The organism is Halogranum gelatinilyticum (assembly GCF_900103715.1).
Taxonomy (GTDB): Archaea; Halobacteriota; Halobacteria; order Halobacteriales; family Haloferacaceae; genus Halogranum; species Halogranum gelatinilyticum.
On record NZ_FNHL01000006.1, the window covers coordinates 1 to 57671 of the forward strand.

47 protein-coding genes and 1 pseudogene (1 of these 48 running past the window's edge) are annotated in these 57671 nt (G+C 61.9%); 27 read left to right on the forward strand and 21 right to left on the reverse strand.

All coding sequences use genetic code 11. The features are described 5' to 3' along the window. Window positions 1–728: 728 nt before the first annotated feature. Window positions 729–887 (reverse strand): hypothetical protein, encoded by a 159-nt coding sequence (locus tag BLR57_RS19530; protein WP_170830685.1) that lies wholly within the window; start codon window positions 885–887, stop codon window positions 729–731. Between the two features lie 106 nt (window positions 888–993). Between BLR57_RS19530 and BLR57_RS16660 the strand changes: the two genes are divergently transcribed. The 5 genes from BLR57_RS16660 to BLR57_RS16680 all read left to right on the forward strand — a co-directional run bounded on the left by BLR57_RS16660 (window position 994) and on the right by BLR57_RS16680 (window position 6146). After that, on the forward strand, window positions 994–2760 hold the full coding sequence (locus BLR57_RS16660) for a PAS domain S-box protein (protein WP_089699467.1): 1767 nt from the start codon (window positions 994–996) through the stop codon (window positions 2758–2760). 164 nt (window positions 2761–2924) lie between these two features. Continuing rightward, a complete protein-coding gene (locus BLR57_RS16665; RefSeq protein WP_089699468.1) occupies window positions 2925–4355 on the forward strand; it encodes an APC family permease in 1431 nt (476 codons plus the stop codon). A 2-nt stretch (window positions 4356–4357) separates the two neighbouring features. Then, window positions 4358–5152: a universal stress protein gene (locus tag BLR57_RS16670; RefSeq protein WP_089699470.1), complete on the forward strand. Its 795-nt coding sequence runs from the start codon at window positions 4358–4360 to the stop codon at window positions 5150–5152. 79 nt (window positions 5153–5231) lie between these two features. Next, entirely contained in the window at window positions 5232–5723 is a 492-nt protein-coding gene (locus tag BLR57_RS16675) for a pyridoxamine 5'-phosphate oxidase family protein (protein ID WP_089699472.1), read from the forward strand. 213 nt (window positions 5724–5936) lie between these two features. Further along, window positions 5937–6146, forward strand: a complete 210-nt coding sequence (locus BLR57_RS16680) for a YgaP family membrane protein (protein WP_089699474.1) — start codon at window positions 5937–5939, stop codon at window positions 6144–6146. Between the two features lie 83 nt (window positions 6147–6229). Here BLR57_RS16680 and trxA read toward each other — a convergent pair whose 3' ends face one another. Beyond that, a complete protein-coding gene (trxA, locus tag BLR57_RS16685; RefSeq protein ID WP_089699476.1) occupies window positions 6230–6649 on the reverse strand; it encodes a thioredoxin in 420 nt (139 codons plus the stop codon). Between the two features lie 487 nt (window positions 6650–7136). On the opposite strand from trxA, the gene tnpA reads away from it, so the two are divergent. From tnpA to BLR57_RS16700, 3 genes are read left to right on the forward strand one after another with little or no spacing between them, the layout of a single operon-like run. Beyond that, window positions 7137–7541, forward strand: a complete 405-nt coding sequence (gene tnpA, locus BLR57_RS16690; RefSeq protein WP_006652001.1) for an IS200/IS605-like element ISHmu6 family transposase — start codon at window positions 7137–7139, stop codon at window positions 7539–7541. Window position 7542: 1 nt separating this feature from the next. Next, window positions 7543–8784 (forward strand): RNA-guided endonuclease InsQ/TnpB family protein, encoded by a 1242-nt coding sequence (locus BLR57_RS16695; RefSeq protein WP_089699478.1) that lies wholly within the window; start codon window positions 7543–7545, stop codon window positions 8782–8784. A gap of 41 nt (window positions 8785–8825) precedes the next feature. Next, window positions 8826–9059, forward strand: coding sequence for a DUF7542 family protein (locus tag BLR57_RS16700; RefSeq protein ID WP_089699479.1), 234 nt, complete (start codon window positions 8826–8828; stop codon window positions 9057–9059). Between the two features lie 649 nt (window positions 9060–9708). Here the strand turns inward: BLR57_RS16700 and BLR57_RS16705 are convergent. Continuing rightward, window positions 9709–11784, reverse strand: coding sequence for a beta-glucosidase (locus BLR57_RS16705; protein WP_089699481.1), 2076 nt, complete (start codon window positions 11782–11784; stop codon window positions 9709–9711). Window positions 11785–12045: 261 nt separating this feature from the next. On the opposite strand from BLR57_RS16705, the gene BLR57_RS16710 reads away from it, so the two are divergent. Beyond that, the gene (locus BLR57_RS16710; protein WP_089699482.1) at window positions 12046–13026 is read left to right on the forward strand and encodes an alpha/beta hydrolase; all 981 of its coding nucleotides are present in this window, start codon (window positions 12046–12048) and stop codon (window positions 13024–13026) included. A gap of 32 nt (window positions 13027–13058) precedes the next feature. Here the strand turns inward: BLR57_RS16710 and BLR57_RS16715 are convergent, their stop codons facing one another. From BLR57_RS16715 to BLR57_RS16725, 3 genes are all read right to left on the reverse strand, one after another. Then, complete coding sequence (locus tag BLR57_RS16715) at window positions 13059–13892, reverse strand: aldo/keto reductase (protein ID WP_089699484.1); 834 nt, start codon at window positions 13890–13892, stop codon at window positions 13059–13061. Window positions 13893–14083: 191 nt separating this feature from the next. Further along, window positions 14084–14752 (reverse strand): ThuA domain-containing protein, encoded by a 669-nt coding sequence (locus tag BLR57_RS16720; RefSeq protein WP_089699485.1) that lies wholly within the window; start codon window positions 14750–14752, stop codon window positions 14084–14086. A gap of 59 nt (window positions 14753–14811) precedes the next feature. Continuing rightward, entirely contained in the window at window positions 14812–15855 is a 1044-nt protein-coding gene (locus BLR57_RS16725; RefSeq protein WP_089699487.1) for a zinc-dependent alcohol dehydrogenase, read from the reverse strand. 202 nt (window positions 15856–16057) lie between these two features. Here BLR57_RS16725 and BLR57_RS16730 point away from each other — a divergent pair, with 202 nt between their 5' ends. Beyond that, window positions 16058–16825 (forward strand): SDR family NAD(P)-dependent oxidoreductase, encoded by a 768-nt coding sequence (locus tag BLR57_RS16730; protein ID WP_089699489.1) that lies wholly within the window; start codon window positions 16058–16060, stop codon window positions 16823–16825. Between the two features lie 240 nt (window positions 16826–17065). Then, window positions 17066–18154, forward strand: a complete 1089-nt coding sequence (locus tag BLR57_RS16735; protein WP_089699490.1) for a Gfo/Idh/MocA family protein — start codon at window positions 17066–17068, stop codon at window positions 18152–18154. A gap of 54 nt (window positions 18155–18208) precedes the next feature. Here the strand turns inward: BLR57_RS16735 and BLR57_RS16740 are convergent, their stop codons facing one another. The 6 genes from BLR57_RS16740 to BLR57_RS16760 all read right to left on the reverse strand — a co-directional run bounded on the left by BLR57_RS16740 (window position 18209) and on the right by BLR57_RS16760 (window position 25611). Next, complete coding sequence (locus BLR57_RS16740; protein ID WP_089699492.1) at window positions 18209–19696, reverse strand: alpha-N-arabinofuranosidase; 1488 nt, start codon at window positions 19694–19696, stop codon at window positions 18209–18211. Window positions 19697–20014: 318 nt separating this feature from the next. Next, window positions 20015–20776: an IclR family transcriptional regulator gene (locus BLR57_RS16745; protein WP_089699493.1), complete on the reverse strand. Its 762-nt coding sequence runs from the start codon at window positions 20774–20776 to the stop codon at window positions 20015–20017. A gap of 85 nt (window positions 20777–20861) precedes the next feature. After that, the gene (locus BLR57_RS16750; protein ID WP_089699495.1) at window positions 20862–23081 is read right to left on the reverse strand and encodes an LUD domain-containing protein; all 2220 of its coding nucleotides are present in this window, start codon (window positions 23079–23081) and stop codon (window positions 20862–20864) included. After that, window positions 23074–23622, reverse strand: coding sequence for a LutC/YkgG family protein (locus BLR57_RS16755; protein ID WP_089699497.1), 549 nt, complete (start codon window positions 23620–23622; stop codon window positions 23074–23076). Before BLR57_RS16755 ends, BLR57_RS16750 begins: the two co-directional genes overlap by 8 nt. A 52-nt stretch (window positions 23623–23674) precedes the next feature. Continuing rightward, window positions 23675–23821, reverse strand: a complete 147-nt coding sequence (locus tag BLR57_RS19535; protein ID WP_170830686.1) for a hypothetical protein — start codon at window positions 23819–23821, stop codon at window positions 23675–23677. A 155-nt stretch (window positions 23822–23976) separates the two neighbouring features. Then, window positions 23977–25611: an ABC transporter substrate-binding protein gene (locus BLR57_RS16760; RefSeq protein WP_170830687.1), complete on the reverse strand. Its 1635-nt coding sequence runs from the start codon at window positions 25609–25611 to the stop codon at window positions 23977–23979. Window positions 25612–26148: 537 nt separating this feature from the next. Here BLR57_RS16760 and BLR57_RS16765 point away from each other — a divergent pair. Genes BLR57_RS16765 through BLR57_RS16780 form a run of 4 tightly spaced genes read left to right on the forward strand, consistent with a single transcriptional unit; the run spans window position 26149 to window position 30425 of the window. Next, entirely contained in the window at window positions 26149–27159 is a 1011-nt protein-coding gene (locus BLR57_RS16765; protein WP_089699501.1) for an ABC transporter permease, read from the forward strand. Continuing rightward, window positions 27146–28189 (forward strand): ABC transporter permease, encoded by a 1044-nt coding sequence (locus tag BLR57_RS16770; protein WP_089699503.1) that lies wholly within the window; start codon window positions 27146–27148, stop codon window positions 28187–28189. The genes BLR57_RS16765 and BLR57_RS16770 overlap by 14 nt, the downstream gene beginning before the upstream one ends. 3 nt (window positions 28190–28192) lie before the next feature. Continuing rightward, window positions 28193–29272 carry an ABC transporter ATP-binding protein gene (locus tag BLR57_RS16775; RefSeq protein ID WP_089699505.1) on the forward strand — a complete coding sequence of 360 codons (1080 nt, stop codon included), beginning with the start codon at window positions 28193–28195 and terminating at the stop codon, window positions 29270–29272. After that, window positions 29259–30425 carry an ABC transporter ATP-binding protein gene (locus tag BLR57_RS16780; RefSeq protein ID WP_089699507.1) on the forward strand — a complete coding sequence of 389 codons (1167 nt, stop codon included), beginning with the start codon at window positions 29259–29261 and terminating at the stop codon, window positions 30423–30425. The genes BLR57_RS16775 and BLR57_RS16780 overlap by 14 nt, the downstream gene beginning before the upstream one ends. A gap of 106 nt (window positions 30426–30531) precedes the next feature. Here BLR57_RS16780 and BLR57_RS16785 read toward each other — a convergent pair whose 3' ends face one another. Next, the gene (locus BLR57_RS16785) at window positions 30532–30768 is read right to left on the reverse strand and encodes a hypothetical protein (RefSeq protein WP_139173385.1); all 237 of its coding nucleotides are present in this window, start codon (window positions 30766–30768) and stop codon (window positions 30532–30534) included. A gap of 1659 nt (window positions 30769–32427) precedes the next feature. Between BLR57_RS16785 and BLR57_RS19070 the strand changes: the two are divergent. Continuing rightward, window positions 32428–32529, forward strand: a pseudogene (locus BLR57_RS19070) (DUF955 domain-containing protein); the annotation flags it as partial. 2 nt (window positions 32530–32531) lie between these two features. Here the strand turns inward: BLR57_RS19070 and BLR57_RS16795 are convergent. Together BLR57_RS16795 and BLR57_RS16800 are read right to left on the reverse strand one after the other, a co-directional pair. Further along, entirely contained in the window at window positions 32532–32978 is a 447-nt protein-coding gene (locus BLR57_RS16795) for a universal stress protein (protein ID WP_089699512.1), read from the reverse strand. Window positions 32979–33169: 191 nt separating this feature from the next. Further along, window positions 33170–35038 (reverse strand): ABC transporter substrate-binding protein, encoded by a 1869-nt coding sequence (locus tag BLR57_RS16800; RefSeq protein WP_394327579.1) that lies wholly within the window; start codon window positions 35036–35038, stop codon window positions 33170–33172. A 680-nt stretch (window positions 35039–35718) separates the two neighbouring features. Between BLR57_RS16800 and BLR57_RS16805 the strand changes: the two genes are divergently transcribed. Genes BLR57_RS16805 through BLR57_RS16815 form a run of 3 tightly spaced genes read left to right on the forward strand, consistent with a single transcriptional unit; the run spans window position 35719 to window position 39664 of the window. Further along, window positions 35719–36711 (forward strand): ABC transporter permease, encoded by a 993-nt coding sequence (locus tag BLR57_RS16805; RefSeq protein ID WP_089699514.1) that lies wholly within the window; start codon window positions 35719–35721, stop codon window positions 36709–36711. Next, window positions 36708–37616, forward strand: coding sequence for an ABC transporter permease (locus BLR57_RS16810; RefSeq protein ID WP_089699515.1), 909 nt, complete (start codon window positions 36708–36710; stop codon window positions 37614–37616). Before BLR57_RS16805 ends, BLR57_RS16810 begins: the two co-directional genes overlap by 4 nt. Beyond that, window positions 37613–39664 (forward strand): dipeptide ABC transporter ATP-binding protein, encoded by a 2052-nt coding sequence (locus tag BLR57_RS16815; RefSeq protein WP_089699517.1) that lies wholly within the window; start codon window positions 37613–37615, stop codon window positions 39662–39664. Before BLR57_RS16810 ends, BLR57_RS16815 begins: the two co-directional genes overlap by 4 nt. 5 nt (window positions 39665–39669) lie before the next feature. Here the strand turns inward: BLR57_RS16815 and BLR57_RS16820 are convergent, their stop codons facing one another. Further along, window positions 39670–40347, reverse strand: a complete 678-nt coding sequence (locus tag BLR57_RS16820; RefSeq protein WP_089699519.1) for a helix-turn-helix domain-containing protein — start codon at window positions 40345–40347, stop codon at window positions 39670–39672. A gap of 351 nt (window positions 40348–40698) precedes the next feature. On the opposite strand from BLR57_RS16820, the gene BLR57_RS16825 reads away from it, so the two are divergent. Both BLR57_RS16825 and BLR57_RS16830 read left to right on the forward strand, forming a co-directional pair. Then, window positions 40699–43287: a PD-(D/E)XK nuclease family protein gene (locus tag BLR57_RS16825; RefSeq protein WP_170830688.1), complete on the forward strand. Its 2589-nt coding sequence runs from the start codon at window positions 40699–40701 to the stop codon at window positions 43285–43287. After that, window positions 43284–46142: a UvrD-helicase domain-containing protein gene (locus tag BLR57_RS16830; RefSeq protein WP_089699523.1), complete on the forward strand. Its 2859-nt coding sequence runs from the start codon at window positions 43284–43286 to the stop codon at window positions 46140–46142. Before BLR57_RS16825 ends, BLR57_RS16830 begins: the two co-directional genes overlap by 4 nt. 562 nt (window positions 46143–46704) lie before the next feature. Here BLR57_RS16830 and BLR57_RS16835 read toward each other — a convergent pair. Further along, a complete protein-coding gene (locus BLR57_RS16835; protein ID WP_089699525.1) occupies window positions 46705–47469 on the reverse strand; it encodes an IclR family transcriptional regulator in 765 nt (254 codons plus the stop codon). Between the two features lie 272 nt (window positions 47470–47741). Continuing rightward, window positions 47742–48776: a zinc-binding dehydrogenase gene (locus BLR57_RS16840; protein ID WP_089699527.1), complete on the reverse strand. Its 1035-nt coding sequence runs from the start codon at window positions 48774–48776 to the stop codon at window positions 47742–47744. Between the two features lie 255 nt (window positions 48777–49031). Between BLR57_RS16840 and BLR57_RS16845 the strand changes: the two genes are divergently transcribed. The 6 genes from BLR57_RS16845 to BLR57_RS16870 all read left to right on the forward strand — a co-directional run bounded on the left by BLR57_RS16845 (window position 49032) and on the right by BLR57_RS16870 (window position 55137). Further along, complete coding sequence (locus BLR57_RS16845; RefSeq protein WP_170830689.1) at window positions 49032–50117, forward strand: mandelate racemase/muconate lactonizing enzyme family protein; 1086 nt, start codon at window positions 49032–49034, stop codon at window positions 50115–50117. 160 nt (window positions 50118–50277) lie between these two features. After that, complete coding sequence (locus BLR57_RS16850) at window positions 50278–51009, forward strand: aspartate/glutamate racemase family protein (RefSeq protein WP_089699530.1); 732 nt, start codon at window positions 50278–50280, stop codon at window positions 51007–51009. A gap of 183 nt (window positions 51010–51192) precedes the next feature. Further along, window positions 51193–52149 (forward strand): ABC transporter permease, encoded by a 957-nt coding sequence (locus BLR57_RS16855; protein WP_089699533.1) that lies wholly within the window; start codon window positions 51193–51195, stop codon window positions 52147–52149. Between the two features lie 2 nt (window positions 52150–52151). Continuing rightward, window positions 52152–53036 (forward strand): ABC transporter permease, encoded by an 885-nt coding sequence (locus BLR57_RS16860; RefSeq protein WP_089699535.1) that lies wholly within the window; start codon window positions 52152–52154, stop codon window positions 53034–53036. Beyond that, window positions 53036–54100: an ABC transporter ATP-binding protein gene (locus BLR57_RS16865; protein ID WP_089699537.1), complete on the forward strand. Its 1065-nt coding sequence runs from the start codon at window positions 53036–53038 to the stop codon at window positions 54098–54100. The genes BLR57_RS16860 and BLR57_RS16865 overlap by 1 nt, the downstream gene beginning before the upstream one ends. Beyond that, the gene (locus BLR57_RS16870) at window positions 54097–55137 is read left to right on the forward strand and encodes an ABC transporter ATP-binding protein (RefSeq protein ID WP_089699539.1); all 1041 of its coding nucleotides are present in this window, start codon (window positions 54097–54099) and stop codon (window positions 55135–55137) included. The genes BLR57_RS16865 and BLR57_RS16870 overlap by 4 nt, the downstream gene beginning before the upstream one ends. A 13-nt stretch (window positions 55138–55150) precedes the next feature. Here the strand turns inward: BLR57_RS16870 and BLR57_RS16875 are convergent, their stop codons facing one another. From BLR57_RS16875 to BLR57_RS16885, 3 genes are all read right to left on the reverse strand, one after another. Beyond that, on the reverse strand, window positions 55151–56329 hold the full coding sequence (locus BLR57_RS16875) for a metal-dependent hydrolase family protein (protein ID WP_089699541.1): 1179 nt from the start codon (window positions 56327–56329) through the stop codon (window positions 55151–55153). Between the two features lie 133 nt (window positions 56330–56462). Next, a complete protein-coding gene (locus tag BLR57_RS16880; protein ID WP_244510080.1) occupies window positions 56463–57212 on the reverse strand; it encodes an aspartate/glutamate racemase family protein in 750 nt (249 codons plus the stop codon). Between the two features lie 189 nt (window positions 57213–57401). Next, window positions 57402–57671 carry the final stretch of an ABC transporter substrate-binding protein gene (locus BLR57_RS16885; protein WP_244510081.1) on the reverse strand. It continues 1413 nt past the right edge of the window, so the window shows 270 of its 1683 coding nt (coding positions 1414–1683); the start codon falls outside the window, past its right edge — the gene reads right to left on this strand; the stop codon is at window positions 57402–57404.

Below are 57671 nucleotides of genomic sequence, written 5' to 3' on the forward strand. Positions count from 1 at the left end.
ATGCTACCACGCAAGAGACGCTTGGAACGTATGCGTCTTGAAACCTTAGGGCCGCGCTCGGCCTGAAATCCCATGGTGGGATTCCCGCGACTTTAGGCGCGGGAGGAGGTCAATGTGGCGTGGTCGTGGCCGTAGTCGTGGTTCTTCCGCTGGGGGTTCGTCCGCCGGATTCCCAACGAAGGCGTCGGTCGGATAGCCAAATTGTTTAAGCACATCGGTTAAGTCGGTCTAAACCGACTGTTTGGTCGTGATTCGGTCGTTTGAGACGGACGAAGGGTTCGTATGGTCAGAGTGACGGTCTCTTTCGTGGCCGAAGGTGTGCCTGCTGCCATCGACAACAGCCCCGACTCGGAGGCGGTTACCGTGGTCGAGGTGGCCGACGCTACCGCGGTCGACGTCGCCGCGACGGACTGTGTCGTCTGTCGTATCGGGGCGGACTGGCAACAGACAGCGGCCGCGCTGAGAGTACTCGACCCGGCGATGCCACTCGTTCTCACCGGTGAGGCGGACCCACGGGCTGGCGCGCTCGCCTCCCGACTCGGCGTCGAGTACGCACCGTACGAGGCCTTCACCGACATTGACGAGACCGTCTGGTCGCGGATCGTCGACATCGCGAACGCGTCTTCTACCGTCACCACGCCGATGGAGAATACCCAGGACACTGTCGCCAGTTCGGTGGAGAGTGTTCACGACGCCACCGAGTCGGTCACCCACGCGGTGGCAACCGCTCACGACTCTGTCGACACGGACGCCACTCCCCGTTCGGTCACGTCGGCGACGTCATCCACGTCGGCCACCCCATCTACATCGCCCACGTCGTCCACATCATCCACGTCATCTACGTCATCCACATGGCCCACCTCCTCCACGCCATCCACGTCGTCCACGGAAGATCCACCTCGTTCGGACAGTCCACCCGAGAATCAGGCTGCTCGTGAGCGAACGCGCCGGGAGGACGCTCTGAAGGAGCTGTTGTCGACGACACGCGAGCTGATGATGCCGAGCAACGCGCAGAATATCCCGTCCATCGTCGCCCAAGCCGCGGCGGACGTCCTCGGGTTGGAGTTCGGACTCGTGCGTCGCTACGACCCGGATGGTGACCGCTTGATTCCGGCTGGTGCGAGCGACGCCGTCCACGAGAAGATGGTGGCTCGACCGGTGTACGACAGCGACGAGGGGATGCCAGGCAAAGCGTTTCAGCGGGGTGAACCGGTCGAATACGAGGGTGACGAGCCACAGCTTCCGGACGGTGACCCGGCGGCGCGAATCGTCCCGCTCGGTGACCACGGGACGTTGACTGTCGGAACGGCCGACCGCCAGCGACTGACCGAAACCGACCGGCTGTTGATTTCGTTGCTCGCGACCAGTGCCACGGCTGCGTTCGACCGGGCGGCGCGGATCGAGCAACTGGAGACCTACCGCGCGATCCACGAGAACGTCAAAGAACGAATCTACGTGCTGGACAAACACGGGCGGATTCGCATGACGACGGACTCGCTGACCGACGAAGTGGGCTACTCGTCGGACGAGGTCATCGGCCGTCCTGTCACCGACTTCCTGCCGGACGATGCCGTCGAAACGGGTCAACAGCTCTTGGAAGCCCTCGAAAACGACCATCCCGACGCGAGCCGGACGCTGGAAACGAGACTTCTCACTCGCGACGGAGGCGAGATTCCGGTCGAGATCGAGATCTCGTTGCTCCCCGACGACGGCGACTACGCGGAGAGTGTCGGTGTGGTTCGGAATCTGACTGCGTTGGAGGCCGAGCGCGCCCGCTTTCAGAGCCTGTTCGACCGTTCGCCCGACGCCATCGTCGATACGCTCTTCACTGAAGAGGGCCCGGTCGTTCGCGAAGTCAACCACGCCTTCGAAGAGACGTTCGGCGTCGAGGGCGACCGGATTCGCGGCGAGGTCGTCGACGACCATATCGTCCCCGACGGTGTCGACGACGAGGTGACCGGGTTCGGTCCCGACATGGACGAGCAACTCACCGACGCCATCGAGGTCCAGCGGTCGACGGCCGACGGCATCGGGACCTTTCTGTTCCGCGGAGTCACGTACAAACGCACCGCCGAGGGAGCGCGTGCCTTCGGCGTCTACACTGACATCACCGACCGAAAGGCCGACGAACGGTTCATCAAGATGCTCAACCGGGTGCTTCGGCACAACCTCCGAAACGCCGTCAACATCGTCGTCGGCAACCTCCGTCTCTTGGAGTCGTCAGTCGATGGCGACACCGAAACGTACGCCGAGCGGGCACTGTCCGGTGCAGAGCGAATCTCGGAACTCCCCGAACAGGTCAAACACATCGAGCGAGCGTACCAGACCGACGCTACAGCGTTCGAAACCGCTGACCTCGCCCAACTGGTCGAACCCGCTGTCGACCGCGCACGACGGAAGAACCCCGATGCGTGTGTGACAGCCGACGTCCCGGACGTGCGTGTCCGGGGCGACGCGCTCCTCGAGACCGCCCTCGACGAGTTGCTCGAGAACGCCGTCACACACGCCGGAGCTGAACCTACCGTCACCGTCTCGACACACGTCGCCGACGACACCGTCACGCTCCGCGTCTCCGACGACGGTCCGGGGATTCCACAGCTCGAGCGCGACGTCATCACCGGCTACACGGACATCACACAGCTCACCCACAGCCGAGGGCTGGGGCTGTGGGTCGCGTACTACACCGTCACCTCTCTCGGTGGCTCGTTCTCCTTCGACGACCCCGCAACCGTCGTCTTGGAACTCCCGCGTGAGGAATGAGAACACGGTGATGGATGAGGGTCGAGTGAACTGGGGGTGAGAACACGGTGGTTGGCGAGAGTTGAGTGTGGTAGGGTGGTTACGAGAGTGTGGACTGAACCGAGTGTGTGAAACGCTCTGGGGCACCGGTAGCTATACTGTTGGCTATCGTACAGTACGGACGTATGAGTCGTACCGGAGACCGGCCGAACGCTCGCGGCGACGGCGGCGGCGAGCAGTTACTGGACGCCCCCGTGGAGACGACAGACGAGGTGACCATCTACGAGGAGGCAGTCGAACTCGAACGCACGATTGACCTCACTGGTGGTCTCGCCATCGGGGTCGGGACGATGGTCGGTGCGGGTATCTTCGTCTTTCCGGGTCTCGCCGCCGGGCGTGCCGGACCGGCCGCCGCCCTCTCGTTCGCACTCGGGGCCGTCGTGGCCCTGTTGGTCGCGCTCCCGACCTCGGAGCTCGCGACGGCGATGCCACAGAGCGGCGGCGGCTACTACTTCATCTCCCGCGGGATGGGCAACCCATACGGCGCGGTCGTCGGACTGAGCCTCTGGCTCGGGCTGATCTTTGCCTCCGCGTTCTACCTCGTCGGCTTCGGGCAGTACGCCGCCGCCGTCCTCGCCGAGGTCGGCGTCGAACTCGGGTCGGCAGCGGTCGCCACGTCGCTGGCGGTCCTCGTCGGCATCGCGTTGACGGCTGCGAGTATCGTCGGCACCGAGAACACGACGAAACTCCAGAATACCATCGTCACGCTCTTGCTCGGGATTCTCACGGTCTTTCTCGCGTACGGCGGTCTCGACGCCCTCGGCCTCTTCGGTCGGCAGACTGTCCCCGAAACGTTCGCTCCGTTCGGGTTCGTCCCGGTTCTGACGACGGCCGCGTTCGTGTTCACGGCGTATCTCGGCTTCGCGCAGGTCGCGACCGTCGCTGGCGACATCAAGAAGCCGGGGCGTAATCTCCCGCTCGCCATGGTCGGCTCGGTCCTCGTGGTGGCTGTCCTCAACGTTACGACCGTCCTCGTCGCCACCAGCGCGTTCGGCAGCGGTCGGCTCGCGACGTTCGGCGAGACCGCACTCGTCGAGGTCGCACGAAGCTTCGCCGGTGAGACCGGTGCTGTCATCATCCTCTTCGCCGGTCTCCTGGCGACCGTCTCGAGTGCGAACGCCTCGATACTGAGCTCGTCGCGTGCACTGTACGCACTCAGCCGTGACGCGGTCGTCCCCGCGCGTGCAGGGACACTCAACAGGAAGTACAGCACACCGCACGTCGCACTCGCGCTCGCTGGCGGTCCCGTGGTGTTTCTGGTCGTCCTCGGACGCGTCGAGGTCCTCGCCGAGGTCGCTTCGTTCCTCCATCTCCTGATGTACGGACTGATGTGTGTCACGCTCGTCGTCCTCCGACGGCGAGACCCCGAGTGGTACGATCCCGACTTCCGTATTCCAGGCTATCCCACACTGCCGGTGGTCGGGGCACTCGCGAGCTTCGGCCTGCTCGTGTTCATGCAGCCACTGTCGCAGGCGGTCAGCCTCGCGATACTGCTCGGGGCCGCGGTGTGGTACCGGCTCTACGCACCGTCTGTCGAGCTGAAAGGGGTGCTGTGAGGATGACCGACGCCCCATCTGACCGCGCAGCCGACATGACGGTCCTCGTCCCGGTCCGGATTCTCGAAGGCCAACAGATACCGGCGGCACTCATCGACGTCCTCGTCTCGACGCCGGTCGTCCTCCTCGGCTATCATCCGATTCCCGAACAGACGGCTCCCGAGCAGGCGCGGACCGCCTTCGGCGAGCAGGCACGGGCGGAACTCGACCAGTTGGCGCAGGCGTTTACCGACGCCGGTGGCAGCGTCGAGACCCGACTCGTGTTCACTCACGACCCGACACAGACGTTCGAGCGCGTCGCCGCCGACGAGGCCGCCGACGCCGTGCTCCTGCTCAACCCCGCACCGAGCGTCGACCGCATCCTCGTCGCACTCAGCGAGGGTATCAACACCGAGCGAATCACCCGTCTCGTCGCGCTGTTGGCCGGATACTCCGACCGCAGCGTCACGCTGTTTCACGCGGCAGCGACCGAGGAGGACCGCGAGCGCGGCGAACAACTGCTCGACACCGCGACCGACCTCCTCGTCGAGCGGGGTGTCCCGCCCGGAGCGATCACACGCGACGTGACCGTCAGCGACGCACCCGTCCAAGCCATCGTCGACGCGGCCGCGGGCACCGATCTCGTCGTCCTCGGCGAGAGCCGTCCGTCGGTCCGCGAGCTCATCTTCGGCGAACCCTCCGAGCGTGTTGCGGGCCACTCGCTCGCACCGATTCTCGTCGTCCGGCGGCTGCCTGCACTCGACGCTGAGAGCGACGTCACGGCAGCAAGTGACACACCGGACGGAGACGACGCCTGAGACGCCGCTTCTGCCACTCGATTCTCTCGCTGTGGGAACTGGCGAACCGGTTATTCGACTCGTCGTCGAATATTCGTGTATGACTGTCGACGAACTCACAGAGTACGACGTGGTACGGATGACAGCCGAGGAGATGCAGGGATTCCTGTCGAGTCACAGCGTCGGCGTGCTGGGGCTACCGACGGAGGGGGCACCGAGCCTCCGGCCCATGTCGTTTTGGTTCGACGGGGGGTCGACGCTCTACTTGCTCTACATCCTCGGCGAGGGCAGCCGGAAGGCCGACCTGAGCGACCGGGCGGACGTCGCTCGCTTCCTGGTCTACAGTGCCGAGACGATGTTCAACTGGCGGAGCGTCCTCCTCACCGGGACGGTCGACCCTGTTCCCGAAAGCGAGTGGGACGAGCTGCAGGCTGCCGTCGAGGAGGCGTGGCGACCCGACGTGTTCCGGCAGGCTATCACCGACGACAACGTCCGACTCTACGGGTTCGAGATCGCAGACCAGACCGGTCTCAAGTCCGCGGGACTGCCGCCCGCGTTCGAGAAAGGAGCAACTGACGACGGCGGCAAGTGAACGACACGATCCACATAGTTTGTCGGCCACGTCACGGGTTCGTGACAGCTGCTGACCGTCATCGACCCTTGCCGACCGACGCGTCACCTCGAGCTGTTGCCGACCGTTGTCAACCGCTGCAGACCGCTGCGTCGCTTCGGTTCGTGGCTGGTATTGTTCGCGGTTGTCCCTCTTTTACACACTATTATATGCTTGCGGCCCTTCCAGACAGTCATGGAAGCAAACGTCGGCTCCACGGACAAGACAGTTCGAATCCTCGTTGGCGCGGGTGCCGGTATCGCGTCGCTCGCAGTGCTCGCTGGTGCCGTGTCACTCCCGAGCGTCGCATCGCTCCTGCTCGGTGTCGTCGCCGTCCTCCTGCTCGGAACCGCGTTCACCAGCAAGTGCGCGCTCTACTCGGCACTCGGTATCAGCACGCGCTGAGATACGGTCCGCGTCCGGATCATCTCCTTCTCTCACTCTCTCACTCACGCCATCGCTCCCGCAAAAAGACCCGCGTCGCGCCGTTAGGCGTACTGACCGATCAGCGAAACCAACTGCTCCTTCTGTCGAACGCCGACCATCTGCTCGACTGGCTCGCCACCGGCGAACAGATACATCGTGGGCACACCTCGGACGTTGTATTGCTGGGCCAGCTGCTGGTGTGCGTCGACGTCGACCTTCGCCACGACGGCGTCCGTCTCGGCGGCGACGTCGGCGACGATGGGTTCGAGCATCTTACACGGGCCACACCAGTCGGCGTAGAAGTCGACGAGGACGGTCTCACCGCCCGCGACGAGCTCCTCGAACTGCTCGATACTCTCAACGTGGACCGGTTCACTGTGCCCCGCGCTACGTGCTTCGCCTTCTCCGTCCGCTCCTGTGGCATCTAACTGAGCACGAAGCTCGTCCATCTTCCGCTGTCTGATCTGGTCTCGTTCACTCATCGGACACCGCTACGGTTCGCACAGCATTAACAGTTTTGCACAATAAAAACAATATTGTCTACCGTACCCGTCGTTCGATGTCCGCACGCACTTCCAGCGGTGTCATCGGTGCCGGCCTCCGGTCATTGTCCGCCCCGAGGACAGACTCCACGCACGACCCCCAGTGGCGGTGAACGGAAACGCTCTGTCCGAGGTCATCGCTCGGTAGTTGGGGTCCTGTGGGGTAGTCTTGTGAGAAAATACGGAACCCGTTCGCTCGGTGTCGGTGACTCCCCTGGAACTCTGCACGGACTCGGAGCGGATAGCCGACTTTAGCTGAAAGTAGGTGCTAAGCCCCCTTCCTCAACGAGCACCGACCGAAGGGAAGGCGCGAGCAGGGAGGGGATACAGCGCCGCACAGTTCTCATACACAATTCGGTGGCAGGACTACAGACCCACGCAGTCGCAATGTTTTTGCAGTAGAGTAGCATTATATTGGCCGAACCTAATGGAGTACGACCTCGACTCGGGAGCTCACTCGACGTATTCCCTGCACTACCACCTGATACTCACCACGAAGTATCGGCGCGGAGTGCTAACCGAGGAGCGAACCCAATTCATTCACGAGGTCATCAGCGGGTTCACGGACAACTACGGTGTCGAACTGACGAACCTCGACGGCGAGGACGACCACGTACACATCCTGTTCCGAGCGAAACCAACCACGGACCTCGTGAAGTTCATCAACACGGTCAAGGGCGCAACCGCCCGCCGTATCCGCAACGAGTACGCGGACGAACTGAAAACCGAACTGTGGGGCGACTCGTTCTGGAACGACTCGTACTGCCTAATCTCAACGGGGCAGGTGTCGCTGGATGTGCTGAAACAGTACGTCGAGAACCAACGCGAGTAGAATGTACTACGCCTACAAGTACCGTCTCAAGCCGTCCGACGCCCATCGCGAGGAGTTGGACCGCCACCGTGACATTTGTAGGCAACTGTACAACCACACGCGCTACCGCCTCAACGAGTACCAAGACGAACACGATGAACTGCCGTCCATGACCACCCTGCGGTCGGAACTGCCCGACCTCAAGAAGTGGTGGGATGGCCTCTCGGACGTGTACTCGAAGGTTCTCCAAACCGTCGTGGAACGCCTGTTCGACAACCTCAAAGGGCTCTCCAAGCTCAAGGAGAACGGCTACGCCGTCGGTCAACTCAAGTGGAAGCCGCCACGGGAGTTCCGCAGTTTCACGTACAGTCAATCTGGCTTCAAGCTCGACAAGAAGGGCGGTCAGACTGTCTTGTCGCTCTCGAAACTTGCGGACATACCGATCCGGCTCCACCGCTCCATCCCCGACGACGCGAAGCTCAAACAGGTCACGGTTAAGAAGGAACCGACGGGTGAGTGGTTCGCCACGTTCGGCGTCCAAATGGACCCTGAACCACCCGAACCGCCTGCAAACCCCGAGAAGTGCGTCGGTATCGACGTTGGGATTCTCAAGTATGCCCACGACACCGACGGCACGGCGGTCGGGTCGCTCGACCTCTCAGACGAACGCGACCGCTTGGAGCGCGAGCAACGGAAGCTCTCGCGCAAACAGCACGGGTCGAACAACTACGAGAAGCAACGGCGTCGAGTCGCAGAGTGTCACGCCGACCTCCGACGCAAGCGCCGTGACTTCTTGCACAAACTCTCGAACTACTACGCCCGGGAGTACGACCTCGTGGCGGTCGAAGACCTGAACGTGAAGGGGATGATGGAAAGTCCGTCGAACAGCCGCAACACGGCGTCTGCCGCGTGGCGAACGTTCCTCTCGTTGCTCGAATACAAGTGCGAGCGTGAAGGAACGCACTTCGTCGCGGTCAACCCGAGAGGGACGACCAAGGAATGCGCGTCATGCGGCGTTTCGACCGACAAGCCGTTGTGGGTCCGTGAACACTCCTGTCCCGCCTGCGGGTTTGAGGCGGACAGGGACGCAAATGCGGCGTGGAATATTCTTTCTCGCGGTCTGCAAGAAGTAGGAGTGGGATACTCCGAATCAACGCCTGTGGAGACTGCGCTCCCTGTGGATGCACCCGTATCTGCAAAGCGCGTCGTGGAAGCAGGAAGCCCTACCCTCAAGGAGCGAACGGCGTCAGCCGTGAGCGAGTAGGATCGGGTAGTTCACGTGCGTCCGGACTGTAGCTTCCGGTAATGGCTACCAGTGTCACCGTGGCGTGTGCGGACTGTCCGTACACCGAGGTGTACGACTCTCTGCGGGTCGCGCGGACCGCACTCGACGAGCACGAGCAGGCAACGGGCCACCGGGTCGACTGGCAGATCGGCCGACTGTCGACGGGTGTCGAACGCGCCGGTTCCGATGCCGGTGTCTGCGGTCTCGACGACTGTAACCCCGAATCGCCGCTGGTGCACGACTGGGACGAGTAACCCTTCCCGCTGGCACCGACCGTGACTTCGAGACCTCCGCTGTCGCGACTGGAACCTGTGACGGTACTCTGCCGACCGGGCCGACTACACGGAGCGACACCCAGTCGAAACGTGGGTCCCACACGTTCGAACTGGGCCGGTCGCTTCCACAGTTTGTCGGTGGGTAATCGGCTGCGTGTCTGCCAGTGGCTTGCAGTGTTTTCCCACTACTACGTTCTCCAGCGACCGCATCGGTCGCTCGCCGGTCGAACGCCGGTTCGGAAGGCTCTGGACACTCTCTTATCTCCCAAATCGCATTCCGCTCACACTCCGTCTCGGTGACGGCGCGGTTCGCCAACCGCACTCAGTGCGAAGATAATTGGATATTGTGCTGTCGTCAACGGTCCGAACAGATTCCAGAACTTTTGTCTACTTATCAGTGCGGAAGTCGTACTGAACCGAGTATCATTACGGTGTGAATCAGAAAATCACGAGTTTGACGGTGCAATTACAGACGAAAGATATGCTTGGTTCGATCTCAATTTTCACCGAGGTGATACGGCGACCCGTCGGCTGATAGGAAATATAACGCCTGTTTCGATTACTGCCCATTCCCTCCTACAGACTATCTCTGTAAAAAACGATATCCAACAAGTTCCATTTCTTCCCTTTAGAGGGTTATCTCGACTTTCCCATGCATCTCACGAGCGGAACGACCGACGAAGACGGTGTTTTCGCCCTGGGGGACTGTCCACCCGTCCTGGTCGTCGTAGAACGCGAAGTCCGACCGATCAAGGGTCACCGTCACCGTCTCCTGTTCGCCTGCAGCGACCGATACTGCCTCGAACGCGACCAGCTCGCGCACGGGCGTCGGAGCCGATTCGGTGGCCTTGTTGACGTACACTTGCACGACGTCTTTCCCCTGGCGAGTCCCCGTATTCCGCACGGGCAGTGCTACGGTGATCTCGTCTCCGTTGTCGGAGAGCGACGGCTCGCCGTACTCGAAGCTCGTGTACGAGAGTCCGTGACCGAATGGGAACAGCGGCTCGACGTCGTGTTTGTGGAAGTAGCGGTAGCCGACGAAGACCCCTTCGTCGTACCGTACCTCGTCGTCGACACCGGGGAACGTCGCCTCGCTGTCAGTCGGATAGTCGTCGGTCGAGCGGCCGAACGTCATCGGGAGCCGGCCACCCGGCTCGGCGTCTCCGAACACCAGATCGGCCAGTGCGTCACCGTCCGCCTGTCCCGGATACCACGTTTCGAGGACGGCGTCGACCGACTCGAGCCACGGCATCGTCACCGGGCCGCTCGTCCGAAGGACGACGACCGTCCGCTCCGCCGCTGCGGCCACGGCAGTGATGAGTTCGTCCTGCTGGCCGGGGAGTCCGAGTCCGTCTCTGTCGACGAACTCCGTGGCGTCGTCCTGTGCGACGACGACAGCACAGTCGGCGTCGGCAGCAGCGTCGACCGCGGCGTCGATACTCGTCTCGCCGGCGTCGACCTCGTCGGCCTCGTCGAAGAACGTCGACTCGGTGATCGGCGGAACCCCCCGTTCGAAAATGACGTCGACATCCCGAGCGTCGAGTCTCTCGACCGGCGACGTCTCGACGAACGCGGAGACCTCCGAGGAGCCGCCACCTCCGAGCTTCGGGGTGTCCGCGTTCGGCCCGAGCACGGCGATCGATTCCACGTCCTCCAGCGGTAACGTCCCGTCGTTCTGGAGCAGGACCGCACCCTCGGTGGCGATATCGCGCGCGAGCGTTCGGTGTCCGGGTGTGTCGAGCGCGCCCTCGGGCCGCTCTTCGAAACAGCCGATCGACACCATTCCACGGAGAAGCCGCTCGACTTTTTCGTCGATGACCGCTTCGTCGACGTCGCCGGACTCGACAGCCTCCCGGAGCGGCTCGCCGAACAGTGCTGCGACGTCGGGGATCGGGGGGAACGCGTCCGGGAGATCCTCGACGTCCATGTCGACGTCGTCCGGGGCGAACGCTTCGGGTTCGACACCGGGCATCTCGATATCGAGACCCGCGCGTGCGGCCTCGACCGTACTGCGCGTGCCCCACCAGTCCGAGACGACGAACCCCTCGAAGCCCCACTCGTCTTTCAGCACATCGGAGAGCAGATATTCGTGGTCACTCATGTGAGTTCCGTTGACCCGGTTGTACGCGGTCATCACCGACGTCACGTCCGCCTCCTGGACGGCCGCCCGGAACGGTGGCAGGTAGATCTCTCGGAGCGCGCGTTCGCTGACTTCGGCACTGACCTCGTAGCGGTTCGTCTCCTGGTTGTTCGCCACGTAATGTTTGACCATCGCGGCGATGTCCTCGGATTCGATGCCCTCGATCGTTCCGACAGTAATCCGCGCAGCGAGATGCGGGTCTTCGCTGTAGTACTCGAAGTTCCGACCGCCCAGTGGTGCTCGGTGGATGTTGACGCCGGGTGCGAGGATGACGTCCTGTCCGTGGGCGGCCGTCTCCCTGGCGAGTGCCGTCCCGAACTGCCGCGCGAGCGACGGTCGCCACGACGCGGCGAGCGCGACCGATGCGGGAAACGCCGTCGCCCGCTCGCCCATCGCCCGCACACCGAGCGGTCCATCGACCATACGTAGCGGAGGGACGTCGAGGCGGTCGACTCCGGGAAGATAGCCTGTGGCTTTCCCGTCCGGGTCGACGGAGCCGTGAAGGAGCTGTATCTTCTCTGAGAGCGTGAGTTCGTCGACTAACGACGGGATGTCGGGTGACATTCGTGTATAGCCTCTTACGGAACACGCTTTTGTGTTTCTACTACCGATACAGACGGACTACTCTTCGGACGACCCAGAGACTGGCAGCCGTGTCGGGGCCATCCTACGCGGCTATCACTCTCCCAACAACCCCGACCGGCATTGCCGGATATTCCACGTCTCTGGCCCCTAGTCTCTGGTCTCTGACTCTGCCGACGAGCACCGTCCACGGCCACAGAGTCGCGTATCTTTTTGTAGTCGCGTCTCACCCGTTCGTGATAGATGGAGCACGTCACTGTCCATGAGGGAGTCACCTACGCCGACCGTCCAGCGGGCGAGATGAAACTCGATCTCTATCTGCCGGAGCGTGAGAACCCGCCGCTCGTCGTCTACGTCCACGGTGGCGGCTGGATCGCAGAGACGCGAGCGAACATCCCGGAGCCCGAACAATACGCCGCCGAGTGGGGAGTCGCCATCGCCAGCGTCAGCTACCGTCTTCAAGAGGCTCCCGACGGGTCGGACGTCAAGGAGATGTACGACCCCGAAAACCCCACGCCGAGGGGACAGTTCCCCGACCACTTCGTCGACGTGAAAGCCGCGATCCGGTGGCTCCGTGCCCACGCCGACGACTACGGCTACGACGCCGCCGCCGTCGCCGTGTGGGGAGCGTCCGCGGGCGGCCATCTCGCCCTCCTCGCGGGCGTCGTCGACGACGTGACCGACCTCGGAGACGCCTTCGCCGACAAGGTGGAGCAGACCGTCGCCTCCGACGAATCGGGTGCCGTCCAAGCGGTCGTCAGCTGGTACGGCGTCGCCGACTTCACCCTCACGGACGACGTCGAGGGCATCATCCCGCTCCTGATGGGCGGCTCCCAGTCCGAGTACCCCGACAGATACGAACAGGCGAGTCCCGTCACGCACGTCACCCCGGACAGTCCACCGACGCTGTTGATGCACGGCCGCGAGGACGAGGTGGTGGACGTCGAGCACAGCCGCCGGTTCTTCGACGCTCTCGACGAGGTGGCTGTGGACGCGATCCGATACGAGCTTCACGACCTGAACCACGTCTGGGTCGAGAGCGTCGAGGACATCGAGTCCGAACGCGTCGGGATGGAGTTGCTCGCGGCGGACCCAACGCACCCACAGTCGGTCTACGAGGCGACGCACGTCGAGACCGGTGGGTCGCCGGACCCGCTCGTGGCGGACCTCCCACCCGCCGGTCCCGAGGCCATCCAGCGGTTCCTCGAACGCACGATCGAGTAAACGGACTCCGCGCGACCCGACGTGACGGCGTGTTATCCCTGCGTCACGTCGTCTTCCCAGTTCCACGGCCCGTGGCCGGCGTCGATCACGCGGTGTTGGCGGTCGATCGAGTCGATCAGCGCGATGTCTTCCTCGTCGAGGTCGAGGTCCAACGCGGCGAGGTTCTGGACCATGTGTTCGCGGCTGCTGGCCTTCGGAATCGCAGCGACGTTGTCGTGTGAGAGAATCCACGCCAGGCTCACCTGTGGGGGTGTGGCGTCGTGCTTCTCCGCGACGTCACGGATTTCGGGGACGTCGAACACTTCGCCCTGTGCCAGCGGCGAGTACGCGACGAAGGTGTAGTCGTGTTGCTGGGCGTGGGCGACGAGTTCCCGCTGCGGCAGTAGCGGATGCATCTCTGCTTGGTGGGCGTACAGCGGGGCGTCGAGGACGGCCATCGCCTCGTCGAGCAGGTCGGGAGTGAAGTTCGAGAGTCCCACGTTGCGGGTCTTGCCAGCCTCGTAGGCGTCGTCGTATGCGGGGAGGACGGTCTCGTGGTCGTAGATTCCCGAGGGCCAGTGGACGTACAACAGATCGACGAAGTCGACGCCGAGCCGGTCGAGACAGCCGTCGATGGCTGCCGGGACCTGCTCGACCGAGGACGGGACGTCGTGGTGGACGGTCTTCGTCGAGAGCCAGATGTCGTCGCGGGCCACGTCGCTCTCGCGGATTCCCGCACCGACGTACTGCTCGTTTTCGTACACGTGTGCCGTGTCGACGTGCCGGAAGCCGACGTCGAGGGCAGTCCGAACGTTGTCGCGCCACTGTTCGCGGTTGTCGTCGGAGTACGTGCCGAGTCCGAGCCGTGGGAGGTCTTCGCGTGACATCGAATCGAGACAGTCACCTCGCAGCCATCAATCTGCCGGTGGGATACAACGGAGACGGCCGAGATTCGCGCGTCCGAACGACCGACCCAGACGGTCGCTGAACTTCTCAGAAATGGACGGAACCAACAAGGATTGCGGGACTCAGCCGACGCGGACGTATCGGTTCGAGTGCGGATTATGCTCCCAGCCGTTTAGTTGGTGCTCGTAGACAACCAGTCGACGGCGTTGCGGAGGAGTCGCTGGACGCTCTCGTGGCCGAGCGCGTCGTCGGTGTGGCCGAGCGAACAGTAACAGACCCGGCCCGCCCCGTACTGCTTGACCCAGAGAACCGGATACGATTCGAGGTCGGGATGGTCCATCGTCGCCAGAACGGTCACGTCGTCGTCCCACGCCACCTGGTAGGGTTCGTCGAAGACGCGGAAGTCGTCGACGCCGTCGGTGACCGGATGGTCCGCCGTCACCGTCACGCCGAACTCGGTCTCTTTGGGGTGGGTGAGGAAGTGGCCGCCGATGATGGTGCGCAGTTCCGGGAATGGCTCCTCACGCGTGTCGAGGACGTCTTCGGGGTTCGCGGGGGCGACGCTCATCAGGTCCGCCCCGCAGTGGACCGGCAGATAGCCACCTCCCCCATCGAGAAACGCCTCCAACGACGCCAGCTGTGGCTCCGAGAGCGTGCTGTCGGTCAGATAGTCGACGACGACGTCCACCGAGGAGAGGTCGGTCAGCCGCTCGCGGTCCGTCGTCAGCTCGACGTCGGCGACGGGCGCGAAGATTTCTTCGAACGCCTCTCGTCGCGCGTCTAACGAATGGAACGGGAAGCTGTTCTCGCCGATGACGAGTACGGTCGGTGTCGGTGACATAGCTCACGTGTCCCAGCGACGGAGTAAAAGCGTATTCCTGTGGAGTCTGCGAGGGTTCGTTACTCGCGCAGCTCGGAGACGTCGAAGACGGGCTTGCAGGTCTCTCCGGCGACGAAGGCCTCGAACGCCTGGTCGGCGTCGAGGAGGCTGAACCGCTCGTCGAGGAACGTCTCGTGGTCGACGTCGCCCGCGTCGATCAGCCGCAGTGAGCGTTCGAAGTCCTCGTACATCGAGGCGTAGGAACACTGGAGGTCGATCTCCGCGCGCACGAGCGGCGAGTACGGCATCGTCGTCTCGCCGGTCTGCCCGACGAGGACGATCTGACCACCCTTGCGGACCTCTTCGACCGACATCGGCAACCCGGAGGGATGGCCGGTCGTGTCGAAGACGACGTCGTAACCGACACCGTCTGTCAGCTCGTCGCGGAGACCCGCCATGTCGTCGGCCTCGACGTTCGCCGTCCGGAAGCCGAGTTCGCGCGCGAGCGGCAGGCGGTATTCGGCGTCTTGTCCGACACCAGCGACGACGACGTCGCCGCCCTGGGCGGCGGCGACCTGCGCCGTCAACTGGCCGATGGGGCCGGGACCGGCGACGAGCACCCGGTCGCCGGGGCTCACACGGGAGTTCTCGATGACGGCACGCGCGCCGATGCTGGTCGGTTCGACCAGCGCGGCGTGGCGGGGGTCGACGCTCTCGGGAACGGGGTGGAGTGCCGTCTCGGGGACGGCGACGTAGCCAGCGTACGCGCCGTCGTGGTCGACGCCGGTGATGACTGCGTTCTGACAGACGTTGGCCTCGCCGATCTCGCACTGATAGCAGTCGCCACAGCCGCGAATCGGCCGCTCGACGACCCGGTCACCGACCGAGAACTTCGTGACGGCGTCGCCGACTTCGACGACTCGACCGGTGTATTCGTGCCCGATGACTGTCGGCAGGTTCATCCGCTCGAAGGCCGACTCGAACTCGTAGATACCGGCGTCGCTCCCGCAGAGACCGGCGTAGTCGACTTCGATCAGTGCTTCGTCGGCAGCCGGTTCCGGCCGCTCGCGTTCGACGAGCTCCATCGCTCCGTGACTCCGACTCGTTTTGGCAAGACCACGCATACCACCCTGTCCTGGCCCCGCGGTTATTATAATGACGGTTGCGGCCGACAGCGGGAGACTGACGACGGTCGACGGCGGCGGAAACGCCGGTCCCGTTTTGCGGCCGACGGCAACGCCGTTCTGGTTTTGTGGCCGATGGAAACGCCGTTCCGAGTTGCGGTCACCGGTATCGATAAATGGTCGACGGACCGTCGTCGTACACATGACCTACGACCATACACCAGTCACCGTCGCGGACAAACGTGCTGTCGTCGTCGGCGGCACGAGCGGTATCGGACAGGCAATCGCGTACGGATTCGCGAGCGAAGGTGCGGACGTCGTCGCGACGAGCCGAAGCCAGGAGAAGGTCGACGAGACGGCCGAGACGCTTCGGGACCTCGGAGCCGACACGGTGAACGTGACGTGTGACGTGACCGACCCCGACTCGCTCGAACGCGTCCGCGACCGGACGGTCGAGGAACTCGGCGGCGTCGACATCGTTGTCGCCTCCCAGGGGGCGATCTCCCGGGCATCCGTCCAAGACATCTCGGATGCGGACTGGGACTTCGTCACGGACGTCGCACTCGACGGCGTCCGCCGGGTCACGCAGTGTTTCGCGCCGGCTATGGAAGAAGGAAGTATCGTCAATATCTCCTCGCTGGCCGCGAGCCTGTCGATGGCGAACCTCCCGGCGTACTCGGCCGCCAAGGGCGGCGTCGAGGCGTTCACCAGAGCCGCCGCGAAGGAACTCTCGCCCGACGTCAGGGTGAACGCCATCGCGCCCGGCTTCGTCATCACGCCGCAGAACGCCGATACCTACGCCGAGGGGACGGAGAAACGCGAGCGGATCGACGAGCGGACGCCGCTCGGCCGCGTGGCCGAGCGAGAGGAGATCGTCGGTGCGGCGGTCTACCTCGCGAGTGACGCCGCCTCGTACGTGACCGGCGAGGTGGTGACCGTCGACGGCGGGTTCGCGACGAGCGCGTTCTGACCGAGCGGCCGCCGAACACCTGGGAAGCCACTGTTCAGTATCACTCGGATTCGTTTTTCTCGGTTGTTCGACCGTTCAGTTCTATTGCCGCTTGCAGTGGAAGGTCGCCCTGTACTCGAAGGGCCACCGCTCTGAGTATCCGAACGACTGCGAGACACCACCTACGTTCTGTACGAGTGCTCCCGACTGACGGGAGGAACGACTATGACGGACGGGTGACACACTCGGAGTGAGTGCTTCATGACACATCGCGTCATCCAAGTCGGAACCGGCGGGCAGGGAGCAGCCTGGTGTTCGGAGTTCCTCCCGCCGAACGTCGAAGACGGGCTGATCGACGTCGTCGCCGCCGTCGACATCGACGAGGACAAACACCGGAATGCCGTCGAGCAGCTCGGCGTCGACCCGGCGAACTGTTTCACCGACGTCGAGACGGCGTTCGAGTCGGTCGAGGCGGACGTCTGTACGGTCGTCGTCCCGCCGTGGCTGCACGAGGACGTCGTCGACGTCGCCGTCGACCACGGCGTCCACGTTCTCTCGGAGAAACCCGTCGCCGACACGCTCGAAGCCTCGGTCCGCATCGCCGAGAAGGTCGAACGGGCGGGACTGAAGATGGGCGTGACGATGAGCCACCGGTTCGACCGGGACAAGACCTCGTTTCGTCGGCGACTCCGTTCGGGAGAGACCGGACCGCTCGACTATCTCGTCGGGCGGTTCACCTGCAACGCCCGGTCGTACGGCGCGTGGGGAGCGTTCCGCCACGAGATGGAGGACGTGCTCCTCATCGAGGGCGCGGTCCACCAGCTGGACTATCTCGCGGACATGGCCGGGAGTCGGTGCGAGACGCTCTACGCTGACACGTGGCGGCCCGAGTGGGCCGAGTACGAGGGCGACGTCCAAGCACTCGTCCAGCTCCGGTTCGAGAACGGGGTGCGGGCGACGTGGGAGGGCGCGAAGGCGAACGCGACGACACTCAACGGGTGGGGCAGCGATTACCTCCGCGCGGAGTGTCGCGACGAGACGCTCGTCCTCGACGATCGTGAACTCACCCGGTATCCGTACGACGAGGACCCCGAACGCGTCGTCGGTGGCCGCGACGAGAGCGGCGGCGAGTCGCTCGCGCTCGACGAACAGCCGAAGTGGGCGAACGCGTGGCTCGTCGAGCAGTTCGCCGCGTGGCTGGACGGCGGGGAACCGATTGCGACCAACGTGTGGGACAACCTCCAGTCGGTTGCCCTCGTGGAAGCGGCGGTGCAGAGCAGTCGAACCGGCGACCCCGTGCGGGTGCAGGAGCTGCTCGACGAAACCAAAGAGACGGTCACGCTTTCGTAGCGACCCACAGCGCGTCTTCGGCAGGAACGGACGAAGCAGCCGACGGCTGGCGCGCTACTCGAGGTGGACACCGACGACCGAACTCGCCGGGACGTCGAGCGTGACGGTGCCGCCCTCGGTCTCGACCTGTTCGACCTCCGCGGCGAAGGAGTCGGCGTTGTCGCTCGTCGTGAACTCGCTCGGGTCGGTCCCGGCGAAGAGTATCTCGGCCCCGTCGGCCGCCTCGGCCGCGTCGAGTCCGGTGTCGACGGCGACGGTCCGTGCTTCGAGATCGCGGTTCGAGAGCGTGACGTAGACGCCCCCGTCGCTGTGGGAGGCCGACGCGCTCACGAGTGGGACGTCGGGCGTGTCTGCGTCGACCTCGTGCTCGTCGGTCTCGACAACGGTTCGCAACGCGGTCGCACCGATGTGTGGTGTGTAGAGGTCGAAGACGCGGTAGGTCGGGGTCGCCCACGCCGACTCCTCGTCCGTCTCGACGAGACACTGGAGCACGTTGACCGTCTGTGCGAGGTTCGCCATGGTGACGCGGTCGGCGTGGCTGTTGAAGATGTCGAGGACACCCGCGGCCGACACGGCGTCGCGGACCGTCTGCGGCTGTTCGAGCCCGTTGTCGGCGGTCGCTTGGTCGTGCCAGACGCCCCACTCGTCGACGGCGATACCGATGTCGGCCCCCGGCGCGTAGGTTTCGAGGACGCCAGCCGTACGCTCGATGTCTCCGTCGAGTTGGAGCGAGTTCGAGAACAGCTTGTAGTAGGCTTCCTCGTCGAAGTCGACCGCGTCACCGCCGCTGTAGTAGCGGTGAATCGAGAGATGGTCGACCATGTGGGCGTCGCCGCCGAGACCGGCCATGAACTCGCGGTTCCACGACTCGGTCGTGTGGCCGCACGCGATCAGTTCGAGGCTCCCGTCGCCCATGTTCCGGTCGTAGCCGCGGAGATACTGGGCGAACCGACGGAACTCCAGTGCGTAGTCGCCGGGGTCGTACTTGCCGCCGCAGCCCCAGTTCTCGTTGCCGACGCCCCAGTACGGGACGTCGTACGGCTCGTCGCGGCCGTTCTCGCGGCGTCGGTTCGCGTAGTCGGTGTCGCCGTCGAAGTTGCAGTACTCGACCCAGTCGACCGTCTCGGTCGGTGAGCCGCTCCCGACGTTGCTCGCGAGATACGGCTCCGTGTCGAGGCGTTCACACAGTTGGAGGAACTCGTCCGTCCCGAAGGCGTTGGACTCCTCGAAGACCTCCTCGCGGCCCTGTGCCCACCAGAGGTTGCGTCGGCGCGGACGCTCCTCTCGCGGCCCGATGCCGTCCTCCCAGTGGTAGTCGTCGGCAAAGCAGCCGCCCGGCCAGCGCAACATCGGCAGTTCGATATCTTCGAGCAGTCCGAGTGTATCGGTACGGATCCCGTTCTCTGTCTCGATCTCCGCGTCGTCACCGACCCAGAGCCCGCCATAGATACACCGGCCGAGGTGTTCCGCGAAGTGGCCGTAGATCTCGGGTGCGATCCGGTCTATCTCGTCGTGTGGATGAACGTGAACGTGGTCGACCATACGTTGAACAGCCTTTGGGGAGGTGATAATGACGAACCAATCAGCAATTGTTACCTCAACGAAAGACCGTGTGCGATGTCGCTCTTGTCCGGTAAAGCCGAACGGGAGACACACGAAAACCGGGCCGTCGTAGCAACATAGTGGGCACTGTGTCCGGTATTGCCGGACATTTTGCGATGAATCGGACGAAAGAACGGGTCGTATGTGCGCTCCATTACGCCTCTATCACCGTCATGGCATGGCGGGGTTACCCGGGAGAAGAGTGGGACTTCCCCGACAGAGTCCGATACTGTCCGGCAATTCCGGACAACACATTAGTCACGAGTAGGCGATGTTGACTTCGATGACGTTCGCCGTCCCCATCACGTGGTCCGGAATCTCCGTCTCGAAGCGTTCGCCCTGCATCCGGCTGGCCGGGCCGGAGACACTGACTGCACCGAGCACCTCGCCGTCGCGGAGGATGGGGGCGGCGACGCACCGCATCCCGCGGACTCGCTCTTCGAGGTCGCGGGCGTAGCCCTGCTGGCGGATCTGCTCGAGTTCCTCGAAGAGCGTCTCCTCGTCGTCGATGGTGTGTTCCGTTATCTTCGGCAGTCCGTGACGGTCGAGGATGTCGCGCACCCGTTTCTCGGGGAAGTGTGCGAGGATGGCCTTGCCCATCGCTGTCGTCTGGAGATGGACCCGGTATCCGTTGTACGTGTCCAGCTGGACCGCGTCCGTCCCCTCGGACTTGTAGAGAAACACGCCGCGGCCGTGTTCCTCGACCATGAGATTGGAGTGTTCGCCCGTCTTTTCGGCGAGCTTCTGGACCTCCGGCCGCGCGACGTTGTAGATCTTCATCTGCTGACGGGCGTAGCCGCCGAAGTCTAGAAAGCGCGTACTGGTCCGGTACCGTCCGTTCTCGTTGATCACCAGTTCCAGTTTCTCAAGGGTCCGCAGATGGTCGTGCGCCGTGCTTTTCGCGATGCCGAGATAGTCCGAAATCTCCGTCGCGCCCGCCTCGTCGAGTTCCTGAAGGGCTTCCACGACGTCGAAGCTCACCCGCGTCGACTTCACCGGGATGTCGGTTGTGTCGGTCATGTGGTCTACCGGCTCTACCGACCCTGGACAACTTAAATCTGTCCGATAATACCGGACAAAGAGTTGAGGACCGAACCCGCAGCCCCTACGGCGCGAGGAGTTCGACAGGATGCTGCGTCGGCCGCGAGAGCAAAGCATCCAACTGCTCCAGACAGGAGGTCCCGCTGGCGACGACGGTCCGTTCCTCGTCGGCTCCGAACTGCTCGCGCAGCGGTTCGCCGACGTCCATGCTTAGCTCGTAGTACTCGGACTTGTAGCCGAACGACCCGGCCATCCCACAGCACTCCGTCTCGGAGGCCAGCACGTCGTAGCCGAGATCTTCGAGGACGTGGACCGTGTGGGCTTCGAGTCCAAGCGTCCGTTGCTGGCAGTGGCTGTGGTAGGCGACGGACTCGACCGCCTCACGACCCTCGCCTGCCCCCCGAAGTGCCGACGCGTCCGCGCCGTTGTGCAGGAGACCGTAGACGTACTCCATCACCTCGTAGCTGTTCTCGGACAGCCGCTCCTGAGAGGCGGGTGCGAGGAACTTCTCGTACTCGCGGTCGAACATCGCGAGGTCGGAGGGTTCGACGAGGACGATATCCCGCCCGCCGTCGATGTGTTCGGCGAGTGCCGCGTAGACCTCGTGGGCGTGGCGTTCGGCCGTCGAGACCATCCCTTGCGAGAGCGGCGCGCGGCCGCTGGAGGCGACGTCGGGCACCTGGACGTGGACGCCGAGGGCTTCGAGCGTCCGGACTGCGGCCTTGCCGCGGCTCACCTGCACGTGGTTCGTGTAGAGGTCCGGATAGAGCACGGCCTCGCGCTCGGCGTCGGCGGCGTCGACGCGCGGCCCGCCGCGGGCCTCGAACCAGTCGACGAGCGTCTCGCGCTGGAAGCTCGGCAGCTCACGACGGCGGTCGATGCCGAGCACGCGTTCCATAGCAGCCCGCGCAGGACGCGTGTCCGCCAGCCAGTTTGAGACCGGTGCCGTGGCACTCCCGAGTTTCGCGAGCGTCGAGAAGTTGCCGAAGAACCGCTTTTGGAGGTCCATCCCACCGGGTTCCTCGTCAGGCGTCAGCCCCTCGACGAGCCAGTCCAACTCGGCGGACTCGCCGCGGTTGACCCGGTCGCGGACGACCGTGTTGATCCAGGGGATGTCGATGCCGACCGGACAGGCGTTGACACACCGGCTACAGCCGGTACAGAGGTCGTTGAACTCGGCGGCCGTGTCCAGCCCCTCGATGCCGGCCTCCCAGCCCGTCGCGATGCCACCCGAATAGGTCTCGCCGCCGAAGGCGTGGCCGCCAACGCTCTGGAAGTTGCCACAGACGTTCGAGCAGGCAGAACACCGGATGCAGTACAGCGTCTCTTTCAGGTGCTCGTCCTCGCGCATCTCCATGCGGCCGTTGTCGACGAGCACGAGATGGAAGTCCCGCTCATGCTCGCCCTCGGCCATCGGCGTGTCGGGTTCGTCGAAGTCGACCGGCGGCGACTCGACCGGCGGCGTCAGTAGCGAGATGTAGGAGGTGATGTCCTGGCCGGTCCCCGAGCGACCGATGAGTTCGACGAACGGCTGGAGGTCCTCGACCGAGGGAACCACCTTCTCGACGCCCGCGACGGCGACGTGCGTGTCGGGGACGACGGCGGACTTCCGGGCGTTCCCCTCGCTCGTCACGAGCGCGAGCGTCCCCGTGTCTGCGGTGATGAAGTTCGCGCCCGTCATCCCTACGTCGGCACCCTCGATGAGTTCGCCCAGCTGCTCGCGGGCGAACATCGTCAACTCCTCGGCGGTCTCCAGTTCCTCGTCGAGTTCGTCGGCGAACTGGCTGTTGAACAGGTCGGCAATCTCGGCGCGGGACTTGTGGATGGCGGGCGCGACGATGTGGGAGGGGGCCTCGTCGGCCACCTGCAGGACCCACTCGCCGAGGTCCGTCTCGACGACCTCGACGCCGTCGGCTTCCAGTGCCTCGTTGACCTCCAACTCCTCGGAGGTCATCGACTTCGACTTGACCACCCGCTCGGCCTCCTTGTCGGCACAGACCTCCTGGACGTAGCGGTTTGCGTCCGCGGCGTCGTCGGCGATGTAGACCGTCCCGCCGTTGGCTTCGACGGTCTCGGTCAGCTGGTCGATGAGTTCGGGCAGCCGCTCGATGGCGTCCTCCTTGATGGCCCGCGCTTCTTCTTTCAGTCCCTCGTAGTCTTCGAGGTCGGCGACCGACTCGTACCGGCCGAGGTTGAACCCGCGGGTGTTCGTCGCGACGGCCTCGCCCTCGGTTCGCATCAGCCGCCGGATTTCAGCCGCCTTCGCCGAACGGGACTTACTCATCGTCTCCCCCCGTCTCCGCGCCGCCCGGCTCGTCGGCTGCGTCGTCGACGATGACGACGTGCACCTCCTTCGGGCCGTGCGCGCCCCGGACCAGTTCGCCCATGTCGGCCGTCGCGCTCGGGCCGGTGGCGAGCACCGCGCTCCCGCCCGTCTCGCGGAGTCGCGGCCCCAACTGCTCGAACGCCGCGGCCATGTTGGCGACGATGTCGTCGGCGCGGAGGACGGCGACGTGGCGGTCCGGAAAGAGGCTGGTCTGTTCGCTGCCGAGGCTGTCGGCTTCGAGGACGAGACTCCCGTAGTCGGCGATGGCGAGACTCGCACTCGTGACGCCGGTCGTCGCCGCGCGAAGCTCTCGGGGCGTCGGGTCGGTCGCCACCGCGTCGGGCAAGGCGACGTCCTCGATGGGACCGGCGACCCCGACGGCAGGAGGGCGGACGAGGTTGGCGAGAACCGCCGATGCATCGTCAGCCGTCGTCCGTGTCCACTCGACACCCAACTCGTCGAGCGACGTGCGGAACGTGTTCCCTACTTCGGTGTGCATATCTGTCGCATGGAGAGAAATGATGATAATACTGTGGATTACTGCGGCTCCATCAGGGGTCGGCCGACGGCAACAGCGACTGGCTCCGTATCACGGCTGCCCGCGACGCCGGTGCTTCCCACGGCCGCGGCGGCTGGCGGCGCGACGCCAAGAACAGGCCGAGGACCGACTCGTAACCGCGCTGGGAATCAGTGGACATGCAGTGGGTGTTATCCAGTACAAGCGGACGGCGTCACTCCGTCTCTCGGTCGAGTCTCCCAAGTGGGTGTTCGGAGGGCGAAATATGGTGATATGCTATTCTGTGGTGCGGACAACCGGCCCTACCTGTATCTGAGGGTCTCCTCGCGATGCCAGTTAGGACTGTTGACGGGCGCTGACAGCACCGATACGGGGCAACCAGTAGTAGTGCGACTGTACGTAGAGCGCGTCGGATTCCTTCTCCGGAACGTCCCACTCACTAGTGTCCCAGAACGCTTGCGACTGGTCCTCGACGATGGGGTAGATCGGTAGCGATTGATTCACTGCCCACCCTAGCTCTTTGACCAGCTGTTCTCGTTGACTCTGTTCGGTCACCGTGGCGAGTTCTTGGAGCTTCCCGGTGGTGTCAAACGGAGATGTCTCCCCGCTGGGGTCGCCGAGCGGTGGAACTGGCGGCTCCTCGGGGAAGCCCAAATTCGTGACGGTATCGCTGTTGAGCAACCACGACTGGATGAAGAAGGGCGCGGTCTGCCCGGAGTTGTTCCAGAACCACGGGCACATCTTGAAGTCCGTCGGTCCCCAGTACTGTCCGAAGAACGTCGTGTTCTCGACGTTGGTGTTGGTCGCCTCGATCCCGAAGTCGGACAACTGCTGTGCAACGACGTTGGTGAGCGTTACGTGGTCGCTCCATCCACCGGGGACCGGAATCTCGAACTCGAACGGGTCCCCGTTCGGCTTCATCCAGGTACCTCCTTCCTTGCTGTACCCCTCCTGTCGAAGTAGTTCGGCTGCCCGGTCCGTATCCCTGTACGAGGAGAACGAGTCTGCCTCGTCACCGAGATGCTGACGCCACGTATCGGTGTGGAAACTTCCGACGCCGGCTGGGACTTCAACAGCCGTCTTCGTGATATCGGAGAGTTCCCCAATCGCCTTTTGGTCGATGACATTTGCGACCGCCCGACGGACGTTCCGCCGACCGAAGTCCTCGTCATTGTGGTTGAACGCCATCGAATAGCCGTTGTATGCCGGAATGAGGAACTGGCGGACGGCATCGGGGAGTGTCTCGCGGATCCGACTCGGGAAGATCGTAGTTGTGGTCGCGTCGAGACCAGTGAGGTTCTTCATCGCCGCCCACTGCTGTTGATTCGATCCCATGTACTGCACCTCGTAGTACGGGAAGTTGATCTGGTCCGCCGAGGGGTGATCCTCGTTCTTCGAGAGAGTGAGCACCTGCTGGTTCGCCGACTCGAACTGGAACGGACCAGAGCCGACCGGCTCCTCGATCTCGTGGTCTTGGATGTCGCCCTGCAGCGTGGTCAGCTCTTCTTCGGAGAGATCGTCACTGTACCGTTCGACGAACTGTCCGTACTCGCTCGTCGGTGTGTTGAGCCAACTCTGGGCGAGGATCGTCATGATGACCTGCTCTTGGTAGCTGTCGGCCATCCGGTATTCGACGGTAGTATCATCAACCGCCGTCACCCCGTTGAGGTAGTCCGCGACTGGATACCCGAAGATGCTGTCGATCGTGTACTTGGTGACAATATCTTCGGCGGTTACCGGTTCACCGTTGTGCCAGGTGTCTCCCTCACGGAGGTTGATGGTCAACCTCGTTCCATCGATACTCCACTCTTGGAATAGGTACGGGATAAGCTCCCCCGTGCTCCGATTGTTCCGGAGGAACGGGTCGAACACCATATACCCTCCCTGTTCGGCGTAGTTACTCGGCGCGTAGGGATTCCATCGGAGTTCCGTAGGGACGTATCGGCCCGGAATCGTGAGTGACTGATCCATTAGGCCGTCCCCCGCCCCCTCACTGTCACGGGTAGCGTCGCCGGTACTACTGCTATTGTTGAGCATCCCACTGACTCCAGTGTTGGTCCCCTGACTAGGGGTGTCACCGGAGCAGCCAGCCAGCGCGCTCACACCTGTCAATCCCGTTGCGGCGAGAACTGCTCTCCGACTGACCGGAGACTCCCCGCCTTTGTCGTTGTCGCTCATGTTACATATGAAAGACAATGACATAATTAAATAAATCTTGGGGAGGTCACGGTTCATCGCCGTGGACCGGATCGTCAGCACGGTCAGTGGTCCTCAGAACACGCGACTCCAGTATGACCGGAGTGGCTGTACAGATCGGACCAAGGTGAGCGCGAGGCCCTCTTTTACCCCCCGGAGAACCTGCTTAGTGAAAAGAATCGAAGCAGGGTCTGCAACTCTCTTGGATCGAGTGTTTGAGAGGGGATTGAATGGTAGCTTTGAAAATGTTTGTCAAAGTCTATTTTGTTAAATCACGAAGGTTAATATGGGCGGGTCAGGAACACCCGCTGTATGGTAAGCCGTATCATTAGGAGGCTGGCGCAAGCCATACTCACAGTATACGTCGTTGTTACTCTCACGTTCGGGATGATCCGGCTGATGCCCGGCGGGCCGATGGACTACTTGCGAGGGCAACTCATCCAGTCGACTGGCGGTCAAGTGAGTACCCAACAGATCAACCAACTCGTGGAGGCGTACACTAACGTCAATCCCGACCAACCGCTCTGGTCGCAGTACGCCGACTACGTAATCGAAACTGCGAGCGGGGACTTCGGCCGGTCAATCGTCTACAACGACCCGGTTTCGCAAATTCTCGCCCAAGCGTTGCCGTGGACGCTCCTACTGATGGTGACGTCGCTATTCCTGATGTTCATCATCGGCGTCGGATTGGGTGCCGTGATGGCGTACAACGAGGGGGAGCGGGTCGACCTCAGTGGGACTCTCGTGGGTATCCTGCTCAACTCGATTCCCTACTACGTGGCCGCGATCCTTCTCGTGTACGTACTCGGCTACCAGCTGGAGTGGTTCCCGACCGGCGGACGGATGACTCAATCGACGGTAGTCGGGTTCAACTACCCGTTCATCGCCGGCGTGTTCCACCATGCGGCGCTCCCGATCGTTTCGCTAGTCATCACCGGCTTCGGCGGGTGGGCGCTCAGTATGCGTGGCAACAGTATCCGTATCCTCGGAGAGGACTATCTCCGTGTTGCCGAGTTGCGGGGACTGCCCTCACGGCGGATCTCCCTGTGGTACGTCGGTCGGAACGCGATTCTTCCGATGTACACGGGACTCCTGATCAATATCGGATTCATCTTCGGTGGGTCAGTTATCCTCGAGCAGATCTTCCGATACCCCGGCGTCGGGTACTATCTCTACACCTCAATCGGGGCACGCGACTATCCGCTAATGATGGGCGGATTCCTCGTCATCACCATCACCGTCGCAATCGGTGTGTTCATCGCCGACGTGACGTACGGCTACATCGACCCGCGAGCAGGGGGGGAAGGCAATGAGTCATACTGAGACAACCACCGACGACAATCAGCCGGGAGAGGGGGAAAATTCGCTGTTTCAGGTCGAATCGGAGATCGAGCGGACACGGTCGGAACGGTACCGCCAGTGGTTCGAGACGTGGATCCTCGCGTCGGTCCGGATCGCGTGGGAGGACTGGCGCATCCGAGTCGGATCTGCCATCATAATTGCGTATATCTTGATGGGAACGGTCGGGGTACTGCTCACTGATCCGCCAACGATCGGCCAGGGGGCACGTTTCATCGGGCCGTTCGAGAACTGGCAGTTCCCGCTCGGCACCGACAACCTCGGACGGGGGATCATGGCCCAGATCGTCCACGCGACGCCGTGGATGCTCCAGATGGTGCTCGCGGGCGCAGTGTTCTCGACAATACTCGCAGTGGCCGTTGGTACTGTTTCGGGATACAAGCGCGGCACCGTCGACAGCGCGCTGATGACGATCACGGACATCGCGATGACGATTCCGGGCCTGCCACTCGTCATCGTCCTCTCGGTACTGCTCCAACCGCGGAATCCGCTCGTGATCGGGATCGTTCTCGCGATCAACGCTTGGGCGGGGCTGGCACGTTCGATCCGGTCGCAGGTACTCACCCTCCGAGAGGAGTCGTACATCGAAGCCTCACGGACGATTGGCGTTCCGACGTCCATCATCATCAGAGAAGACCTCCTTCCAAATCTGATGCCTTACGTGGTGGTCAACTTCATTCAGGCGGGCCGGAACGTGATCTTCGCATCGGTCGCGCTCTACTTCCTCGGTCTGCTCCCCACGTCAGGTCCGAACTGGGGCGTCATGATGAACCGAGCGTACACGACCGCAGGCGCGCTTTACACCGCGGAGACGGCGTACTGGTTGATCTTCCCGATGGTCACGGTTATCCTCCTCGTGCTCGGACTAATCTTGTTCGCCCAGGGGACCGACCGGCTGTTCAATCCCCGCGTCCGCGCCCGTCACGCGGGCGAGGGCAAGGAGATGAAAGCGACGTCGGGCGACGGTGAAGACACCACACAGGGGATGTTCTAGTTCATGAGTACACACAACTCACAGCAGACGGCAGCGTCGGAAGAGGACACGATTGTCACGACACGCGACCTCTCGGTGTCGTACGACCTCGAACGGGGGGAGTCGCGCGTACTCGACGGCGTCGACGTCGACATCAGGCGCGGCGAGATTCTCGGCGTCGTCGGCGAGTCGGGGTCGGGCAAGTCGATGTTCGCCTCTGCGTTGCTCGATGCGGTCCCGGAACCGGGGCTTACGATGGGTGACATCCAGTACTATCCCGAGCGCGGTGAGACGATTGACGTACTCGACCAGACCGACGAGGAACTCCGCCAGATGCGTTGGGAGGACATCTCGATGGTGTTCCAGGGCGCGATGGACTCGTGGAACCCGACGATCACTATCGGAGACCACTTCGAAGAGACGCTGAAGGCACATCGCGTGCCAAAGGGAGAGGGGATGGAACGCGCGCGCCAGCTCATCTCCGATGTCTATCTTGACCCCGATCGCGTGCTCAGTTCGTATCCACACGAGCTATCGGGCGGGATGAAACAGCGCGCGTTGATAGCACTCTCCCTGCTCCTCGAACCGGAGGTGTTGGTGATGGACGAGCCGACGGCCGCACTCGACCTGTTGATGCAGCGGTCGATTATCGCGCTGCTATCCGACCTACAGGAGGAGTACAACCTGACGATGGTATTCATCACACACGACCTCGAACTCGCGTCCGGACTCGCCGACCGTATCGCGGTGATGTACGCGTTCGGATTTTGTGAGATCGGACCCGCGAACAAGGTGATCCACAGTGGTGGTCACCCGTACACACGCGCGTTGATCAACTCGACGCCCAATCTCAACACACCAGTCGAGGAGATGGAACCGATCGAGGGTGAGAGCCCGGATCCGGTGAACGTCCCCGACGGCTGTTCGTATCACCCCCGCTGTCCGCTCTCGGACGAGCACTGCATCGAATCCAACCCCACAATGAGACCAACACCGTCTGACGAACGTGACGCACCGCACGAGGCGACCTGTCATTACACCGACAAGGTCCCAGAGGAGATCCCGCTTCACATTGAGGGGGTGCGCTACGATGAGCGGGAGTGACCGCACTACCGACGACCGTGACGTGGTCGTCTCACTGGAGGACGTCAAGGTTCACTTCGAGACAGAGAGCGGGTTCTTCTCCGATACCGAGACTGTCCAAGCTGTCAACGGCGTGGACCTCGACATCTACGAGAACGACGTGGTCGCGCTCGTCGGCGAATCTGGCTGTGGGAAGACGACACTCGGCAAGACCGCTATTGGACTCCAGCGACCGACCGAGGGGAGCGTCAAGTACCGAGGGCAGGACATCTGGGAGGCACGCGACGGTGAGAAGGATGCAGAGATCCCGTTTGGAAATATCCGCCGGGCGCTCCAGATCATCCACCAAGACCCCGGGAGTTCGCTCAACCCCAATCGTCGGGTACTGAGTACACTCGAACGCCCGCTGAAAACGTGGTACCCAGAAATGTCGACCGACGACCGCGAGGCGCGTATCTACGGGATGCTCGAACGCGTCGGCATGAAGCCCGCTGCCGACTACGCGGGCCGGTACCCGCATCAACTGAGTGGTGGCGAAAAACAGCGAGTCGCGTTGATTCGTGCACTGCTGATGAATCCCGACCTCATTTTAGCCGACGAGGCGGTCAGTGCACTCGACGTCAGCCTCCGAGTCGACATGATGGACCTGCTGCTCGAACTCCAAGAGCAGTTCAACACCTCGTTCCTGTTCATCAGCCACAATCTCTCCAACGCCCGGTACTTGACGAAGAAGACGGGGGGCCGAATCGGGATCATGTACTTGGGACAGATGGTCGAGATCGGGCCGACCGAGCGCGTCCTCGGTAATCCACAACATCCGTATTCGAAGGTACTCCGGTGGGCCACGCCGGACCTCACTAACGACGCGACGGACGTCTCGGAACCGCCGATTCGTGAAATAGACATCCCCGATCCCGTCAACCCGCCATCCGGCTGTCGGTTCCACACGAGATGCCCACAGGCGCACGAGGCGTGCGTTGAACAGGAACCGACGTTGGAAGAGGCAGCCGAGCAGTCGAACGACGACTACGCCGCGGCGTGTTTCCGCGTCTACGACGAGAGCCACGACTACTGGCACACCCCACCGCTTGAAGGAGTCGAAGAGGCCCCTGATCCCGAGGAATTCCTGACAGACGAGGCAGACGGTCGCGATCGGAGACAGAGCGACAACTGACTGCCTCTACTCCAATCGCTCTCCCTGTGATAGTTGGAAGGGGAAGAACAGCCCGTCTGCTGGAGCGAGTTCGAGTCTTTCATGAAGCGGCCTACCGCCGATCAGCTCACCTTTTATCCCACGATTGACGCTTTGCGCGTTCGATTTCCCGTTGTCTGAGCCGATAGAGCACAAACGAGACCGGGATCAACGTCGCGACGATCAGTACAAGGGTAAGAACGACGACCACGTATCCGGGGTCAGAGGGGCCGAGAGAGGCCACAACTAACGCGACGACGGCCAGTAGACCAAACAGTAGGTCAGCGACTGCGATGCCGAACCAGAGATAGCTGAAACTCTCCATGACGTCCCAGAACTCCTCCCATGACCAACTTGACTCCGACATTAGTATTCATCCGTATCTGTGCGTCGACCCTCTTAATTCACGTGTCTCCACCGACTTCAGCTCTCAAACTCCCAGCGTGTAGAGTCGATTCGAACGTTACGGCGCGACGATCCGAACAGCGTCGGTCTGTGCTCTGTCCGTCGTTCCGACAGCGATCGCTTCAGCGTCAACCGTCCGAATAGAGTCGCTGATTTTCATCCGACCCCCCACTCTTCAGTACCATCAACTATTAACATAGTTTCAGTTCAGACGCCTAATGTGTTCTGAATGTCAGAACAAGTTTCCCCGTTTCTGCATCCGAAATCAGTCTCTACTTACGCGATTTACAGCCCTAGCTATGTAATGTTCTGCCAGATGAGATTCTCTGTAAGAGAACAGTAGTCAACGAGTAGACTGGTTCAGTCTGTGGTCAACAGACTCCAACTGGTGCTATCTCTTTTTTCTTTAGTAGCATCAGATCGTCGAACACGAGGAGACGTTGGTGCTACTCAGGGCTGGCCAGTAACCAACGAGTGAACAGCATTTCCACCACGTTGGTTACCCTATCCAGAATGTCTACCCAGCGATACATTTTCACAACCTACCTGAGTCCGGTAGTCCGTGTCACTTACACTGGCGAAGACAGCACCGAGGCCGAGACTCGGTCGCCGTCGTCGGCTCGGACGACGCGCCATCGAATCGCTCGGACAGGCTGTTCAGAACACCGATCGCTTAGACCGTCCGCACACACTGATAGAAACAGAAGTAATCAGACAAAATATTCAATGGTTCAAGTCGAAGTCGGATCCGACGGGCGAGCGCGACGCCAGTGTTGACACCGCCACTGCTCGACGGGTTCTTCTGCCGACCCTTCGGTCTCGACCGGGATCGACGGACGGTTGGGAGTGAAGTAGGTACATCCCGTCGAAAAACGACAGAATCCGGCTCGGACGGCCGAGACGTCACGACGAACTCACGGACTCACGAGCTCATGAACTGCGACGGAAGAGTGACATCTCGAACTGTCTCGACTGAAACGCTAGATTCGCGCATGCTGGCCCGCTTCCCGCGAGGTTTCTGTACATTGTGTTGTTATGGATCGACCTCTCCAGCCCACGTGGCTGGACGTGCTTACTCGACCTGCGTACCGGGGCCAGTGACCCCTGCGGCGACTCGACAAGCATGGTTGCCAACCATGTGAAGTGGTTCGTTCTGTAGTCGCATTATTGTCCAATAAAATGAGTTTCTAGTCTTTTTTTGAATTCTTGCTCGCCTCATACAGGATCACCGTGCCGACCACAGTATCTCGATGCTCGCTCTATCGCCTGAAGACGGTGGCGTATACTTCGAGTGGATGGGGCGACGGGAGTTCGAGGTCGGTGATTTCGGTGGCTTGTGGAAGTGCAACCGATGTTTGCTCTTCGAGTCTCAGCGACGGAGCTCGCACGCCGCGCCGACGTCCACTGAAGTACCGTTCTCCGTGCGCGAGCCTCAATTCGACATCGCGGACTCGTCTGGATTTTGTGAGTTCACGTAATGTGGCACGTAGCCGGAGACTGAGAAACCGCTCCTCACCAGCGATTTTTCTGCCCCAAAGGGTGCGGAGCATTCCAAACCTGGAGTGCTCGCGAGAAATTCATGGCGACGAGTGACTACGCAGCGGTGTCCTTCGACGACTCCGACACCCGACGTGACGAGATGCACAGTACCATCGAACAGTGGATCGACGACCTTGTCGATAGTTAGTCTGTTGCTGTAGTCACGACGGGATGATCCGCCTCCAGTAACACTTGTTGGGTCGTACTTCCGAAGATTGCTTTCCCAACGGGGGACCGGCGTTTCGACCCCAGCACAATAAACCGCGGCTCGATGTGGTCGGATTCGGCGAGAATTTTATCCGCTGGATTCCCCACACGCCCGCGTGTTTCAACGCGGTCTCGATCGTATCCGTCCAGTGACTCGTTGATGACTTTCCGTGCGATATCGGCACCGCTCTGTTCCTTCTGATTTATGGATATTTTGTCGAAGTTCGGGATCGAACTGAGTGCTTGCTTGTGTTCGTCGAAGTCCTCCTGTGGAATCACATGGATTGCAAGAAGGACATCGTCATACGCTTCTGCGAGGTCGTATGCGGTCGAGACGACAGCTCGGGAGTGGTCGCCCTCACCGATTGCTGTGAGTATTGTCATGGATTGTTTCGTCTGGTTCTCCAGTATTGCGAACGGGCGAACACCGAATCAACGCTTCCCCGATAGGCAACGATAAGTACCGGCGTTTATCAGGCAGAGGGGTGTCTGAGACCGACACATCTTGGAAAAAAAAAAATTGCTGCCGTCACGCCGAATGGACCCCGGATAGAGGGAGACAGGGCGACTTCTGGTTAGCTCGAACTGGAGAAGTCAGGCTGGTCGAGGTCGGTTCGCCGTTTGTACGTATTCCCATCTTGGATACGCTCGACGAACGCTCCCCATGCTTCGCCGTTCGGATAATGGAGGGTATCGTTGTTCCACGTGTACCCCGCTTTCTCGAGGATGGTTCGTGCTTTGTCTGTATCGTAAGCGTAGCCCTCGACGTTCGAATTATACCACTTCGAGTGAAGCGGTGAGGCGGGGTTCTGTCCTTCGGCCACGGTCGCTCGGCCGCCGAGCACGTCTTCGACGAAGCCCTCATTGTCAATCGAATGCGCCAGTGCTTTCCGGAATTCCTTGTCCCGGATGATCGGCACGAGGAAGTTTAGCTTCGTGTCCAACGGGGCGAAGTTCTCGACCGTAAACTTCTCCACCGCCGGTGATTCCGTGGCGCGCTCAGCCTGGCTGATCGAGAGCGTCCCGTCGATAGAGTGGATATCGCCGCTGTTGATAGCCCCGATCATGGCGTCGGTGTTCCCGACGTTCGACCAGATGAGTTCGTCGATGCCGTCGCCGCTCGCGAAGTCGTCACCGAGCACCTCGGAGCGGAACTCGTCGTCCCATTTCCAGTTGTTGTCCCATTTTTTGACGCGGAAGCGCGAGCCCTGACTCCAACTATCGAACTGGAACGGTCCCGTTCCGATCGGCGGATCCGGTGTGTGCTGAGAGGGCGTATCGATGTCTTCCCAGCGGTGTTCGGGGATGATGACGCTGTTGACGGCACTGTGTGAGATGAACGTTGGGTTGGGGTTTTTCAGGTTGAACCGAATCGTGCCACCGCTACCCTCGGAGACTACCTCCGCGCTCTCGACCGGATTGTAGAAGAGGGTCTGGTTGATCGCATCGTTCTCTGTGTAGTACTCGACGGTGAACTTCACGTCGCTCGGTGTGAACTCTTCTCCGTCGTGCCATTGAACGCCTTCACGAAGCTCGAAGTCGACCGTGGTGTCGTCGATGAACTCCCAGTCGGTCGCCAGTGCTGGGACCAACTGGAGGTCTGGGCCGACGTCGAGCAGTCCGTCGTAGATGTACCGGAGTGTGAAGTCCTCGGGTCCACCTCCTCCCCACGGAAGGTTGAGAGTGTCCATCGTCGTCGTGGTACCCTTGACGTAACTCGTCTCGTCGGTGTTCGGCTGGAGGTTGGGTTCGGACCAGGGGATCGTGTCTCGCGTCGGTCCGTTCCCAGGCATGTTCACGTACCCCTCGAACTTCTCTGTGTTCGCAGCCGTGACGAGGTCCGGGAAGAACGGGATGATTCCCGCGACGTCATCGGAGAAAATCTGTTGGGCTTCTTTGATCAGCTCGACGCGCTTCTCCTCGTTCCCCGTTGTGATCGCTTGCTCACTGAGCACCTCCTGCATACGCGGGTGCCACCATTTCTCGTAAAATGACGGGCTTCCCTGATGTTTGCGCATCAACAGTGCCACGGGACTAACCGCGCGGATCGGGTCCGGTCCGTGGATGCTCATCGAGATCACAGCTTCGAGTCCGGCAGGTGCCCAACTCTCTGCGTATAGTTGATTGAGGGGGCGGTTGTTCAGATCCGTTGAAGCACCAAGCTGGTTGAATCCCTCTTGGAACATGAACGCATACTGTTGCATCCACGGGCTGACCTCGCGGGAGTACTCCATCGAGATGGGATCCACCGCCGCCCCCGCGCTCGCAGTACGGCTAATCGGTGGCCCCTGGGAATACTGCTCGTCACTGACGTGCGGCCAGTCGTCGCGCCAGTACTGTGATTGAACCTCAGCGGGCACGCCATCTGGAACCTCCGGGTCGACCGAATCAGAGTTACTCGAACCCGAACAGCCAGCGAGCGCGCCCATACCGGCGACGCCCATCGCCGTAACGCTCCGCAGATACGTCCGCCGAGTTGTTGTGGTCGAGTCGGTGCTGTTCTGCTTTGGCCCGTCTAGCCTGTCACTGTCTTCCATGACATCCGATTTAATACCCCCAAAATAACATTAGTGTACTCACGATTGGCAGTGAACCACATTATTCTTTATAAGCTATGCTATACTCCGGCCACAAGAATAGTCTCTCAGGGCGAAATGTCGTGTTGAACCGCACAACTGTCCTATCGATCTTATCGCGCTGAATCGGCCCGTGTCTGAGAGGGACGTGCCCGAAGCTCCGGTCGTCGACCGTCAGGACTTACCCCGCAGTCAAAAGAGTGAACTGGTTTCTGGAACCCTCGAACGTACTCTCATCGTCGTCTGCCCGCTTCAGGGAACCGAACGTGGAACCGAGTCTATGGTGTACAGCTCCTCCCGCTCGCGTGTCCGAGCTGTGGGAGTTCGAGCAGTCAGCGGGGGTTTCGAGTAGGTCTGTGATGCAGATAGTACCGGCCCAGCGACAGCACGTATCCACCCCCATATAAAAACCGATGATATTCTATGGCATTCGTAATCGGATTGATGCCCACGGCTGGTCAAGGGTGGAACGCAATGGCACGGAAGCAGCCGCATCAACGTGAGGCTATCGCACGGGCAGGCAGGGAGAGCACTCCCGTGATTCATCCATGAGTGCCTTCAGACGGTTCCTGCTGAAACGAATCGCAATCTCCATCGGGCTGGTACTCGTCGCGACATCAGTGATTTTTCTGGTCCTTCGACTCCTGCCGGGGAGTCCGTTTACCGCACTGTTCACGACGGGAAACATCGGGCCGGAACAACAACAGGAGATTCTCGAACTCTACGGCCTGACTGAACCACTCTGGAAGCAGTACCTACTGTACATCAAAAATATGCTGACGCTCCAGTTCGGGTACTCCATCCAGAGTAGTTCGAGCGTCTGGTCGATCATCGGCCCGAAGCTTCTGAACACACTCATCCTCCTCGTTCCGGCACTCGTGACGACCGCGATTGTGAGCAGTGTCGCGGGGATGTATGCTGGCTGGAACCGGGGATCGAAGTTCGAGAAGCTCAGTATCGTCGTGTCGACGTTCTTCCGCTCGACTCCAATCTTCATCAGTGGTCTCCTGTTCCTGATCATGTTCGCCTACACGCTGAATCTGTTCCCACCGTTCGGGATGCGAAGCGTCACGGCGGAATCGACAGGGATCGTTGACACGTATCTCTCAATCGACTTCCTCCATCACTACATACTCCCGTTCAGTACGGCGGTATTGTACTACAGTGGCGACTTTCTGTTGCTCGCCCGAAACGGGGTCGTCGAGAAGAAAGGCTCCGAATTCCTCCAGCTTCACAAGGCCAAGGGGCTGACTGAACATGAACAGCTCGCACGTGCCGGTCGGAACACGATGTTGCCGCTGCTGACTTACTTCGCACTCCGGCTCGGGATGATCTTCCAAGGCCTCATTCTGCTAGAGGTGGTGTTCGGATGGCCGGGGATTGGCCAAGAGCTTGTGAAGGCCATCTCCCAACAGGATTATCCGCTCGTCCAGGCGGCCGTATTCATCATGGCCCTCGCCGTGATCACGATGAACCTGATCGCAGACATCCTATACGCGCACTTCGATCCGAACGTCGATGCCAGTGGTGGTAGTGTATGAGCATTACGAACTTCTCCATCAACGACACCGTCGACCGACGCCTCGAACAGGCAAAAAAGCAATTTTGGTACCTCCTTCAGGACCAGTTAGCGGCCAGCGGGCTGGTGATTCTGGCCGGGTTCTTCTTCCTGGGAATCTTCGGCCCGATGTTAGCCCCGCACTCACCGTTTAATTATCAGGTGACGAACGCGCAGGGAGAGATCCTTCGACTCAGTTCGCCGAGTGTTGCGGCGCCGCTCGGGACGACTTCTTTCGGACAAGATATCCTTAGTCAGTTCCTCGTCGGCGCACGGCCGACATTCATCGTTGGGCTGCTTGGCGGTGTTGGAACGTCCGTTCTCGGGTTCCTCGTCGGACTAACAAGCGGGTACTTCGGTGGCTACGTCGACGAGGTGTTGATGCGGTTCACCGATTTGACCTATTCGCTGCCGCTGCTACCGATGGCACTGCTCATACTCACGTTCGTCGAGCCGAACATCCTGATTATCACGCTCATCATAATGCTCTTCCTCTGGAAGATTCCAGCTCGCGTCGTTCGCTCGGAGGTACTCTCCGTTAAACAGCGAACGTTTGTAAAGTCCGCCCGCGCGAGCGGTGCCAGCGACCTGCGGACGATGTTCGTACACGTCGCGCCGAACGTCCTCTCGATCGGCGTGCTGTACACAGCGTACGGCATTGCGTGGTCGATCGCGGTTCAGGCGAGTCTCGCCTTCTTGGGTTTCGGCGACCCGACGACGACGAGCTGGGGACAGATGCTCAGAGCCGTGTTCACGTCAGGTGCGATACGCACGGCTTGGTGGTGGGTTCTCCCGCCAGCACTCGGTATCGCGTCCGTGACGACCGCGGTCTTCCTCGTGGGACGGGCGTACGAAGAAATCACCAACCCGGAAATTAGAAACCAATGACATTACTGAACGTCGACGACATGAAGGTAACGTACGAAACAGCCGATTCCAAGGTTCACGCCGTCAACGGAGTCTCCTTCGATGTCGAACACGGCAGCAACTACGGTCTCGTCGGTGAGAGCGGGTCGGGGAAATCGACCATTGCACAGGCGATTCTGGGTCTGTTGCCCGACAATGGGACCGTCGAGGCGGGCTCGCTCGAATTCAAAGGGGAAGACATCACCCAGATGTCCGAGACAGAAAGACGCAACCTCCTATGGGAGGAGATCGCGTACATTCCACAGAGTGCGATGGACGCACTGGACCCGGTAATGACGACTGGTGACCAGATCAAACAGGCCATCACGAAACACCGGAAGGTTTCGGACGCCAAGGCCGAAGATCGAGTCAAGGAACTCTTCGAACTCGTCGAACTCGATCCCAGCCGTATCGACGAGTATCCACACGAGTTCTCCGGTGGGATGCGACAGCGGGTGACGATTGCGATGGCACTCGCGCTCGATCCCTCGTTGATCATTGCGGACGAACCGACGACTGGCCTTGACGTCATAGTTCAGGACAAAATCGTCCACAAGATCAACGAAATCCAAGAGGAGATCGACGCGTCGCTGCTCTTGGTGACCCACGACATCGGCGTCATCGCCGAGACCTGCGAAGAACTTTCCGTGCTGTACGGGGGGAAGGTCATGGAACAGGGCAACGTCGGGAACATACTGACGAACCCGACGAACCCATACACGATGGGGCTGAAAAGCTCCTTCCCAGAGTTGGATGATACGAATAACACGCCCGTCGCCATTCCGGGATCCCCCCCGGACCTCAATGCGGAACCGACGGGGTGCACGTTCAAAGACCGATGTCCGTTTGCGGAGCAGGAGTGTGAGGAATCGGTCCCACCGCTCGAAGAGATTCCGAACCGGAATCAGCGCTCCGCCTGCCACTTCGTCAACAAAGCTGCAGCGATGCGCGAGGAGGCAACTGACCCGGAAACGTGGGGCATCCAGCAGAACCCTGGCAAGAAGGATATCGGCAGACCGGTGCTCGAAGTCGACAACTTGGAGAAACACTACGAACTCAAACAGGGAATCATCGAAGGGCTGAAGCAGACCCCGCCGGACACGGTCAAAGCGGTTGACGGGGTCTCTTTCTCCGTGAACGAGTCCGAAATCTTCGGAATCGCTGGCGAAAGCGGCTGTGGCAAATCAACGCTCGGGGAGACAATCGCGTTGCTCGAAGAGCCGACCGGCGGCCAGATGCGATTTGACGGCAGAGATGTCGACGAGTATCAGAAAGATATCCAGTCGTTCCGCAAGCAGGTACAGATAATCTTCCAAGACCCGTTCGATTCGCTCAATCCGCGGCTAACGGTGCGGCAGTTGGTCGAAGAGCCCCTCACGATCCACAACTATGATCCCGATGACCGTGAGCAGAAAGTCGAGGACACGCTGGAACGTGTCGGACTCGAACCGGCGTCAAAGTTCCTCTCTCAGTATCCACACGAACTCTCGGGTGGGCAGCGGCAACGCGTCGCTATTGCTCGGGCACTCATTCTCGAACCCAAACTGCTGGTCTGTGACGAACCGGCATCGATGCTCGACGTCTCGCTAAAGGTAAATCTCCTGAACCTATTTCGCGAACTCTCGGAAAAAGAAGACATCAGCATCATCTACATCTCACACGACCTGGCCAGCCTTGCTCACGTCTCCGATCGCTTAGCGATTATGTATCTCGGCCGGTTTATGGAGATCGGTGAGACGGATCGACTCGTCTCCAATCCGAAGCATCCATACACGTCATCGCTACTTGAAGCGTCGCCAGAGAAGGATCCCTCGATTACGAGGGAACGAGTTCTCCTAGATGGGGAGCCGCCGGATCCCATTGACCTCTCCAGTGGATGTAAGTTTGCTGAGCGGTGTCCGAAAGCCCAGCCGGAGTGTTTCGACGCGGAACCGGACCTTGACCAGACGGGGAAAGAGGAACAATCGGTGGCGTGTTACTTCCCGGTCGAGGGGGAGCGATTACACTCAGAATTAAAACAAGAGTTGTAGGCTCGTCATTCGAGAACCGCCTTGAGAAGCGCGTGTTCCGCATCACGAAGCCGCTGACTGAATGTGGACTGTGCGACCTCAAGCTTTTCTCCGACTTCGCTGGCCGTCGCTTTCCGAGGGCTATCGAAATACCCCATCTCGTACGCCGTTTCGAGAGCCTCAACCTGCTTGTCAGTTAACTCACTGAGAATGCTGCTCATCCGCTGTGCAGTGTTGAGGGTAGTGCCGAAGTCGGTCTCTTGAGTGACCTCCAGAAGCTCAAAGTTACCCAACTTGTCTTCAACCTCCTCGCCTAATCGCTGAAAGTTGTCCCAGACGTCGACACTCACGACAACGTGTAGCAACTGGTCTTTGAGTATGATTTTGTTTGGGATGGCTTTGTTCCGAAGAAGAAGGTTGAGGATGAACGGGTATGGTTCGAGCGAGAACACCATGAGCTGCGTTCGATTTGTATTCGTTACTTTATCGCTGGCTTGGTGCTGGTGGAATAGAACTGTGCCCTGGATGTTCTGGAATATCTCATTGAAATCGTACACTCCGTCAGTTGAGACTGTAAGCGACAGAAACCACTTGCCCTCCTCGACGAAGAACGCGTCGTCAAGTGTAATGCTCTTACTATCGATGGCCTGATTCAGGCGCTTCAGGGTTCCAGTCGGCTGTGTCTTGAATCCTATACGGAGCACCGACTTAGAGTAGTTGAATACTGCATTATAAAAGGATACGTTCGGTAGCCCTTAAGACGGCATCTCCGCTGAGGCTCCGACACGAAACTGATTGGCTCTGTGCTCACCAACTTGCGGCTGCGTGAGCGATTCCGCAAATCAAATATCTACACCTGACGGATCGGTTGTGATGAGGCTGGAGTGATTCCAGACCGAGGGGGGTCATGTCAAGTATTCATTTGATGAATCCGGAGGAATTTTTCTCAGGAAAATCATAGGGCAGGTATCCACTCGAGTACCGACCGGTTCGTCCCACACGCATCCAAGCAGTTCGACGACATCTATTTACAACCCACCCGAGTCCGGTAGTCCGTGTCACTTACACGGGCGAAGTCTATCGATTCTCTCTACGAGGAATGCAAGGCGTTCGACCTTGTGCTCGTACCGGACGCGCCGATGGCAAGTGCCCTGAATCGGCGTCTGGACCACCCCCACTTCGGACCGTTCGCAATCACGCCACGTCGGCTGGCGGCCCGACGTCGAGAAGAAGCCGAGGATCGACTCGCGTTTCTCGAACTCATCCGGACGACCGACCTCGGCTGGAAAGAGACGGCCTACGCGGTCGGTAACATCCTCCAGTGTTGGGAGTATCAGGGGACGGCTGACGCCGTTCTCGACTATGAACAGTTCGCGACAGCGGCGACCCGCACCGCTGTCGACTGCATCGCCGATATGGACACGACGTCCAGACGCCTCACCGAGTACAGCATCGACGCCGAGACGTCGGTCGCGGTCGTCGGCTTCGAGCAACTCACGGAACTCGAACGGTCGGTTCTCCCTTCGGACTACGAGACGGTCGACCCGTTCACCGAAGAGCCGTTCGACCAGCCACCGTTCCGAATCTTCGACTCACCGGCCGCAATCGTCGACGTCGTCCTCGACACCGTCACCGAGGAGAACGCCGACGACGTGGCTGTCGTCCTCGATGCCGCCAGTCAGTACTCCTCGCTCGTCGAGTCGGCGTTCGAAGCCGCGGGCGTCCCGTACTACGGCGGGCCGGGCTTCGCCGACGATGCACGCCACCGCGCGTTCCTCCAACTCCTCCGAACCGCCCACGCTGGCCGAGAGACGCGGGTTGGCGACGTCCGACCACTCCTCACCCAGCTCGGGATGGCCATCGATATCGAACACGACGAGAAGCGTCTCTCGGATCTCGACCGGCCGGAAGTGGACTGGCTCCTCGACTTCCGTGACGAGATTCCCTCCAGTACGTTCGCGGAAGCCATCGATGCATACGAGGCGGTCACGGACACCACCACCGACGCGTTCCGAGACGAACTCGCGACGCTGGGTCTCCTCGACGTCACCGTCACCGAACCGGCAGTCGACCGACTGGAGTTCTATCTGCAGTCGTACGAAGTCCCAGTCGAGCGTGAGAACGAGGGTGTCCTGCTGGCCGATGCGAAATCGGCCGCCCACGTCGACCGCGCCGTCGTGTTCTATCTCGGGCTCGACGAGGGGTGGACACAGTCGTCGCCGCGTCGGCCGTGGGTCGACCGAGACCAGGAGTTCGAGCGGAACATCCGGCAGTTCCAACGCCTCCTGCAGAACGGCGTCGACCAGTACTACCTCGTGCAGGACACCGCCGGTGGGTCGCCCGTCACCCCGTGTCTCTACTTCGAGGAGCTGTTCGACGAGGAGTTCGACCGGTTCAGTGACTTGGACTCACTGCAGCACACACGAGTCTCCCGGCCGACGCAGGACGGGTTCGACAGGGAACCGCTCGACGTCCCACCCGAAGAGGCCACCGCCCTGAGCCAGTCGAGTCTGAACACTTACGTCAACTCTCCCCGCGATTACTTCTTCAGTCGACTCGTCGACAACCCCGATAAGGAGTATTTCAGAGAGGGGAACCTGTTCCACGACTTCGCAGAGTTTTACGTCTCGCATCTGGACGTCGTCACGACGGACACGCTCGACGAGGTTGCAGACGTCATGCTCGAAGAGGTCGACCCGTTCCTCCGCGGCGTCGACCGGGAGGTCCGACTCACCAAGTACCGCATCGGTCTCCGAACCATCGTCGAGTTCCTCGAAGCGAATCCGCCGCAGGGTGACGGCCTGGCGACGTCGGACAGTGGCTGGGGAGAGAACTTTTTCGCCGAGTATTACGACCGTCCCATCGACGCGTCGCACACCGAACGCTGGTTCGAGAACACCGACCTCGGAGTGAAGGGGAAGATCGACCTCGTCCACAGCCCGACCCGACTCCTCGACTACAAAAGCGGGTCGAAGAAGTCGGCGTACTCCGTCGTCAAGCACTCGGCGTTCGACCCACCGAGCGACAGGCCGAACTTCCAAGCACTCCTCTATCTCGCCCACCAGCGGACCGAGCATCCGGACGAGCAACTACAGTTCACCTTCTTCCACTTCCTTGAAACGCTCGACGACGTGGTGACTGGTGACGGGTCGCTCGACGACTGCCTCACGACGGTCACGTACCACCCGGTCAGCTACGAGGAGTATATCGCGAGTCCGGCTGTCTTCACCGAACTGCAGGAAGACGCCGCCAACGACTGCAACAAGACCTTCTCGAAGTCGACGTACGAGGTGTATCAGGCCGTGTTGGATGCGCACGAGTTCCCGGATGCCAGCGACAGCGACGAACTCGTCGACTCCGAGTTCGGCGAAGCACTCACCGACCGACTGGTCGCTGACGTCGGGGACTACAAATACGTGAAAAACGGCTGCAAACAGGCTCTGAGACATCTCCGTCGGATTCGCGACCGGAACTATTTCGCTGGCGACGTGGACGCGTTCGAGCAGTTCGTCCGCGAGCGGCTGTCGGAGTTGAACGGCCGTCGTGCCGGTGACGAGCGGTTCCCGGTTCAGGGACTCGGTGGTGACCCGAACTACCGGTACGTGGACAACCGAGACTGCATCCTTGAGGGTGGTTCGCGATGACCGCACCGAACGACCGCCAGCAGGACCTCATCGACAGCAAAGCGGGCATCCACGTCGTAGACGCCGGTGCCGGGACCGGAAAGACGTTCACCGTCACCCGACGCTACGCGGAGATCGTCGACCAGGACGACGTCGAGCCGGAGGACGTCCTCCTCGTAACGTTCACCAACAACGCGGCGACGGAGATGCGAGAGCGAATCGTCGCCAACTGTGACTACGGGATGCGCGAACTCTCCGACGCGCCGATCCAGACGTTCCACAGCCTCTGTCACGACATCCTCATGGAACACGGCTTCGAGGCCCCGACGCTCCTCGGCATCGACGACCGGATTACGGGGTCCACGCGCGTCCTCGAAGACGAGAACGTCGAGCGAGAGCGGTTCCGCGAGTTCGTCCGTCGGTTCAGCGACGACCATCCCGAACACGACGACTTCTTCCGCGCCGTCGACGAGCCGGTCGAACTCCTCGGATTGATCAATCAGCTCGCGGCGAAGGGCGTCTTCCCGACCGCCGATGGCTGGTACCGGAACGGCGAGCGGCATCTGGACGGTGACTTCGAGGCGTTCCGTGAGATCTTCGACGAGCTGAACCAGCCCCGAAACGGCGGGAGCAAGCAGTCCGAACTGCGCTCGAAACTCGGGGGCTACGGGAACGACAAATGCTACCTCCCAGACGCGCCTGAGGAAGACGAGGTCCGTGGCGGATGGGGTGAGAAGCAAGTTCCCGCTACCGTCGCACGACTGGCGTTCGACGAAGAGCGAGAGGCTCTCAAGAGCTTCGTCCACGACGTCTACCACGAGTATCTGGCGTTCGCGCTCAGTCGGAACTACCTCAACTTCAGTTTCCTCCAATTATTTACGTTCGTACTGCTCTGTGACGACCACCGACTCCGCGACGACGTCGCCTTCGAGTACGTGATGATCGACGAGTTCCAGGACTCCAGCGAGATCCAGTTCAAACTCGCACTCCTGCTCGCGGACACGAACAACGTCTGTGTCGTCGGCGACTGGAAACAGAGCATCTACTCGTTCCAGTATGCGGCCGTCGAGAACATCACCGAGTTCGAATCTCGACTGGACCGTTTCGTCGACGAACTCAACGAAGACCACGAGCGCGTCTCGTGGGCGACACGCCCGGTCACCGGTATCGAGCTCGTCGAGAACTACCGGTCGACGCAGGCCATCCTCGACTTCTCCGAGCACAGTCTGGTGACGCCCGCCGCGAGCACGGACGACGTCGACGAGGCGGCCGTCCGAGACCGCATCGTGTCGCTCTCCTCGAACACCGCCCACGAGAACTCCCGGATCGAGGCGATTCGACACGAGGACGAACACGAGGCCGTCCTGACCAAGATACAGGAGATCGTCGGGAACGACGCGTACCAGGTCGAGGAGGACGACGAACTCCGTCCCCCGGAGTACGGCGACGTCGCCGTCCTCACCCGGACCCGTGACTTCGGCCGGGAACTGCTCTCCGTCGCCGACGAGTACGGGTTGCCGATGGCGTACGAGGGTGGCATCGAGCTGTTCCGGTCCGACCCGGCGAAACTGCTCTTGGCGTGGCTGCGAATCCTCGAATTCGACGGGGAGCGAGGGTGGGCCGTCGTCCTCGAGGAAGCTGGCTACACGCTCGACGAAGTCAAACACGTCCTTGAGAGCGAGGCGTATCCCGACAATTTGCGGGCGTTCAAGTCGGTGCTTGCGTCACTGGAGACAGTCGGTGGGGTTGCCCAGCGCGTCTTCTCCCAGTACGGCTACGACGGGGCGTACGCGGACGTGCTGTTGACGACGGTCCAGTCCGTCCACAGCGCGACGACGTTGACACGAGGTGACCTCGTCCGATTCATCGAACGGGGCATCGAGGAGGGGAGCACTCACGACGTTCACGCGAGTGCTGGCACGAACTCGGTGACGGTCCAGACCATCCACGCGGCGAAGGGACTCGAACATCCCATCGTCGTGCTCGCGAACATGAACGCACACCGCTTCCCGCCCTCGGGTGGGAACAGTGCGGCGATTACGTTCGACGATCCGATCGGACTCCGCCAACGGAAACGCTACGACGACGACCACGGCCACCCCCACATCTACGACAGCTGGCGAAGTGACGTCCTCCGGAAGTGCCTGCCGCGTGGCTACGACGAGGAGCGACGCTTGCTCTACGTCGCGATGACGCGAGCCGAGAGCCATCTCGTGTTCTCCGCGGGCGAGAACCCGAACACGTTCCTCGAAGACCTCCCGGTCGACGTCAAGGAACTGGAGCCCGACGTTCAGGACGCCGACAGCAGCGAGACGACGCAGGCGCGCTTGCAGATCGCCGTGCCGACGCCGGACGGCCCGGTCGGACACTCGCCACACACGCTCATGCGCGACGACGTGTTCGAGGACGTCGACGACGGGAGAGGGACCGCGTTCGGAACGCAGACCCACGAGTTCGCCGAACGGTACGTGCTGGAGGGGGACGTCGACCCATCGAACGACGACGAGCGGCACGTCAAGTCGTTCATAGACTCCCTTGACGGGGAGCTGCGAGTCGAGGAGGACGCGTCTCTCCCGCTCACGGTCGACGGCGAGCGGGTCACCATCTCGGGAATCGTCGACCTCGTCCACATCCGTCCCGACGCTGTCGAGATCATCGACTTCAAGACCGACCTCGGACGACACGCGGAGGACGAGTACCGGAAGCAACTCAGCGTGTACTACCACGTGTTGGCCGAGTGGTTCCCCGACCGAGAGGTGACTGCAAGCATCTTTTACACTGCCGACGGGACTCGTGTCGAGGTCGATCCACTCACCGAATCGGACCTCGTCGAGCTGATCGCCGAAGAACAGGGCTTGGACACCAGTGCTCAGTAGACCTCACTGAACGCTCTCGTCTCCGTAGACGTGAAACAGCCCCCGGAGAGGGAGCGTCGTTCGCGCGCCCAGGGTGCAGCGCGTTACGAACTGACGCAGTCGCGGTGGCTCGGGACGTGAACACATGGCTACGAGTAGTGGTTCGGGGTCTCGGCTGCAAGGTCACCGGTAGTGTATCCGGTCTTTCTTGGACGTGAATGTACACAAAAGTAGTTGAATGTTCTCTCGGAGAGCGAGAGACCGTCTCGCTTCGGACGCTCCCATGCTGTCGCTCCCAACCTTCGAGCGGTGGCGTGTCCGAGTCTCCTTGCGGGGGGTCTCTGAGCAGCATCGATCAGTATCGGAGACATCTCACTGAGTCCATTACATCTATAGTTTTGTAATACTCTGTCGAGTGTATGTCCCATCTCCCGGACTGCTGTGGCTCCAGTACGGCTCTGTTCGACAATGTCGAACTCATCTCCTCAGGATGTAATCGGTTACAGACAGGGTAACAGTGGTGTCGCACCGAGACGAGCTTCGAGGAGTAAACCGCAGCGAGCGTCTCTGACTCTCCTGTCCGTCACTGGAAGGCCAGCCGGAGTTCGATTTCGTTTGCGACCCCGAGAATGAGGTCGGGAATCTCTTCGTGGAGGACGTTCCCCTTGATACGGTGTGTGGGTCCAGAGATGCTGATGGCACCGAGAATCTCGTCGTTGCGGTCCATGATCGGGACACCGACTGCCCTGAGTCCGCGCGTACTCTCCTGTTGGTTGATCGCGTACTCGTTGGCCCGGATCTCTTCGAGTTCGGCTCTGATGGTCTCAGTGTCGGTTATGGTGTGTTCGGTGAACGCAACGTGTTCGCCCTGGAGAACCGACTCTCGTCGCTCCTCTGGGAGATACGCGAGGATCGCCTTCCCGGCAGCCGAGATGTGGAGCGGGAAATGTCGGCCAATCCAGACGTTCGTCTGGACCGCGTTCTTCCCGTACGAACAGTAGAGATGTACGCCGACGCCGTCCTGTTCGACGACGAACTGTGCCCGCTCTTCGGTCTCGATCGCCAGTTCGTCCACCTTCTGGCGGATCAGTTCGGGGAGATACCGATCTTGGACGGTACCACCCAGATCCAGCATCCGCAACCCCAACTCGAAGCCGTTCTCGCCCTCGGTCAAGTAGCCCTCCTCCGCCAACGTGTGCACGTGGGCGTGGACTGTGCTCTTGGCGAGCGACAGCTCGTCTGCCAGCTCGGTGATCGTCTGTCCCCCCGACTCCTGGAGTGACTGCAGTATCCGCAAGAGCGTGATATCGGATTTGATGCGTCGCGGCGGTCCGTTTGTGCCTCCCATATGAGTAGCATCACGAGATGAGGTTATATGTTTTACCCTGTCGAACACTGATTTATCCGTATATGGCTCAATAATGGCATATCAAGAACGCTGTCGCACTGATTCAGCGTTTCAACTCAATTCGATGTTGTCGAATAATATTCTGTATCGTTCGCTCCCATCGAACTTATATTGGTAACAAGTGCCACACTACTTCGACGTTCGAGCCTTCGAACCTCTGGTTTCACGTCGCTACTAACCCCCTACTGGACAGCCGAACACCCAGTCCTGACTCACTCTCCGGGTCGAATCACGACCTTTCCGACCACCTCGCGGTCCTCCAGGGCACGGTGTCCCTCGTGGATTCGGTCGAGCGGCAGCGTGCGGTCGACACACGGCTTCAGGTCGCCCGCACTGATCAGCCGACTGACCGTCCGGAACTCCTGGCGGTTGCCCATCGGGGCACCGATAATCCTGCGATGGCGTTGGTACACGGACCGGATGTCGAGGTCGGGATTCGCACCGGATGTGGCACCGCAGATCACCATCCGACCCCCGCTCGCGAGACTGTCGATACTCGTCTGCCACGTCTCCTGGCCGACGTGGTCGGCGACCAGATCGACACCACGACCGTCCGTCAGATCCGCGACCGCCTCGTCGAACGGGACGGCGGTATAGTCGATTACCTCGTCGGCGATGGCCGACAGCACGTCCGCTTTCTCAGCGGTGGAAGTCGTCGCGTAGACGGTCGCACCGAGGAATGCAGCGATCCGAGCGGCGGCGTTTCCGACGCCTCCGGAGGCACCGAGGACGAGTGCCGACTCGCCCGGCCGGAGGCCACCCGCCGTGACGATCATTCGCCACGCCGTCGTGAAGGCGACGGGGTATGCAGCGGCGGTCACGAAGTCGACGCCGTCGGGAATCGGATCGAGGATCGCCGCGGGGACGACGAGATATTCGGCGAGTCCGCCGGGACGGCTCTCGCCGACGATCTCGTAACTCGGACACATCGTCTGTTCGCCCATCGAGCAGTACTCACAGTCGCCACAGGAGACGATCGGATACACGACGGCACTGTCGCCGGGTTCCCAGTCTGTCACGTCGTCGCCGACGGCGTCGACGACGCCCGCGACGTCGCCGCCGGTCTGCTTGGGGAAGTGGTCCTCTTCGTCGGGATGGCCGAGCCGAGCGAACACGTCCAGTCGGTTCAGGGCGCAGGCCTCGACGCGAAGTCTGACCTCCTCCGGACCCGGTTCCGGCGTTTCGACGTCGACCAACGAGATCGCATCCTCCGGGCTACCGAGTCGGGTCAGGTGAGCGGCACGCATAGTTCGGTCTCCCCGGACGCCAGCATAGCCTCGGGGGGGCAGGCAACATTTGCCGACTGGAGGTAGCGCACGCATGAACGCGGGCGACGCGGCTATCTCGGCAGAGCAGAGACACGAATGCGAGCAACAGCGGCTGTCCAGCAGGGACGAGACACCGACCTGCGCACATACGCTTTAGTCGCTGGCCGGTGGATACGGGGGTATGGCACGGAGAACCCGACGGCGAGGAGCCACTGGAACCGCGGAGGGGGCACGATGGAGATAACGGACGTCGACGTCGTTGGCCGCGATATTCCGCTCGCAGACGACTTCCCGGTGAGCTACGAGGACCATCTGACGACCGACCACGCCTTCGTCCGCCTCCGTACCGACAACGGGCTTACGGGATACGGCGAGGGAACCGCGCTGCCGTGGTTCACCGGCGAGACGACACGGAGCATGGTCGCGTTTCTCGACGACTGGCTCGTCCCGCGCATCGAGGGCGCGACCCTGGACGACGCCGCCCGGGAAGTCGCCACATTCGGGGGTGACTTTCCACACAACGCTGGGGGCAAAGCCGCAGTCGAACTCGCGCTGCTCGACCTCCAGGGCAAACGAGCTGATGTTCCTCTGTGGGAACTGCTCGGTGTCGGACATCGGGAGACGGTCCCCTGCGTCTATCCGGTCCCCGGTCTCCCACCGGACCGCGCCCGTGAGGTGACTCAAACCGGCATCGAGGCGGGCTACCGTCGCTTCAAGATCAAGGCGACCGGCGACGTCGCTGCCGACGTGGCGCGGATCGACGCGGTGCTCGACCAGCTCCCGGCCGACGCGACGGCGCGCATCGACGCAAACACCGGCTGGGAGTCGTATCCGAAGGCGAAAGCGGCGATCACGGCCATTGCGGACCGCTCGAAGATAGAGTACTTCGAGCAACCCGTGGCTCCCGACCGGCCGGAAGATCTCCTGAAGCTCTGGGAGGACACCGGTATCCCGGTCTACGCCGACGAATTCGTGCACGCTCCCAGCGACGTCGAGCGCATCGGCCAGGAAGGTCTCGCACGCGGCTGCCATCTCAAACTCGCCAAGACGGGGTCGCTCCGCACCATGGCGGACATGGCGCGGACAGCCGCCCAACACCGACTGAACGCGACCGCTGTCAGTGCCTTCGGGACCTCGCTGGAGGCGAGCGCGATTCTCCATCTCGCCGCCGTCATCCCCGCCATCCCGTCGGCGTGCGAACTCGACCCGGCGTTGCTCGCCGAGGACCCGACGGACGAACCGCTCGTCGTCGGCCCGGAGACACCCGTCCCCGACGGGCCGGGAATCGGCGTCGCACTCGACGACGACCTGTTCGAGTGACGACTCCGACATAGGACGGACAGCGGGGCCGCACCGCCGCCGTCCGTGATGTGAGGCTCGTACTGGCGGAACCAGGCGGAACCAGGCGGAACCAGGCCGAACCACGGCAGGGTTCGCGAGGGAGCGTAGTTATTTATAATCGAGTTCCCCTCTCGTAGCCATGGCAGATATCGCGTACCTGCTCTCTAGTGTCGGACATGGCGACGAGGAGATCGAACGACGGGAACGTGTCGCGAACGAACTGGTACCGGACGGCGACACCGTCCGGGTGGTCACACCCTCGAACGCACCGCTCTCGGTCGAGTCCACGGTCGAAGAACAGTGGGCGGCCGCCGAACTCGTGCGGTCGGTCGAAGCGCGCGAAGACGAGTTCGACGCGTTCTTCGTCGGCTGCTTCGGCGAGCCGGGGCTGGCCGCCGTCCGAGAGATGACGCGGAAACCGGTGGTCGGGTCGGCGACGGCGACGTTCTACACGGCCGCACAGGTGGCCGACCGGTTCAGCGTGTTGACGATCCTCGATTCGACCGAACCCATGGTCCACCGGCAGATCCACGAGGCACATCTGGACGACCGCCTCGCGTCCGTCAGGGTGGTGGAGGCACCGGTCCTCGACATCGACCATTCCTCGGACTCGCTGGTCGAGGACATGATCACGACGGGCCGAGACGCCGTCACGGAGGACGGGGCCGAGGCACTCATTCCGGGCTGTATGAGCCTCTCGTTCATGCAGGTCCACGACGGCATCGCCGCGGAGCTCGGGGTCCCGTTTCTCGACCCCGTCCGGATCGGTCTCGGGACAGCGTCGATGTGGGCACACTGGAACGTCACGCAGAGTTCCGCCACGTATCCGGCCCCGGACCGGTCGAAACTCGACGGTCTCTTCTCCAGCTGAGCTGTGGCTGCCGCGGACACTCAATCATTCAATCACTCATTCACTTGTTCACTCGCTCACTTGACCACCCGACCACTCGACGGGCGACGACAGGCCGTCCAACAGGGTTTTCTTCGCCGACTGGGTGGTGTGGTAATCGATAGCATCACAATGCTTAAGCACGAATCCCTGTAGGGAGCTAACATGGAATGGTATGAATACGTCCTCAAACGTCTCTTGCTGTTCGTCCCCACGCTCTTGGGCGTGTCAGTCTTCGTGTTCTACCTCGTCCATCTCGTACCGGGGAGTCCGGCGGTCGCGATGCTCGGGGTTCGGGCGACGGAGGAGCGGGTACTGGAGATCGAACGGGAACTGGGGCTGCACGAGCCGCTCCCGGTCCAGTACGTCGAGTGGTTCTCCGGCGTCCTCGTCGGCAATCTGGGACAGTCCTACTCGTTCAACGGACCCGTGGCACCGATACTGGCAGACCGCTTCTTCGTGAGCCTCGAGCTGGTCCTGCTCACGTTGTTCGTGTCGCTGTCTCTGAGCATTCCCCTGGGGATCGTCGCCGCACTGAACAAGAACAGTGCTGTGGACTACTTCAGCATGGGCGTCGGAATCACGGGCGTGAGCGTGCCGACGTTCTTCTCCGGGGTCGTGTTCATCGCCGTCTTTGCGGTCGGCCTGAACTGGTTCCCGGTCAGCGGCTACGTCGCGCCCTCGGAGGATCTCGTGGAGAACCTCCGGCACATGGCACTGCCCACGCTGACGATGACGCTGGTGGCGGTCGCGGTGGCGATGCGGATGATGCGGTCGTCGATGATCGAGACGATGGGAGAGGAGTATATCCGGTTCCTGAAGGCGAAGGGGCTTCGGTCCCGGTCGATCCTGTTCGGCCACGCGCTGAAAAACAGCTTCATCCCCGTCATCACGGTCATCGGCCTGCAGTTCGGCTACATGTTGTCGGGGGCAGTCGTCGTCGAGCAGATCTTCGCCATCCCCGGACTCGGACGGACGGTCCTTCAGGCGGTTCTCCAGCGGGATTACCCGCTCGTACAGGGTTCGGTCCTCCTCCTCGCCCTGTGGTTCTCGGCGGTCAACCTCGGGACCGACCTGATAATCTCGTATCTCGATCCGCGCATCATGGAGGAGGAGACCTAACAATGGCAACCGAAACCCAACCCCAACAGACGACGGGGCGCGACGAGTCGCAGCTCCGTCAGTTCGCCGAGAGCTTCCTCGAGAACAAACTCGCAGTCTTCGGGCTGTTTCTCATCATCTCTGTCGGCGTGATCACGCTGTTCGCGCCACAGATCGCGCCGTACGAACCCCGAACACAGAACTACGACGCGATCCTCGAAGGGCCGTCGGCGGACCATCTGTTCGGGACCGACAATCTGGGCCGGGACATCTTCTCCCGCGTGCTGTACGGCTACCAGACCGTGATGACGATCACCCTCGGCGGCGTCATGATGGCGTTCGCCCTGGGCACGTCGATCGGGCTGACAGCTGGATACCGCGGCGGCTGGACCGACCAGTCGATCATGCGCGCAGTGGACGTGTTGATGGCCTTCCCCTCGCTCATCCTCGCGCTGGCGTTGATCTCGGCACTCGGCCCGTCGAAGTGGGGCGTGCTGCTGGTGCTCGGCGTCGCGTACACGCCCATCTTCGCCCGGGTCGCCAGAAGTGAAGCCGTCTCCCTCCGAGAGGAGCAGTTCGTCAAGAGCCTGGAAGTCCGCGGCGCGAGCCAGGCTCGCATCGTCTTCCGGCATATCCTCCCCAACGCGGTCGGGCCGCTCATCGTCGCCATCACGCTACAGTTCGCCTTCGGCATCCTGACGACGGCCACGCTGTCGTTCCTCGGTGTCGGCGTCCAGCCGCCGGATCCGTCGCTCGGGCGGATGCTCACGGAGGGGAAGGACTATCTCGCCACCGCGTGGTGGTACAGCATCTTCCCCGGGTTGGCGATCATGATTCCCGTCATCGGCTTCAATACCATCGGCGACGGTCTCCGTGACACCTTCGACCCGAGGCAGGTGAACCGCTGATGACGAGTCCACGTCTCAGTGTACGTGACCTCCAAGTGACGTACACCACGAAACACGACGCGGTCCACGCCGTCGACCGAGTGTCGTTCGACGTCCAGAACGACGAGATCTTCGGCATCGTCGGCGAGTCCGGCTGTGGCAAGAGCACGCTCGCGAGTACGATCTTGCGACTGCTCGACGACAACGGCGAGATAACGGGCGGCGAGATCCGGTACGGCGACTGGGATCTCGCAGCCATGTCCGACCGGGAACTCGCCAGACAGATCAGAGGGCGGGAGATCAGCATGGTGTTTCAGGACCCCAACACCAGTCTGGACCCGGTCTACACCATCGGGCGGCAGCTGATCGAGACGATCCGCCAGCATCTCGACGTCTCGAAACAGGAGGCCCGGAAGCGTGCGATCCAGTCGCTCGCGGACGTCGGCATTCCCAGCCCCGAAGACCGCCTCGACGACTATCCACACCAGTTCTCGGGCGGGATGCGTCAGCGCGTCGTCATCGCCATCGCGCTCTCGTGTAATCCGGGCCTGCTCATCGCCGACGAACCGACGACCGGGCTGGACGTCTCCATCCAGGCGCAGATTCTCGACCTCTTGGAGGACATCAACGACAACCACGACACCTCGGTCATCCTGATCACGCACGACCTCGGTGTCGTCGCGGAGGTCTGTGACCGGGTGGGCGTGATGTACGCGGGCAACCTGGTCGAAATCAGTCCGGTCGACGTCGTCTACGACGACCCGAAGCATCCGTACACCGAGGACTTGCTCCGGTCGATCCCGGAGACCCACGAGATGAAATCGGAGCTTACAGTCATCAAGGGAACGCCGCCGGACCTCCGCGATCCACCATCGGGCTGTCGCTACCACCCTCGGTGTACGAAGGTGTGTAGTGACGCCTGCGAGACCGGCGACATCCCGCAGGTGTACCGGGAGAACGGCTCGACCGTCCGCTGCTATCTGTACGACCCGGCCGAGAACCCCGAGTACGAAGGGTCAACGGAGGGCGACGGGGAACGGCCCGACGGCCAACTCGAGCACCCCGAAGGGGGGGAGCAGCGATGACCGAGCCGATACTGGAGGTCGACGGACTCACGAAGCAGTTCCCGCTGAACAGCGGCGTCATCTCGCGTCTGCTGGGAAACACCCGGACGCTCACCGCCGTCCGCGACGTCTCTTTCGAGGTCGGACGCGGCGAGACGCTCGCACTCGTCGGCGAGAGCGGTGCGGGCAAGTCGACCGTCGGCAACGTCGTCACCCGCATCCACCGGCCGACGTCCGGGGTGGTCCGCTACCGCGGTAACGACATCCACGAGCTGTCCGACGAAGGCCTGAGGGAGTACCGACAGTCCGTCCAGATGGTGTTTCAAGACCCGTACTCCAGTCTGGACCCGCGCTACCGCGTCGGTTCGACCATCGCCGAACCGCTGAAGATCCACACGGATCTCTCGAAAGCGGAGCGTCGTGACCGCGTCGACGACCTGTTGGAGACCGTCAATCTGGACCCCGACTTCGCCGACCGGTATCCACACGAACTGAGCGGCGGCCAGTTACAGCGCGTCTCCATCGCGACCGCGCTGTCGGTCGACCCGGAGTTCCTCATCCTCGACGAACCCGTCTCCGCGCTGGACGTATCCGTCCAGGCCCGAATCCTGAACCTGCTCATGCGACTCCAGCGCGAGCGGAACCTGTCGTATCTGTTCATCTCTCACGACCTCGGCGTTGTCAAGCATCTCAGCGACCGGGTCGCGGTCATGTATCTCGGCGAGATCGTCGAACAGGGTGAGACTGCCTCTCTGTTCGGGGGTCCAGCCCATCCGTACACCGAAGGACTGCTGGCCTCCGTCCCTCAGGCGAATCCACACGTCCGCCGCCGCGGACAGCGACTGACGGGGGAGATTCCGTCGCCGATCAACCCACCGAGCGGCTGTCCGTTCCACCCGCGCTGTGAGTACGCCACCGAGCAGTGTGAGAGCGACAAGCCACTGCTGGAACCGGTGTTCGAGGGACGTGAGGCCTCTTGTCATCACTGGGAGGACGTGAGCGCGTTCGAGGACGTCGACGAGATACCGATAGAAGAGCACGGGGAAGCGACCGACTGATTCTGACGGGCGGTCAGGCGACCCGCACGCCGTCTTTGAACACTCCGGCCGGGTTTTCGAGGGCACTGATGTCCTCCGTCGGGTCGCCGTCGAGCAAGACGAGGTCTCCTCGCTTGCCAGGGGTGACGCTTCCGACTTCGTCCTCTCGGTCGATGGCACGCGCTGCGTCCAGCGTCGCGGCGTTTAACGCCTGCTCAGTCGTCGCACCCAACTCGACGATCTTCCCGGCCTCGTAGTACATATAGCCGTGCATACTGTCGGTCCCGATGGCGATGTTCACGTCGGTCTGGAGGATCTGCCGCCAGGCCTCGGCACTCGTCTCTCTCGACTCTCTGAGCTTCGCCATGATCGCCGGGTTGTCGGCGTCTCCAGCCTCGATTCCACGGGGATGAGAGCCGATGGCGAAGTTGCCCACGACGTACTGATCCGACCCTTCGAGCATGTCGATCTCCTCGTCGCCGAAGAGGTTCGCGTGCTCGATCGTGTCGACGCCCTCCTCGATCGCCATCCGCGCCCCGGCACCCCCGTGTGCGTGGGTCGCGACGTGTTTCTCGTGTCGGTGCGTCTCGTCGACGATGGTCCGTACCTCCTCACGCGAGTACTGTGACTGGCCTGGTGACCCCGTATCCGAGGAGATACCGCCCGTCGCGAAATACTTGGTGTGCGTCGCCCCCTCCCGCATGTTCTCCCGGATGCGACGTCGGATCTCTTCGACCCCGTCGGTCGCGCTGTGGACCATCCCGTGGCCGTCGGTCGGGGTGAGGTGGATGCCGCTCGGCAGGAGCCGTGGACTCTCGAGTTCCCCCGACTGCTCGGCTTCGGCCAATCTGACGTCGAGATATCCCTCCTCGGCCATCAGTCGCATCGTCGTCGTTCCCGCTTCGAGGTCGGTGCGGAGATTGTTCACGGCTCTGACCGTCGCCGTCGTCCGGTGGGCACCGAGCTGTCCGAGCTGATTCCCCTCCCACGGTCGGATGGTGGCGTGAGAATGGGCGTCGACGAGTCCGGGTGTCGCCACCCCGTCGTGGTCGGCAACGAGGGGGACGTCGTTCGGGACGTCGTCTCGAATCTCGCTCACGCGGCCCGCCTCGAACACGACCACGGTCCTGTCGTAGTCGCGGTGCTCGGGGTCGTAGATGCCCTTCGTTCGTACTGCTCGCAGTTCGGTCGTCTCGGTGTCTGAGTCGTTCATGTCGGTAGATGGTGGTCCGTGGAGTCGTCGAGTTCGCACGCAGGCGGCCCGGACGGACCGGCGGGAGACGCCTGTCGCGGTGCTTGCTGCTGTAATCGGCTCGGTGCATGGAACGCCGAGCGGTGGCTTCCTGTCAGTCGTCGTCCGCCGTGAGCGGTCCCGACCCTAGCAGTCCGTCGAGCTTCTCCCGGTTTGCACTGGGATACGTCTCCCGGCTGTGTGTCATCCCGTGTCGCGCCCACGTACTCGCGGTTTCGAGGCTCGCAGTCACCGGATCGATGAACGGCACGCCCACGGCGTCGGCGATCTCGTCGTGGACCTGCATGAACGAGAGGCTCATACAGCCCGGCACGAGTGCTTCCGCCCCGTCGTTTTCGACGGCGTCCCGGCCTGCATCGATCATGTCCTGGACGATATCGTCCGACCCGTGGTCGATGTCGAGGACCGGTGCCTCCACGACCGGGACGCTCGCCAGCCGGTCGCCCAGCCCGTACTCGTGTACGAGCCGTCGTGTGAACGGTTTCGTCGATTCGAGGATGGTGAGACAGGAGAAGCGGTCGGCGAGCTGTACGGCCGTGTGAAACGACGCTGCGGCGGGACCGACGACGGGGGTGTCGGTCAGCTCACGGGCTGCGGCCAGCCCCGGGTCGCCGAAACAGCCGATGACGAACGCGTCGACGTCGGCTTCGTGTTCGGCGACGCCCTTCATCACCCCGATGGTGCTCCACTCCTCTTCGACTGTACTCTCGATGGAGAGCGGTCCCTCCCCTGCCTCGACGACTCGGACGTCGTCCGTCACGAGGTCGTTGGCGATCGCTTCCCGGCGGTCGAGTTCGTCGTCGTCCAGGCCGACACCTGGCACAAGGTATGCTATCGAAGGCATACGTGTGACAACCCCACACACCATGATAAAGCCATGCATGGTGGGTCAACGAGGGGAGATTCGACAACAGGACAGCGACCGATCAAGTGGGACGAGACGAGCGGCTGGCGTCGGTTCCGACGGCGCGCGATGGAGACTAATTACGTTGCGACGACGCGAAAAACGCTGCGGACGGTCAGCGGGCGGCTACTACATACTCTGGTCGAGCCAGACCTGCTCGAACCACCACTCCTGGTCGAGAAGCGGCTTGTAGTTCTTGACGCGCGGCTGCATCGCCTGGACGGCGTGGTCCCAGTACGGGTAGTATTTCCCGGCGTCCGCGATGTACTGCTCCATGATCTGTCCGTACAGCTCCTCGCGCTGTGCCCGGTCGGTCGTCTGGCGTGCCTGTGGGACCAGCTGCTGGATCTCCTCGTTGACGTAGCCGCCGTAGTTGAAGAACGCCCCCTCGACCAGGTT

Coding starts and splice junctions, on each gene's coding strand:
- BLR57_RS16760 (WP_170830687.1), bottom strand. CDS start 25,611: ATGGATCAGTCACTCACGATTCCGGGCCGATACGTCCCTACGGAACTC.
- BLR57_RS16880 (WP_244510080.1), bottom strand. CDS start 57,212: ATGCCTTCGATAGCATACCTTGTGCCAGGTGTCGGCCTGGACGACGAC.
- BLR57_RS16735 (WP_089699490.1), top strand. CDS start 17,066: ATGACACATCGCGTCATCCAAGTCGGAACCGGCGGGCAGGGAGCAGCC.
- BLR57_RS16780 (WP_089699507.1), top strand. CDS start 29,259: ATGAGCGGGAGTGACCGCACTACCGACGACCGTGACGTGGTCGTCTCA.
- BLR57_RS16805 (WP_089699514.1), top strand. CDS start 35,719: ATGAGTGCCTTCAGACGGTTCCTGCTGAAACGAATCGCAATCTCCATC.
- BLR57_RS16870 (WP_089699539.1), top strand. CDS start 54,097: ATGACCGAGCCGATACTGGAGGTCGACGGACTCACGAAGCAGTTCCCG.
- BLR57_RS16835 (WP_089699525.1), bottom strand. CDS start 47,469: ATGGGAGGCACAAACGGACCGCCGCGACGCATCAAATCCGATATCACG.
- BLR57_RS16740 (WP_089699492.1), bottom strand. CDS start 19,696: ATGGTCGACCACGTTCACGTTCATCCACACGACGAGATAGACCGGATC.
- BLR57_RS16680 (WP_089699474.1), top strand. CDS start 5,937: ATGGAAGCAAACGTCGGCTCCACGGACAAGACAGTTCGAATCCTCGTT.
- BLR57_RS16730 (WP_089699489.1), top strand. CDS start 16,058: ATGACCTACGACCATACACCAGTCACCGTCGCGGACAAACGTGCTGTC.
- BLR57_RS16815 (WP_089699517.1), top strand. CDS start 37,613: ATGACATTACTGAACGTCGACGACATGAAGGTAACGTACGAAACAGCC.
- trxA (WP_089699476.1), bottom strand. CDS start 6,649: ATGAGTGAACGAGACCAGATCAGACAGCGGAAGATGGACGAGCTTCGT.
- BLR57_RS16855 (WP_089699533.1), top strand. CDS start 51,193: ATGGAATGGTATGAATACGTCCTCAAACGTCTCTTGCTGTTCGTCCCC.
- BLR57_RS16700 (WP_089699479.1), top strand. CDS start 8,826: ATGGCTACCAGTGTCACCGTGGCGTGTGCGGACTGTCCGTACACCGAG.
- BLR57_RS16770 (WP_089699503.1), top strand. CDS start 27,146: ATGAGTCATACTGAGACAACCACCGACGACAATCAGCCGGGAGAGGGG.
- tnpA (WP_006652001.1), top strand. CDS start 7,137: ATGGAGTACGACCTCGACTCGGGAGCTCACTCGACGTATTCCCTGCAC.
- BLR57_RS16840 (WP_089699527.1), bottom strand. CDS start 48,776: ATGCGTGCCGCTCACCTGACCCGACTCGGTAGCCCGGAGGATGCGATC.
- BLR57_RS16810 (WP_089699515.1), top strand. CDS start 36,708: ATGAGCATTACGAACTTCTCCATCAACGACACCGTCGACCGACGCCTC.
- BLR57_RS16665 (WP_089699468.1), top strand. CDS start 2,925: ATGAGTCGTACCGGAGACCGGCCGAACGCTCGCGGCGACGGCGGCGGC.
- BLR57_RS16720 (WP_089699485.1), bottom strand. CDS start 14,752: ATGTCACCGACACCGACCGTACTCGTCATCGGCGAGAACAGCTTCCCG.
- BLR57_RS16795 (WP_089699512.1), bottom strand. CDS start 32,978: ATGACAATACTCACAGCAATCGGTGAGGGCGACCACTCCCGAGCTGTC.
- BLR57_RS16765 (WP_089699501.1), top strand. CDS start 26,149: ATGGTAAGCCGTATCATTAGGAGGCTGGCGCAAGCCATACTCACAGTA.
- BLR57_RS16785 (WP_139173385.1), bottom strand. CDS start 30,768: ATGGAGAGTTTCAGCTATCTCTGGTTCGGCATCGCAGTCGCTGACCTA.
- BLR57_RS16800 (WP_394327579.1), bottom strand. CDS start 35,038: ATGGGCGTCGCCGGTATGGGCGCGCTCGCTGGCTGTTCGGGTTCGAGT.
- BLR57_RS16775 (WP_089699505.1), top strand. CDS start 28,193: ATGAGTACACACAACTCACAGCAGACGGCAGCGTCGGAAGAGGACACG.
- BLR57_RS19535 (WP_170830686.1), bottom strand. CDS start 23,821: ATGTCCACTGATTCCCAGCGCGGTTACGAGTCGGTCCTCGGCCTGTTC.
- BLR57_RS16845 (WP_170830689.1), top strand. CDS start 49,032: ATGGAGATAACGGACGTCGACGTCGTTGGCCGCGATATTCCGCTCGCA.
- BLR57_RS16850 (WP_089699530.1), top strand. CDS start 50,278: ATGGCAGATATCGCGTACCTGCTCTCTAGTGTCGGACATGGCGACGAG.
- BLR57_RS16860 (WP_089699535.1), top strand. CDS start 52,152: ATGGCAACCGAAACCCAACCCCAACAGACGACGGGGCGCGACGAGTCG.
- BLR57_RS16705 (WP_089699481.1), bottom strand. CDS start 11,784: ATGTCACCCGACATCCCGTCGTTAGTCGACGAACTCACGCTCTCAGAG.
- BLR57_RS16830 (WP_089699523.1), top strand. CDS start 43,284: ATGACCGCACCGAACGACCGCCAGCAGGACCTCATCGACAGCAAAGCG.
- BLR57_RS16695 (WP_089699478.1), top strand. CDS start 7,543: ATGTACTACGCCTACAAGTACCGTCTCAAGCCGTCCGACGCCCATCGC.
- BLR57_RS16710 (WP_089699482.1), top strand. CDS start 12,046: ATGGAGCACGTCACTGTCCATGAGGGAGTCACCTACGCCGACCGTCCA.
- BLR57_RS16750 (WP_089699495.1), bottom strand. CDS start 23,081: ATGAGTAAGTCCCGTTCGGCGAAGGCGGCTGAAATCCGGCGGCTGATG.
- BLR57_RS16675 (WP_089699472.1), top strand. CDS start 5,232: ATGACTGTCGACGAACTCACAGAGTACGACGTGGTACGGATGACAGCC.
- BLR57_RS16865 (WP_089699537.1), top strand. CDS start 53,036: ATGACGAGTCCACGTCTCAGTGTACGTGACCTCCAAGTGACGTACACC.
- BLR57_RS16660 (WP_089699467.1), top strand. CDS start 994: ATGATGCCGAGCAACGCGCAGAATATCCCGTCCATCGTCGCCCAAGCC.
- BLR57_RS16875 (WP_089699541.1), bottom strand. CDS start 56,329: ATGAACGACTCAGACACCGAGACGACCGAACTGCGAGCAGTACGAACG.
- BLR57_RS16715 (WP_089699484.1), bottom strand. CDS start 13,892: ATGTCACGCGAAGACCTCCCACGGCTCGGACTCGGCACGTACTCCGAC.
- BLR57_RS16670 (WP_089699470.1), top strand. CDS start 4,358: ATGACCGACGCCCCATCTGACCGCGCAGCCGACATGACGGTCCTCGTC.
- BLR57_RS16725 (WP_089699487.1), bottom strand. CDS start 15,855: ATGCGTGGTCTTGCCAAAACGAGTCGGAGTCACGGAGCGATGGAGCTC.
- BLR57_RS16745 (WP_089699493.1), bottom strand. CDS start 20,776: ATGACCGACACAACCGACATCCCGGTGAAGTCGACGCGGGTGAGCTTC.
- BLR57_RS16755 (WP_089699497.1), bottom strand. CDS start 23,622: ATGCACACCGAAGTAGGGAACACGTTCCGCACGTCGCTCGACGAGTTG.